Annotated in this window: 51 protein-coding genes (1 of these 51 running past the window's edge); 31 read left to right on the top strand and 20 right to left on the bottom strand. The window is 63.2% G+C overall.

Annotated elements, in window-relative coordinates; translation table 11 throughout:
• The coding region (locus NKH98_RS13350; protein WP_502894247.1) for a 2'-5' RNA ligase family protein at positions 1 to 759 on the top strand (759 nt) is incomplete at its 5' end.
• 317 nt (positions 760 to 1,076) lie between these two features.
• Complete coding sequence (locus NKH98_RS13345; protein WP_352899029.1) at positions 1,077 to 1,430, top strand: SnoaL-like domain-containing protein; 354 nt, start codon at positions 1,077 to 1,079, stop codon at positions 1,428 to 1,430.
• Positions 1,431 to 1,521: 91 nt separating this feature from the next.
• Here NKH98_RS13345 and NKH98_RS13340 read toward each other — a convergent pair whose 3' ends face one another.
• Positions 1,522 to 2,001 carry an SRPBCC family protein gene (locus NKH98_RS13340; protein ID WP_352899046.1) on the bottom strand — a complete coding sequence of 160 codons (480 nt, stop codon included), beginning with the start codon at positions 1,999 to 2,001 and terminating at the stop codon, positions 1,522 to 1,524.
• Positions 2,002 to 2,003: 2 nt separating this feature from the next.
• Positions 2,004 to 2,354, bottom strand: a complete 351-nt coding sequence (locus NKH98_RS13335; RefSeq protein WP_254820403.1) for an ArsR/SmtB family transcription factor — start codon at positions 2,352 to 2,354, stop codon at positions 2,004 to 2,006.
• Between the two features lie 172 nt (positions 2,355 to 2,526).
• On the opposite strand from NKH98_RS13335, the gene NKH98_RS13330 reads away from it, so the two are divergent.
• A complete protein-coding gene (locus NKH98_RS13330) occupies positions 2,527 to 2,880 on the top strand; it encodes an ArsC family reductase (protein ID WP_352899026.1) in 354 nt (117 codons plus the stop codon).
• A gap of 62 nt (positions 2,881 to 2,942) precedes the next feature.
• Here NKH98_RS13330 and NKH98_RS13325 read toward each other — a convergent pair whose 3' ends face one another.
• From NKH98_RS13325 to NKH98_RS13315, 3 genes are all read right to left on the bottom strand, one after another.
• Entirely contained in the window at positions 2,943 to 3,308 is a 366-nt protein-coding gene (locus tag NKH98_RS13325; protein ID WP_352899023.1) for a DUF488 domain-containing protein, read from the bottom strand.
• 39 nt (positions 3,309 to 3,347) lie between these two features.
• The gene (locus tag NKH98_RS13320; protein ID WP_352899020.1) at positions 3,348 to 4,604 is read right to left on the bottom strand and encodes an aminopeptidase; all 1,257 of its coding nucleotides are present in this window, start codon (positions 4,602 to 4,604) and stop codon (positions 3,348 to 3,350) included.
• A gap of 81 nt (positions 4,605 to 4,685) precedes the next feature.
• Complete coding sequence (locus NKH98_RS13315; protein WP_502894246.1) at positions 4,686 to 5,600, bottom strand: LysR substrate-binding domain-containing protein; 915 nt, start codon at positions 5,598 to 5,600, stop codon at positions 4,686 to 4,688.
• Positions 5,601 to 5,697: 97 nt separating this feature from the next.
• Here NKH98_RS13315 and NKH98_RS13310 point away from each other — a divergent pair, with 97 nt between their 5' ends.
• The 3 genes from NKH98_RS13310 to sbmA all read left to right on the top strand — a co-directional run bounded on the left by NKH98_RS13310 (position 5,698) and on the right by sbmA (position 8,573).
• The gene (locus NKH98_RS13310; protein WP_352895885.1) at positions 5,698 to 5,916 is read left to right on the top strand and encodes a hypothetical protein; all 219 of its coding nucleotides are present in this window, start codon (positions 5,698 to 5,700) and stop codon (positions 5,914 to 5,916) included.
• 105 nt (positions 5,917 to 6,021) lie between these two features.
• Complete coding sequence (locus NKH98_RS13305; RefSeq protein WP_352899017.1) at positions 6,022 to 7,176, top strand: YbfB/YjiJ family MFS transporter; 1,155 nt, start codon at positions 6,022 to 6,024, stop codon at positions 7,174 to 7,176.
• Positions 7,177 to 7,295: 119 nt separating this feature from the next.
• On the top strand, positions 7,296 to 8,573 hold the full coding sequence (gene sbmA / locus NKH98_RS13300; RefSeq protein WP_352895879.1) for a peptide antibiotic transporter SbmA: 1,278 nt from the start codon (positions 7,296 to 7,298) through the stop codon (positions 8,571 to 8,573).
• Positions 8,574 to 8,595: 22 nt separating this feature from the next.
• Here sbmA and NKH98_RS13295 read toward each other — a convergent pair whose 3' ends face one another.
• Positions 8,596 to 9,588, bottom strand: coding sequence for a polysaccharide deacetylase family protein (locus NKH98_RS13295; RefSeq protein ID WP_352880451.1), 993 nt, complete (start codon positions 9,586 to 9,588; stop codon positions 8,596 to 8,598).
• Between the two features lie 205 nt (positions 9,589 to 9,793).
• Here NKH98_RS13295 and NKH98_RS13290 point away from each other — a divergent pair, with 205 nt between their 5' ends.
• Both NKH98_RS13290 and der read left to right on the top strand, forming a co-directional pair.
• Positions 9,794 to 10,459, top strand: a complete 666-nt coding sequence (locus tag NKH98_RS13290; RefSeq protein WP_352476620.1) for a tetratricopeptide repeat protein — start codon at positions 9,794 to 9,796, stop codon at positions 10,457 to 10,459.
• A 6-nt stretch (positions 10,460 to 10,465) separates the two neighbouring features.
• A complete protein-coding gene (der, locus tag NKH98_RS13285; RefSeq protein WP_352899014.1) occupies positions 10,466 to 11,899 on the top strand; it encodes a ribosome biogenesis GTPase Der in 1,434 nt (477 codons plus the stop codon).
• A 231-nt stretch (positions 11,900 to 12,130) separates the two neighbouring features.
• On the opposite strand, the gene NKH98_RS13280 is transcribed toward der, so the two are convergent.
• Positions 12,131 to 12,886, bottom strand: coding sequence for an SDR family NAD(P)-dependent oxidoreductase (locus tag NKH98_RS13280; protein WP_352476622.1), 756 nt, complete (start codon positions 12,884 to 12,886; stop codon positions 12,131 to 12,133).
• Between the two features lie 188 nt (positions 12,887 to 13,074).
• Between NKH98_RS13280 and NKH98_RS13275 the strand changes: the two genes are divergently transcribed.
• The 6 genes from NKH98_RS13275 (at position 13,075) to NKH98_RS13250 (ending at position 17,166) form a co-directional block, all read left to right on the top strand.
• Entirely contained in the window at positions 13,075 to 13,647 is a 573-nt protein-coding gene (locus NKH98_RS13275; protein WP_352505257.1) for a L,D-transpeptidase, read from the top strand.
• Between the two features lie 198 nt (positions 13,648 to 13,845).
• Complete coding sequence (locus NKH98_RS13270) at positions 13,846 to 13,980, top strand: ABC transporter (RefSeq protein ID WP_254820414.1); 135 nt, start codon at positions 13,846 to 13,848, stop codon at positions 13,978 to 13,980.
• 148 nt (positions 13,981 to 14,128) lie between these two features.
• Positions 14,129 to 14,701: a hypothetical protein gene (locus NKH98_RS13265; RefSeq protein WP_254820425.1), complete on the top strand. Its 573-nt coding sequence runs from the start codon at positions 14,129 to 14,131 to the stop codon at positions 14,699 to 14,701.
• Between the two features lie 200 nt (positions 14,702 to 14,901).
• Positions 14,902 to 15,489 carry a protein-S-isoprenylcysteine O-methyltransferase gene (locus tag NKH98_RS13260; protein ID WP_254820426.1) on the top strand — a complete coding sequence of 196 codons (588 nt, stop codon included), beginning with the start codon at positions 14,902 to 14,904 and terminating at the stop codon, positions 15,487 to 15,489.
• 10 nt (positions 15,490 to 15,499) lie between these two features.
• Positions 15,500 to 16,279: a hypothetical protein gene (locus tag NKH98_RS13255; protein ID WP_352645516.1), complete on the top strand. Its 780-nt coding sequence runs from the start codon at positions 15,500 to 15,502 to the stop codon at positions 16,277 to 16,279.
• The gene (locus tag NKH98_RS13250; protein WP_502894250.1) at positions 16,279 to 17,166 is read left to right on the top strand and encodes an SDR family NAD(P)-dependent oxidoreductase; all 888 of its coding nucleotides are present in this window, start codon (positions 16,279 to 16,281) and stop codon (positions 17,164 to 17,166) included. Before NKH98_RS13255 ends, NKH98_RS13250 begins: the two co-directional genes overlap by 1 nt.
• A gap of 363 nt (positions 17,167 to 17,529) precedes the next feature.
• Here NKH98_RS13250 and NKH98_RS13245 read toward each other — a convergent pair whose 3' ends face one another.
• Positions 17,530 to 18,447: a LysR substrate-binding domain-containing protein gene (locus NKH98_RS13245; RefSeq protein WP_352899011.1), complete on the bottom strand. Its 918-nt coding sequence runs from the start codon at positions 18,445 to 18,447 to the stop codon at positions 17,530 to 17,532.
• Between the two features lie 121 nt (positions 18,448 to 18,568).
• Between NKH98_RS13245 and NKH98_RS13240 the strand changes: the two genes are divergently transcribed.
• The 7 genes from NKH98_RS13240 (at position 18,569) to NKH98_RS13210 (ending at position 24,119) form a co-directional block, all read left to right on the top strand.
• Positions 18,569 to 19,888, top strand: a complete 1,320-nt coding sequence (locus NKH98_RS13240) for an MFS transporter (RefSeq protein WP_352899009.1) — start codon at positions 18,569 to 18,571, stop codon at positions 19,886 to 19,888.
• Positions 19,889 to 19,995: 107 nt separating this feature from the next.
• On the top strand, positions 19,996 to 21,180 hold the full coding sequence (locus NKH98_RS13235; protein WP_352899006.1) for a cell wall hydrolase: 1,185 nt from the start codon (positions 19,996 to 19,998) through the stop codon (positions 21,178 to 21,180).
• A 255-nt stretch (positions 21,181 to 21,435) separates the two neighbouring features.
• Positions 21,436 to 21,834, top strand: a complete 399-nt coding sequence (locus NKH98_RS13230) for an AtpZ/AtpI family protein (protein WP_254820419.1) — start codon at positions 21,436 to 21,438, stop codon at positions 21,832 to 21,834.
• Between the two features lie 70 nt (positions 21,835 to 21,904).
• The gene (locus NKH98_RS13225; RefSeq protein ID WP_352476629.1) at positions 21,905 to 22,663 is read left to right on the top strand and encodes a F0F1 ATP synthase subunit A; all 759 of its coding nucleotides are present in this window, start codon (positions 21,905 to 21,907) and stop codon (positions 22,661 to 22,663) included.
• Between the two features lie 66 nt (positions 22,664 to 22,729).
• Positions 22,730 to 22,954, top strand: a complete 225-nt coding sequence (locus tag NKH98_RS13220; RefSeq protein WP_254820421.1) for a F0F1 ATP synthase subunit C — start codon at positions 22,730 to 22,732, stop codon at positions 22,952 to 22,954.
• An 81-nt stretch (positions 22,955 to 23,035) separates the two neighbouring features.
• The gene (locus NKH98_RS13215) at positions 23,036 to 23,617 is read left to right on the top strand and encodes a F0F1 ATP synthase subunit B (RefSeq protein ID WP_352899003.1); all 582 of its coding nucleotides are present in this window, start codon (positions 23,036 to 23,038) and stop codon (positions 23,615 to 23,617) included.
• Positions 23,618 to 23,627: 10 nt separating this feature from the next.
• A complete protein-coding gene (locus tag NKH98_RS13210) occupies positions 23,628 to 24,119 on the top strand; it encodes a F0F1 ATP synthase subunit B (protein WP_023674071.1) in 492 nt (163 codons plus the stop codon).
• A 259-nt stretch (positions 24,120 to 24,378) separates the two neighbouring features.
• Here the strand turns inward: NKH98_RS13210 and rnhB are convergent, their stop codons facing one another.
• Positions 24,379 to 25,074, bottom strand: coding sequence for a ribonuclease HII (gene rnhB / locus NKH98_RS13205; RefSeq protein WP_352899000.1), 696 nt, complete (start codon positions 25,072 to 25,074; stop codon positions 24,379 to 24,381).
• A gap of 168 nt (positions 25,075 to 25,242) precedes the next feature.
• Positions 25,243 to 26,397 (bottom strand): PA0069 family radical SAM protein, encoded by a 1,155-nt coding sequence (locus tag NKH98_RS13200; RefSeq protein WP_352899044.1) that lies wholly within the window; start codon positions 26,395 to 26,397, stop codon positions 25,243 to 25,245.
• 151 nt (positions 26,398 to 26,548) lie between these two features.
• On the opposite strand from NKH98_RS13200, the gene NKH98_RS13195 reads away from it, so the two are divergent.
• Positions 26,549 to 27,052, top strand: coding sequence for a glycosyltransferase (locus NKH98_RS13195; protein ID WP_023716858.1), 504 nt, complete (start codon positions 26,549 to 26,551; stop codon positions 27,050 to 27,052).
• Between the two features lie 189 nt (positions 27,053 to 27,241).
• The gene (locus NKH98_RS13190; RefSeq protein ID WP_352898997.1) at positions 27,242 to 28,216 is read left to right on the top strand and encodes a phytanoyl-CoA dioxygenase family protein; all 975 of its coding nucleotides are present in this window, start codon (positions 27,242 to 27,244) and stop codon (positions 28,214 to 28,216) included.
• Positions 28,217 to 28,249: 33 nt separating this feature from the next.
• On the opposite strand, the gene moaB is transcribed toward NKH98_RS13190, so the two are convergent.
• From moaB to NKH98_RS13160, 6 genes are all read right to left on the bottom strand, one after another.
• Positions 28,250 to 28,792, bottom strand: coding sequence for a molybdenum cofactor biosynthesis protein B (gene moaB, locus NKH98_RS13185; RefSeq protein ID WP_352898994.1), 543 nt, complete (start codon positions 28,790 to 28,792; stop codon positions 28,250 to 28,252).
• Positions 28,779 to 29,681, bottom strand: coding sequence for a 4-(cytidine 5'-diphospho)-2-C-methyl-D-erythritol kinase (locus tag NKH98_RS13180; protein WP_352898991.1), 903 nt, complete (start codon positions 29,679 to 29,681; stop codon positions 28,779 to 28,781). Before NKH98_RS13180 ends, moaB begins: the two co-directional genes overlap by 14 nt.
• A gap of 26 nt (positions 29,682 to 29,707) precedes the next feature.
• Entirely contained in the window at positions 29,708 to 29,893 is a 186-nt protein-coding gene (locus NKH98_RS13175) for a hypothetical protein (protein ID WP_292665400.1), read from the bottom strand.
• Positions 29,894 to 29,971: 78 nt separating this feature from the next.
• Positions 29,972 to 30,829: a S49 family peptidase gene (locus tag NKH98_RS13170; protein WP_254818407.1), complete on the bottom strand. Its 858-nt coding sequence runs from the start codon at positions 30,827 to 30,829 to the stop codon at positions 29,972 to 29,974.
• A gap of 87 nt (positions 30,830 to 30,916) precedes the next feature.
• Positions 30,917 to 31,717, bottom strand: coding sequence for a tRNA1(Val) (adenine(37)-N6)-methyltransferase (locus NKH98_RS13165; RefSeq protein WP_352898987.1), 801 nt, complete (start codon positions 31,715 to 31,717; stop codon positions 30,917 to 30,919).
• A complete protein-coding gene (locus NKH98_RS13160) occupies positions 31,717 to 31,941 on the bottom strand; it encodes a putative signal transducing protein (RefSeq protein ID WP_023674082.1) in 225 nt (74 codons plus the stop codon). Before NKH98_RS13160 ends, NKH98_RS13165 begins: the two co-directional genes overlap by 1 nt.
• A 160-nt stretch (positions 31,942 to 32,101) precedes the next feature.
• Here NKH98_RS13160 and NKH98_RS13155 point away from each other — a divergent pair, with 160 nt between their 5' ends.
• Complete coding sequence (locus NKH98_RS13155) at positions 32,102 to 33,118, top strand: polyprenyl synthetase family protein (protein ID WP_254818409.1); 1,017 nt, start codon at positions 32,102 to 32,104, stop codon at positions 33,116 to 33,118.
• A 25-nt stretch (positions 33,119 to 33,143) separates the two neighbouring features.
• Here NKH98_RS13155 and NKH98_RS13150 read toward each other — a convergent pair whose 3' ends face one another.
• Complete coding sequence (locus tag NKH98_RS13150) at positions 33,144 to 34,580, bottom strand: MFS transporter (protein WP_352898984.1); 1,437 nt, start codon at positions 34,578 to 34,580, stop codon at positions 33,144 to 33,146.
• Positions 34,581 to 34,684: 104 nt separating this feature from the next.
• Between NKH98_RS13150 and NKH98_RS13145 the strand changes: the two genes are divergently transcribed.
• The 3 genes from NKH98_RS13145 to NKH98_RS13135 all read left to right on the top strand — a co-directional run bounded on the left by NKH98_RS13145 (position 34,685) and on the right by NKH98_RS13135 (position 38,401).
• Positions 34,685 to 35,290 carry a TetR/AcrR family transcriptional regulator gene (locus NKH98_RS13145; protein WP_352505240.1) on the top strand — a complete coding sequence of 202 codons (606 nt, stop codon included), beginning with the start codon at positions 34,685 to 34,687 and terminating at the stop codon, positions 35,288 to 35,290.
• A gap of 209 nt (positions 35,291 to 35,499) precedes the next feature.
• The gene (locus NKH98_RS13140) at positions 35,500 to 37,275 is read left to right on the top strand and encodes a tetratricopeptide repeat protein (protein WP_352899041.1); all 1,776 of its coding nucleotides are present in this window, start codon (positions 35,500 to 35,502) and stop codon (positions 37,273 to 37,275) included.
• A 64-nt stretch (positions 37,276 to 37,339) separates the two neighbouring features.
• Entirely contained in the window at positions 37,340 to 38,401 is a 1,062-nt protein-coding gene (locus tag NKH98_RS13135; protein ID WP_352898981.1) for a glycine--tRNA ligase subunit alpha, read from the top strand.
• A gap of 97 nt (positions 38,402 to 38,498) precedes the next feature.
• On the opposite strand, the gene NKH98_RS13130 is transcribed toward NKH98_RS13135, so the two are convergent.
• The gene (locus NKH98_RS13130; RefSeq protein ID WP_023674088.1) at positions 38,499 to 38,672 is read right to left on the bottom strand and encodes a hypothetical protein; all 174 of its coding nucleotides are present in this window, start codon (positions 38,670 to 38,672) and stop codon (positions 38,499 to 38,501) included.
• A gap of 236 nt (positions 38,673 to 38,908) precedes the next feature.
• On the opposite strand from NKH98_RS13130, the gene glyS reads away from it, so the two are divergent.
• Positions 38,909 to 41,512, top strand: a complete 2,604-nt coding sequence (gene glyS, locus NKH98_RS13125) for a glycine--tRNA ligase subunit beta (protein ID WP_352898978.1) — start codon at positions 38,909 to 38,911, stop codon at positions 41,510 to 41,512.
• A 35-nt stretch (positions 41,513 to 41,547) separates the two neighbouring features.
• Here glyS and NKH98_RS13120 read toward each other — a convergent pair whose 3' ends face one another.
• Entirely contained in the window at positions 41,548 to 41,937 is a 390-nt protein-coding gene (locus NKH98_RS13120) for a hypothetical protein (protein WP_352898976.1), read from the bottom strand.
• A 201-nt stretch (positions 41,938 to 42,138) separates the two neighbouring features.
• On the opposite strand from NKH98_RS13120, the gene NKH98_RS13115 reads away from it, so the two are divergent.
• The 3 genes from NKH98_RS13115 (at position 42,139) to NKH98_RS13105 (ending at position 45,320) form a co-directional block, all read left to right on the top strand.
• A complete protein-coding gene (locus NKH98_RS13115) occupies positions 42,139 to 43,128 on the top strand; it encodes an L-threonylcarbamoyladenylate synthase (protein ID WP_352701627.1) in 990 nt (329 codons plus the stop codon).
• 9 nt (positions 43,129 to 43,137) lie between these two features.
• On the top strand, positions 43,138 to 44,568 hold the full coding sequence (locus NKH98_RS13110; protein ID WP_352898972.1) for an FAD-binding oxidoreductase: 1,431 nt from the start codon (positions 43,138 to 43,140) through the stop codon (positions 44,566 to 44,568).
• Between the two features lie 185 nt (positions 44,569 to 44,753).
• Positions 44,754 to 45,320, top strand: a complete 567-nt coding sequence (locus NKH98_RS13105; RefSeq protein ID WP_023674094.1) for a DUF6101 family protein — start codon at positions 44,754 to 44,756, stop codon at positions 45,318 to 45,320.
• On the opposite strand, the gene ubiA is transcribed toward NKH98_RS13105, so the two are convergent.
• On the bottom strand, positions 45,321 to 46,149 hold the 3' portion of the coding sequence (gene ubiA / locus NKH98_RS13100) for a 4-hydroxybenzoate octaprenyltransferase (RefSeq protein ID WP_352898970.1). It continues 155 nt past the right edge of the window; only the last 829 of its 984 coding nucleotides appear in the window; its start codon lies beyond the right edge, outside the window; it ends in the stop codon at positions 45,321 to 45,323.

The raw sequence follows: 46,149 nt of genomic DNA, 5'->3' as shown, positions 1-46,149 counted from the left end.
CATTGGCGATATCTGCAATCTCTTCTCTCCAACAGAATGCAGAAACTACTTCACTGCCGCAGGCTATGGACTCACATGAAAGTCCGCCGCTCTAGTCTGATTTTCAACTTCCAGAAAACCGGAGTGTTCCCACATTATCGGCAACGGGGCGCAGACTTCGAATTCCTGCTCGGCAGGGCTTCCTCGACCGCTGAAATCGCGGGTGTTGGCGCGGAAAGCATTCAGCGCCCGTTGCGTTTCCATTTGACGAGTTCTCTGTTTGTTCTAAATTTCCCGGTCGGATACAATTTGCCGGACGAGAGATCAATTATGAGTGGGCACCCTGCATTCGGAACCGCGAACAACGGCCAGACCTTTTTCCGATGGGAGGGGTCCAAGCGACGTTTCGACGACCGCATATTCTTCGCCATCTTGGCTGAGAGCGCGGTCGCTGGTCCCTTGGCGCGAAAGGCTATCGCCTTGAATCGAGAGTTAGGGCTGCAAGGCTGGTTTGTTCCGGAGAACCACATCCATATCTCGCTCGTCGGCCTCGGTGACCATGATGGGGATCCGGAAAAGCTGGTTGAAATCGCTCGGCATATCGGCTCGATGATCGTTGCAAAACCGTTCGATGTTTCTTTCGATCGCCTGACGCCTTTTGGTGTGGTTCGCTGGTTCTGCGCAACGGTGACAGCAATCCAGCGCTCCAAGAATTCTGGCGCAATCTCACCCTCTGATTTCCGACAGCCCGCTAAAGCTCTTTCTCACGAAGTCCATTGAACCGCATGTTACGCTGCTTCGTGACGAAGTCCGTGTCCCCAGGATTCGCGAACGGTCGATTGCTCCAATTGGCTGGACAGTCCGGGATTTTGTGCTGATCCACAGTGTAATCGGCAAGGGGATTTACCGCGAGCGCGCACGTTGGCAATTGAACGGCCAAGACGATGCCTTGGCCGGGATGTAGAGGCCCAAGCCGTCGTCATAGCCCGCACGATATTCATCATCCTGACATGGCATGTCAGCTGTCTCGGGATTGACGATGGCAGGCCAGCACGCGACCCGCTACTTCCAACGCGTCTTAACAGGAGGAACCCCCCATGACGATCACGGAAATTGCCAAGGATTTCACCGAGCTCCTCAAGCAGGGCGATCACCAAGGTGCTGCTGAGAAGTACAATGCCGACGACGTCGCCAGCTACGAAGCCATGGAGGGGCCGATGGCCGTCTCCCGTGGCAAGGAAGCTCTGAAGCAAAAGAACCAGTGGTGGCAAGAGAACAACGAAGTGCGTGGCGGTTCGGTCGAGGGCCCATATGTCAACGGCGACCAGTTCGCAGTGCGCTTCAAGTTTGACATAACGCCCAAAGCTACCGGCGAACGTGCCACCATAGATGAGGTTGGTCTGTACACGGTCAAGAACGGCAAGATCACCGAAGAGCGGTTCTACTATTGAGGCCGGAAATACCACCGGCTTCCGGGAGCCGCTGCAAGGTTGAACAATAAGCATGGCGGCCGGGAGGATGACCTGGCCGTCTTCGAGAAGCTCAGATCGTTTTGACGTAACCCGCCAACTGATCCGCCACCGTGCCCCAGCCGTCGTAGAAGCCCATCTCCTCGTGGCTGTTGCGCGTGGCTTCGTCGCGGTGGATGGCGGTCGCGGTGTAGCGCGTCGCCTCGCCCCGCGATTGCAGCGATATGACGGCTGTAATGAATGGGTCGCCTGACGGCCGGTAGCCTGGCAGCAGCGCATCGGTCCACACCAGCCGCTCGTCCTGGACGATCTCGAGGTAGCAGCAATGCCTGTCGTTGACCTCCTTGCCGTCGGGCGACTGCATGCGGGTGCGGAACAGGCCGCCGGGCCGCAGGTCGATCTCGCAATCGGTGATTATCCACGGCTTCGGCGTGAACCATTGGCGGACATGCTCGGGCTTCGTCAACGCCATCCACAGCAGTTCGCGGGGCGCCTCGATCGACCGTTCGAGCACGAGGTCGAGCTTCGGATCGGGTTGGAACAACGGGGCCATGTTCATCTGTCTTTCTCCTTGAGTTTCAGCACGTAGTCGTCGAACTGGTCGAGACGGCGCTCCCACAGCGCCCGCTGCTCGGCCAGCCAGTTTTCCGCGAGCTTCAGCGGCTCCGGCGCGAGCCGGTAGGTCCTGACGCGGCCTGCCTTCTCCGAATGCACCAGCCCGCAGCCTTCCAAAACCCTGAGATGCTCGATGAAGGATGGCAGGGCCATCTCGAACGGCTGGGCAAGCTCGCTGACCGAGGCGGGGCTTCGGTTCAGTCGCTCGACCACGCGTCGCCGGGTCGGATCGGCGAGCGCCCGGAAAATGCCGTCGACGGGCGGGGGGCTTTCGGTCTGCAGGCTCGTCATAGTCGTTTCCTTGCCTCGGCCATTCCGCGTGACCAGAGTTGGCTTAGAAACACTTATGGAAATTCCTTACTATTGGCAAGGGCGAAAATCATGGATGGCCGGCAAGCCGCTGGAAAACTGAGAGGTGCGGTTTTAGGGTGCCGTCAGATTCGACCGGCCCGAGGATTCGTTTTTGACGATCACCATGTATGGCATCACCAATTGCGACACGATCAAGAAGGCCCGTTCCTGGCTGGCGAGCCATGATGTTGCCTATCGCTTTCATGACTACAGGGGCGACGGGCTGGATGCGGATCGGCTGAACGGCTGGTCAGGCAAAGTCGGTTGGGAAATTCTGCTCAACAAGGCGAGCACGACGTTTCGCGAACTGTCGGAGGAGGACAGGATGGGCCTGGATGAAAGGAAGGCCAAGGCGCTGATGCTGGCAAAGCCGACGATGATCAAGCGTCCGGTGCTGGAACTTGGCGATAGGATTCTCGTCGGGTTCAAGCCCGATGTTTATCAGCATGCGGTTGGCGGGAAGTAGAACCGACCGACCGCGATCCGTCGCGCCCCCCTCTGTCCTGCCCGGCATGCATATCGATCGTATCAGATGCTTGTGGTTTTCCCACGCAAATAGCTCGCCAGCGCGACCGCATTATTATGGGCCTCGTCGTGCGCGCCGTAGAGCAGCGTCACCTTGCCCTCACGCAGCAAGGCGCGCAGTTCCGCCACCGCCTCGCCGTTCCGGTCGAGCTCATCGCTGTATCGCCGCTGGAACTCCGCCCAGCGCGCCGGCTCATGGCCAAACCATTTGCGCAACGCGTCGCTTGGCGCGATGTCCCTCAGCCATAGCGTCAGCGCCGCGTCCTGCTTGGCGATGCCGCGAGGCCATATGCGGTCCACCAGCACCCGCTGCCCGTCATCGGGCGCCGGCGGCTCATAGATGCGCTTGACCGCGAGTTCCATTGCCAACCCCGCATGCGTCACAGGCGCGGCTGCGTGCTGGTGCTCTTAAACCCACTCGCCCTTGCGCATCACCGGCACGCGGCTGCTGTCCTTGTGGACGCCGTCTATATCGATCTTGTCCGAGCCGATCATCCAGTCGATGTGGATGAAACTCTTGTTGCCGCCGCGCGCCGCGATCTCGTCCTGGCTGAGCGAGGCGCCGTCGACAAAGCACTTCGAGTAGCACTGGCCAAGCGCGATGTGGCAGGCGGCGTTCTCGTCGAACAGCGTGTTGAAAAACAGCAGCCCGCTCTTGGCGATCGGCGAGGAATGCGGCACCAGCGCCACCTCGCCGAGACGGCGCGAGCCTTCGTCGGTATCGAGCACCTTCTGCAGCACATCCTCACCCTTCGAGGCCTTGGCCTCGACGATGCGGCCCACCTCGAAACGCACCGCAATGCCGTCGATCAGCGTGCCCTGGTAGGACAGCGGCTTGGTGCTGGTGACATGGCCTTCGACGCGCCTTGCATGCGGCGTGGTGAAAACCTCTTCGGTCGGGATGTTCGGGTTGCAGGTGATGCCGTTCTTGGCGGTCGAGGCGCCGCCCATCCACTCGTGGCCGTCGGCCAGCCCGACGGTCAGGTCGGTGCCGGGGCCGGTGAAATGCAGTGCGTGGAAATTGTGGCCGTTCAGCCATTCGGTGCGGCTCTTCAACGCCGCATTGTGCGCCGTCCAGTTGCCGATCGGGTCTTCGACGTCCACCCGCGAGGCGGCAAAGATGGCATCGGCGAGCTTGGCCACGGCGACGTCTTCGGCATCGTCCGGGAAAACCTGCTTCGCCCACGCCTGATCAGGATAAGCCACAATGTTCCAGTTGATGTCGAAGCCGGTGATCTTCTCAAGCGCCGGCTGATAGGCCATCGAATTCGCCTTGTTGGCACGCGCCACCTTTGCCGGGTCCTGAGAAGAAAGCAGCGACGGATCCTCGCCGCGTACAGCAAGCCTCGCCGCATTGTTGGCGAAGGCTTTTGCCATGCCTTCATAGAGCCAGCCGGCGGCGCGGTCGAAACCGGCGTCGGCGCCGTAGCGGAAGCGCGCGAGAGTGATCTCGTCGTCGTTGAAGATCGGCGTCACCAGGCCGGCACCTGCCTTGTAGGCGTGCTCGACGATCCGCCGCGTCAGAGGCAGCGCCGCGATAGACGAGGTCAGCACCAGATCCTGACCCGGCTGCAATTGCAGCCCGACCTTGACGGCGACCTCCGCCAGCCTGTCGAGCTTCACCGGGTCGATGGTTGCGGAAACGCCGCGCGAATGTGTGGTCATGATCCTGCCTGCCGTGATTGGGGACTGTGTCTTACATAGACCGGCGCTACCGACCTTTCCACTCCGATCACGCCGGCAGGTCTAGCTGACGCTCTCGAGCGACCTGAACTGCGCCATCGTCGCCTCGATCTCTTCGCGCACCCAGATCTTGAAATCCCTGACCTTGCGGCTTTCGCCCTTGCTGGCCGAAGTCACCAGCCAATAGCCGAGCCCGCTCTGGGCGCGTATGCCGAACGGCGCAACGAGACGGCCGTCGGCCAGCGCGTCGGCGGCCAGCAATTGCCAGCCGAGCATGACGCCGTGACCGGCAATCGCCGATTCCAGGCACAGCATCGGATCTGTGAAGCGCGCGCCTTTCATGAAGGTGACCGGCTCCACCCCGGCCGCTTCGAACCAGCTCTCCCAACTGATCATCGATCTTTCGTCTGTGATCGCACAAGTCAAAGCAAGGTCCTCGATCGATTTCAGCTTGCTGGCGATCACCGGTGCACAGACCGGAAACACCTCTTGCGCCAGCAGCAATTCGGCCCGCCCGCCCGGCCATTTGCCGTCGCCGAGCCGGATGGCGACCTCGATGTCCGAACGATCGAGATCGGCAAGCCGCACCGAGGCATCGATGCGCAGGAGCACGTTCGGATGCCGGGCAAAATGCCGCGACAGCCGCGGCAGCAGCCATTTCGAGGCGAACGCCGGCGCCACCGAAACCACCAGCGTGCACTCCGAGCTTTCATCGGCAAGCGCCACCGCCTGTGCGAGTTCGCGAAACCCGGCGCTGAGGCGCGCGGTAAAGACGGTGCCGAATTCGGTCGCCACCAGGCCAGCTGGCGTTCGTTCGAACAGCGCCCGGCCGAGCTGCTTTTCTGTCCGGTTGATCTGCTGGCTCACCGCGCTGACCGAAACGTTGAGCTCGCCGGCCGCCGCCGCGAGCGAGCCCAGGCGGGCAACGGTTTCCACGGCGCGCAAGCCGTTGAGATGGACGCGGTTCAAAGTAGCCATACAGTTTTTCTAAACTCGAACGGCTGAAATCTCAATTGCCAGACACTGCAGGATGCCGAATTCTAAGTGGGTTACGCAGAGTGAGGAGGCAAATCCGATGAAGATTTTGTCATGGCTCGGAGCCTTTTCCCCGATCGGAACGCAGCCACACCGGCATGTCAGCGAGGCCACCAGCTGGGTGACCGATCCGCTGTCGCATCCGCTGCTCGACACCATGTCGGAGCGCGAACTCGCCGACATGCCGTTCAGGCTGACCGCGCGTCGTACCCGCTACGAGACGGCCTTGACGAGGACCTGCTGCGGCAGAGTCTCCTGAGCGAAGCACCTCAGGCGAGCCAGCCGCCGACGCGGCTGCGCAACCCCTTCTGGCTCAACAAAAGGCGGATTGTCTCGCGAGCAGGCGCACTTATTGTGCACCGCGATGAACATCGCTTCGCCCTTGCGCCTGGCAATCGCCGGCATGATCGCCCTGGCCGTCGCCATGGGCATCGGCCGCTTCGTTTATACGCCGATCCTGCCTGGCATGATGGACGAGCTCGGCCTGTCGCCGGCTGATGCCGGCTGGATCGCATCGGCCAATTATCTCGGCTACCTCGTCGGCGCGCTTGCCGCCACCGGCGGCTGGGCGCAAGGCCGCGAGCGCCAGCTGATGCTGGCCGGCCTTGCCGCCACTGCGATACTCGCCGGGCTGATGGGCCTGACCGGCACGATGGCCGGCTTCCTCCTCATCCGCTTCCTTGCCGGCCTCGCCAGTGCGTTCGTGCTGGTCTTCATGACCAGCATCGTTTTCGGTCATCTCGTCGCGACGGGGCGAAACGACCTGCAGGCGCTGTATTTCGGCGGTGTCGGCCTCGGCATCGCGACGTCCTCGGCGCTGTTGGCGCTCCTCGTTACCGAACATGCCGGCTGGGCGGCGGGCTGGCTGTGGTCCGCGGCGATTTCGGCCTGCGGCTTTGCCGCCGTCGCCTTGCTGGCCGGCGGCACCTCGGCCGCGAACAGCATCACCGGGAGCGAGCCGGCATTGCCGAAGCACCGGTCGCTGGTGAAGATCATCGTCGCCTACGGCCTGTTCGGCTTCGGCTACATCGTCACGGCAACCTTCCTGGTCGCCATTGTCCGGCAAGGCGGCGGCGGCCGGGTCTTCGAGGCCGTGGTTTGGATGGTCACCGGCCTTGCCGGTTTCCCCTCGGTCTGGCTGTGGCAGAAGCTTACGGCCAGGATCGGGCTTTACGCCACCTATGCCCTGGGGTGTCTGGTCGAGGTGGTCGGGGTCAGCGCCAGTGTCGTCATGGACGGACGCACCGGGCCGCTGCTCGGCGGCCTTCTCGTCGGCGGCACCTTCATCGCCATCACCGCGCTTGGCCTGCAGGCCGGCAGGCAGCTTGCCCCGCAAGCACCACGCCGGATGCTGGCGGTGATGACGGCCGCCTTCGGCCTTGGCCAGATCGTCGGCCCGATCGTCGCAGGGCTGCTTGCGCAGGCTTCAGGTAACTTTTTCCTTGCCTCGATCGTGGCCGCCGCCGTCCTGCTGACCTCGGGTGCGATCGCCTGGTCGGCTGCGCCAAAATCGCCATGATTATGGTCTTGCTCGACGACGGGCATTGGGTAGCGGGCATTTTCTTTCCCACTAATGTGTGACTTTATGCCCGCTGACCAACGCCGCTGATTTGCGCATCGAGCGAGGATTTCGTCACAGTGTTTGTATCCTTCTTCCCGCAGCCGAAGCTCTTTTTTATCTCGGCCGCCCTGTGGAGTGCGGTCATGGTGGCCGTATGGTTTCTTGGTGGCGACCAGCTGGGGGCCTTGATCGGATTGCCGCCCCTCGCAGCGGACGCGGCGCCCATCATCGGCGTTTCCGTCTTCTGGTCGCCTCCATTCATTTGGTTCTACATCTACTTTACACTTGGCGTGCTGCTCTTTTACGCCTTCTGGCATTGGTACTCCCCGCACCCGTGGGATCGCTGGTCAATCCTGGGTTCTTCGCTGATCTTGTTCACGACCTATTTTCAGGTGCAGGTGAGTGTCGCAATTAATGCCTGGTACGGGCCATTCTGGGACCTTATTCAGGGCATTGTCAGCAAAAGTGTGAAGGCCACTGAGAATGATGTTTATGCGCAGTTAATAACTTTCCTCGGCATCGCTCTGGTGGCTGTTACTGTATACGTTCTGACAAACTTCTTTGTGAGCCATTGGGTGTTTCGGTGGCGTACAGCGATGAACGACTACTACATGTCTTACTGGCCTAGGCTGCGCTATATCGAGGGAGCTTCCCAGCGCGTACAGGAAGACACGATGCGGTTCTCCAAGATCATGGAAGATCTTGGAACCAGCTTCATCGACTCGATCATGACCTTGATAGCCTTCATGCCGATTTTGCTAGCCTACTCAAAGCACATCACCGTGTTGCCGTTCGTCGGTCAGGTGCCGCAGCCGCTGGTTATAGCTGCGATCTTCTGGGCGATTTTTGGCACCGTGTGTATTGCCAGCGCTGGCATAAAGCTCCCTGGCTTACAATTCCGCAACCAGCGCGTCGAAGCCGCCTACCGCAAAGAACTTGTTTACGGTGAGGATGATTCGTCCCGGGCGCAGCCGCCAACCGTTTCCGAGTTGTTCGGAAACGTGCGCCGCAATTACTTCCGACTCTATTTCCACTACGTGTATTTCAATGTGGTCCGTTATCTGTATTTGCAATTAAATAACATATTTGCTCTTTTCCTGATGACTCCGTCGATGGTCGCCGGAGCTTTGACGTTGGGTCTTATAAACCAGGTAAATTCGGCGTTCAGCCAGGTGACAACCTCGTTCCAGTACCTTGTCAATTCCTGGTCAACAATCGTCGAGCTCTTGTCAGTTCACAAGCGCCTGCGCGCTTTCGAAGCCACAATCAAGGGCGAACCGCTACCGGACATCGACCAGCATTATCTGGAACGAGAGCAAGCCGGCTTGCGCCCTGAGGACCAGCCGGCAAGCTGATGACGGCGGGCGGCGATGGGCTTCAGCCGCCCACCGCTGCCTGTCTTTCGCCTCGCCGCGAAACATAGTCGCGAAAGCTGATGCACTCGACGTCGGCCTTGACGCAGACCTCGCCGGCAAAGCGTTCCAGCGCGTTCCAGTAGGCGCCGTCATTCATCAACGTGAAGTGAAAGCCGAGCTCCAGCGGAATGCGCTTGCCCTCGTATTGCGCATCGAAGGCGGCGCGAAAGGCGTGGTAGGTCCGGTCGGCGAACGCTTCCGCCATGCTCGGCCGCTCGAAGCCGCCGGAATGCCTGACATAGAGATTGTAATCCATGGCGATCACCCGCCTTGAGCTCGGCCCTTCCGGGATCTGCGGCAGCGAAAAGCGCGTGATGCCGTTGACGGTCGGCGGCTCGACCGGCCCACGCGAAACGCCGCTTGCGTCAAGCAGGAAGCCGGCCGCGGGCAGCGCCTCGTAAAGCGCCCTGTTTGCCGACAGGTAGGGCGCGCGAAACCCGACCACCGCCCTGCCTGCGAAATCGCGCCAACCCTTTGGTTCGGGTGCAATGCCGTTGATCGAATAGGCGTTTTGGAGAATATGCTTGAACGAGCCGAACTCGCTCAGCCAGTCGGCCTTGCTCCAGTCCTTGCCATCGAAATGACCGCAGCCATGGCTGCCGATGTCGTGGCCTTCCCTGGCGGCGAGGTTGATCTGCTCGAGCCGCTCGGCAATTTCCTGTTTGGAGGCGGCAAAGCCGATATTCGATTTGCCGGCCGTTTTGCCTGGCGCGGTGTATTCCTTGCGCGTCTCGGGTGACAGCAGGAACACGCAGGAGACAAAATACGTGAAATGCGCACCGGTGCGCGCGGCCAGCGCCCGGCTGCGCTGCCACTGCGAAATATCGCGGGCGCTGTCGAACGAAATGATGACCGTCTGCTTCGGTTTTGCCGGCGCCGCCGGCGGGTCGGCAAAAGCCGCGCCGGTAGCAAGCGCGGCAATCGAAAACGCAACAACGCGGGACAAACGGGGCAAAGGCATCTGACCGGATCAAGGAATGTAGAAGCACCGCCTACCGGCGAAATATGGCACGGATACGATCGACCTGCGCGGCCGCCGGTGGCGGCGACTGCCTCGTGAATAGGCGATTTTCCTGCGGAACCCCTTCCATGCCGGCAAAATTTCGCTAAAACGCGGGCTCATCAACCGCCCCGGCCGGGGGCATGAATGGTTTTGATCCATGTCGGACGACAGTTTTATCCGCGAAGTCAACGAAGAGATTCGTCGCGACCAGGCGCATGCGCTGTGGGACCGTTTCGGTCCCGCCTTGCTCGTGCTGGCTGTACTGGTGGTGTTGGGCACCGCTGCCGTCGTCGGCTACCGCTATTGGGACGAGACCCGCGCCAACCGCTCGGGCGATGCTTTTTCGCAAGCGCTCAAGCTCGCCAATGAGGGCAAGAACGACGAGGCGCTTGCCGCTCTGGAGGCGCTGGAAAAGGACGGCTACGGCGCCTACCCGCTGCTCGCCCGTATGCGCGCGGCAACCGTCAAGGCAGACAAGGGCGACGTCGATGCTGCCGTCAAGGACTTCGACGAGGTCGCCGCCGACACCAAGATCCCTTCCGGCATTCGCGACATGGCGCGGCTCAGGGCTGCGCTGCTGCTGGTCGACCACGGCTCTTTCGCCGATGTCTCCAGCCGCGTCGAGGCGCTCACCGCCGACACCAATACGCTGCGCCATACGGCGCGCGAGGCGCTTGGCCTTGCCGCCTGGAAGGAAGGCAAGGCGGCGGATGCTTTGAAGCTGTTCGACCAGATCGCCGCGGACGACGGCGCCCCGCGCAACACGCGCGAGCGGGCGACGTTGATGTCCGAGCTGATCCGCGGCTCGGGCGGTGTATCGTAACAACGGATGACCTTCAAAGTCGCCATCATCGGCCGGCCTAACGTCGGCAAATCGACCCTTTTCAATCGGCTGGTGGGAAGGAAGCTGGCGCTTGTCGACGACACGCCCGGCGTCACCCGCGATCGACGCGTCCATGCCGCAAAGCTCTACGATCTGCATTTCGACGTCATCGACACCGCCGGTTTCGAGGATGCGGCCGCCTCGACGCTGCCCGGCCGCATGCGCGCCCAGACCGAGATCGCCATCCGCGAGGCCGACCTGATCTTTTTCACGATCGACGCCAAGTCCGGGCTGATGCCCGACGACAAGACTTTCGCCGAGATCGTGCGCAAGTCCGGCAAGCCGGTTGTCGTCGTCGCCAACAAGGCCGAGGCGCGCGGCGCCCAGGGCGGCATGCTGGAGGCATGGGAACTCGGCCTTGGCGAGCCGATCCCGGTCTCGGCCGAACATGGCCAGGGCCTGCCCGATTTGCGCGATGCGGTGATCGCCGCACTGGGCGAGGCGCGCGCCTTCGGCGAGGACGAAGAGGCCGGCGACGAGGAGATCGCCGCCAGCGAGGTGCTGATCGGCGAAGACATCACCGACCCGGACGCCGAGCCGAGCTATGACGATACCAAGCCGATGCGCATCGCCGTCGTCGGCCGTCCCAACGCCGGCAAATCGACGCTGATCAACGCGCTGATCGGCGAGGAGCGGCTGCTGACCGGCCCTGAGGCCGGCATCACTCGCGATTCCATCTCGGTCGACTGGGACTGGCATGGCCGCCGGCTAAAACTGTTCGACACCGCTGGCATGCGCCGCAAGGCCAGGATCCACGAAAAGCTCGAGGTGATGTCGGTGCAGGATGGCTTGCGCGCCATCCGCTTTGCCGAGATCGTCATCATCGTGCTCGACGCCACCATTCCCTTCGAGAAGCAGGATCTGCAGATCGCCGACCTGATCATCCGCGAGGGCCGTGCCCCGGTGATCGCCTTCAACAAATGGGACCTTGTCGATCATCCCCAGGAGCTGCTGGCCGAGCTGCGCGAAAAAACCGAGCGGCTTCTTCCCCAGGCGCGCGGCATGCAGGCGGTGCCGGTGTCAGCCGAGACCGGCCGTGGCCTCGACAAGCTGATGGATGCTGTCATCAGGACGCATCGAGTGTGGAACAGCCGCGTCTCGACCGGCAAGCTCAACCGCTGGCTGGAGGGCATCCTGGCGCATCATCCGCCACCCGCCGTCGCCGGACGCCGGCTGAAGATCAAATATGTCACGCAGGCCAAGACGCGGCCGCCGGGCTTCGTCGTCTCCTGCTCACGGCCGGACGCGATGCCGCAATCCTATGTCCGCTATCTCTCGAACAGCCTGCGCGAGGCTTTCGACATGCCCGGCGTGCCGATCCGCATCGCCTTGCGCACCTCGGACAACCCGTTCGCCAGCAGGGCAAAGAAGCGCCGCTGAGCGCCGCTTCTCCTTTACGCCCACCTTGCGCAAGACAGGCGTCGATTGCGTCTCCGGCAACGCTTCCAGCGCCGCCTTCAGCAGGATGTCGCCATGCCGCGCCGCTATCGGGTCGGGCTCGGCCTCCTTGCGATGCAGGAACAGCGCCATCTTGGGCAAGGCCGGCAGCCCGGCGATCTCGGGCGTCATCGCCCTGAGGGTGGCCGGCGCGAGTGGGGGCCGCCTCTGCACCTAATGGGCGGTGTAAGCTCCGTCCACCAGATGGTAGCTGCCAGTAATAAAGCTGGCCTGGTCGGACAAGAGGAAGCATACAAGAGCCGCTACCTCTTCCGGTTTCCCGCGCCTGCCCATCGGCTGAAGACCTGCCATGCGCCGGCTGGCTAATGCCTCCATTTGCTCCGATAAAAGAGGCGTTTCGATCCAGCCGGGGCCGACGACATTGATCCGGATGCCCATCCTCGCATATTCAATCGCCGCAACCTTGGTTAATCCAACGACCCCGTGTTTCGCTGCCGTGTAAGCGGACGCAGTTGGCAAGCCGACGGAACCGAGAACGGAGGACATGTTCACGATGGCGCCTCCGCCTCGATCCAGCATCGCGGCGATTTCGTACTTCATGCTGTAGAAAACGCCATTTAGATTGACGTTTATCAGCTTGTGCCAGTTGTCGAGCGGATAGTCTGCCGTTGCTTTTCGAATGCCGTCGATACCTGCATTGTTTACCGCCATATCCAGTCCGCCGCATTTCTGGACAGTGAACTCGATCAGCTTTTCCACGGCTGCCGCATCCGTGACATCTACCGCAAAGTCGTAGGCCCTGCCGCCTTGCGAGCTTATTTCGGCGGCTCTGCAGTGCGCGGCCTCGGCATCAAGGTCGGCGACAACAATCTCGGCTCCTTCTTGCGCGAGTTGCCGTGAAACAGCCGCCCCTATTCCGGAGCCTGCGCCGGTCACAATCGCGACTTTACCATGGAAGTCAGGCTTCATCGTCTCTGTCCTATGCCAATTTTGACATAACCGAACAGAGGCAGACGGTTATCGCAAGAAGTTTCGCTTCAATTCGCTTGTCAATCCTGTGAATTCATTTTGCCACCACACAGCGAGACTTGGCGCGCAGGCCTTGGAATGGTAGAGACGAGGGCGGCGGTAGAAGACCAGTTTCCTAGCAGGTACAAATGGAAGAACACCACATTGCGCGCCGGGGGCTCGTGCTGGGTAGTCTGGCTCTGATGGTCTCCGGATGTACGTCGATTTCATCCGCGTTCGGACCAAGGCGTGGCCTGAATCCTCGTTACCGACGACAGCACGTGCGGTACGACGGAAACGAGCCGGCCGGAACGATCGTCGTCGATACTTCGCAACGCTTTCTCTATGCCGTCGAGACGGACGGGTGGGCGACGCGCTACGGCGTTGGCGTCGGCGAGCAGGGACTTTCGTTCAAGGGTACAGCGACCGTCGGCCGCAAGGCGGACTGGCCGTCGTGGACACCCACCGCCAGCATGATGCAGCGCAAGCCGCGCCTGGTGAAGTATGCAGGGGGGGTCCCTGGCGGACCAAACAACCCGCTTGGTGCGCGTGCCCTTTATCTCTATCAAGACGGGCGCGACACCCACTTCCGGATACATGGTACAAACGAGCCATGGACGATAGGCACAGCGGTATCGAACGGGTGCATCCGTATGATAAATGACGACGTCATTGACCTCTACGACCGTACTCCGTTGGGCACGACGGTGGTGGTTGTTTGATGGTGGCAGGCCTGATCTCCGTTGGATGGTGAACCCTGCCAGCACGTCACCGAAAAGGTGCCGCCGGCAACTGGATGCCAACTGTGTCATTTCTGCACTAGGCGTTGGTGTAGATCGCAGCTAACTTGGTGGGGCTGCATATCGTTTTAGTTGTGGCGATTCTATAGGCTATTCCGCCCCCGGGGAAAGGATTGCTTGATGAACAGGATATTGGTTGCAATGGTTGCTGTGCTCGCCGTTGCCAGCCTGAGCGGCTGCGCGAACGACTGGATCGGCAAAGGAAAGGGTAAGGCTCCGGCACCCGCTCCGGTAGAGGAACCAGTGATTAAGTAAGGACCGGCTTGTATGGGGAAGGGGTGCCAAGCCCTTCCCCATACATACCCAGCCGGGGCTTTGGCCGGCTTCATGGCGTACGGCGCGGTTGGCGGGCATAGGCCGTTATTAGGTCTGTGCATTGTGAAGTTCGGGAATGGACGCGGCGATGACGCTTGTAAGTAGCCGTCTCTTGCTTGTGGCGTTGGTGGCCCTCCCGGCAGCGGCATGTCAGACGAAAGACCTGCCGCCCCAGCCGAATTTCGTATCTTATGCCGATGGCGGAGCTGCGCCTAAAAAAAACGACGAGCGGTACTTCATCGAGTTCCGCTCCCGCTACGCCCTAAGCTACGGCCACACCTACGCAGTTTTTGGGCGCCTGGACCGGGCCGGGAGAATGATCGATCCCCAAGTCGCGGGCCTTCACCCGGCTTCGAACAGTGCGGTTCCCTATGTTCTGGGCCATATCGTGCCGGTGCCAGCCGAAACCGGGTGGAGCGACGGTGATCTGGAAGAACCATACAGATCCGCAAGCTGGCGAATCATATTGACCCGGGCCGAATACGACAAAGTCGTTGCCTACATCCGCAAGCTGCAGGCGAGCTCGCATGTCTGGCAGGCGACGGTCTTGAACTGCAACGGCTTCGTGGCGGACATCGCTCATTCCATGGGATATAAGACTCCCGCCATTCAGCTCCGGCCGCAACAATTCATAACCGAGCTTCGGGAGATGAATACATAACCAAGATTCGAGGGATGAATGGGACCGAATGCGATCGGTACTGCCCCTCCGGCTTTCGCGTGTGCGGACTAACTCGGAGAGGATCGCTGCGCCTGAAGGTAGGCCGGTGACGAAATCGAGGCGATGGGTGAAGTGGCCATACTCAGGGGCAGCTGCTACAGTCGCGATCGCAGAAAGGGCGCTGGTGACCTGAAGTGACCATTGCTTTAGCCTCACTTGGCGAGATCATATGGGTGATCGGCATCGTCGCTTGGTACGTGATCCGGTATCCCTTCGAGCGCCGGGCAAGGCGCGTGCGAATAGTAGCTGGCGGCCGCTCAAGTTCCGACACCGTCGGGCTTGCATCGGCTCTCCTTGGCCTGGCGATCCTGCCTGGCTTCTATGTCGCCACCGGCATCCCCGCAGCGGCTGATCATCCGGCCAGCGTGTGGTCGGTGGCGCTCGGAACCATCATCTTCTGCTCGGCGCTGTGGATTTTTCGCTTATCCCACAAGGAACTTGGCCGTAACTGGTCGATTACGCTCGAGATTCGCGAACGGCATGAACTGGTCAGCGCCGGGCCATACGCCTTGGTCCGTCACCCTATGTACACCTCTTTCCTGCTTATGGGGCTCGGCCAGCTCTTTCTGCTGCCGAACTGGGTTGCGGGCATATCGGGTTTGGTTGGTTTCGCAGTCCTTTTCCTGCTGAGAGTGGATAAGGAAGAGCGTATGATGCTGGAGAATTTAGGCTCGCAATACCGTGTCTATATGGAAAGGACCAAGCGAATATTCCCTTATCTTTATTAGAGGTCGTTTTATGCGAGGCCGAGCCCTCAAGCTTTCCGCGCCCCGGCGCCTTGTCGGCGACCTGATGAGGTTTTCGATCGGCGTGCCACGGGTCGCGGTGCAGCGTCAGATGAATCTCGGCCCACTCGTAAGGGCTAGAATGGCGCAGCAGACCAGGCCCTCGTGGACCGCGATCTTCCTGAAAGGGTATGCGCTTCTTGCCCTAGAGATCCCGGAGTTGCGGCGCGCCTATGTCAAGTTGCCCTGGCCGCAGCTTTACGAGTATCCGGCAAGCGTAGCCTCGATTGCCCACGAGCGCGAGTATGATGGCGAGCCGGCCGTTCTGCTGAGCTGCATCAAATGCCCGGAGCGCTACTCCATCACGGAACTTGAGCGATCCATCCACGCGGCTCGATCACGGCCGATCCAGGAGGTCCCGGAGTTTCGGCGTGCCTTGCGCATGGCAGGTGCGCCCGCGCCAGTCAGGTGGCTGCTTATGTGGCTAGGGTTGAACATCGCCCGGCAAAGGGCAAATTACTTCGGTACCTTCCAACTGTCCGTCTATTCTGGTCTCGGTGCGGAATCACTCAACCCGCTGACACCACTGACCACCCTTCTAAACTACGGTCCGATCGGCAAAGACGGATCGGTGAATGTCCGCATCCACTACGATCACCGGGTCATGGATGGAGCGAACGTCGCACGAGCACTGGAGAGATTCGAAAAGATTCTGAACGGCACTGTCGCCAATGAAGTGGTGCTGCTCGGTCAAGGTGTTTCCGCTCCTGCAAGACAGAGGAACGCGACGTGATTTCGCACTGTGAATTCCGGCCAGCTATCGTCGTGATTGGCGGCTCGGGTGGAATTGGCCGGGCGATTGCGAGCGTCGCTGCAAGGGAGCGCGGTGCGGTTGTGCTGGTTGCCCGCTCGCCTGACGGTTTGGCCGCCGCGGCGTCTGAGGTTAGGGAGGCGGGCGGCGAGGCATTCACGCTCGAGTTGGATCTCGTGGCAGGCGATGCGCCAACGCGCCTGGAGGGCTTTCTGTCCGCACACGGCCTGGTCTGTGATGTCCTGGTCAACAGCGCCGGGTATGGCCTGCGGGGCGCGACGACGGCGCTGCCTATTGATGGTCAACTCGGCATCATCGATCTCAATATACATTCCCTCACAGAACTGACCCTTCATTTTCTGCCGGGAATGGTGGCACGCCGACGGGGCGGGGTGCTCAATCTCAGTTCCGTGGCCGGGTTCGTTCCCGGGCCTTATATGGCTCTGTACTTCGCTAGCAAAGCTTTCGTGCGCTTCTTCTCAGAGGCGCTTCACCAGGAATTGCGCCGAACCGGTGTGACGGTCACATGCGTTGCACCAGGCCCGGTGTCCACAGAGTTTCTCGCAAGATCAGGCGCCAATCAGACGGTGCTCTTCAACATCTTGCCCAAGGTGGATCCGAAGTATGTGGCCGAACAGGCGTGGCGAGCGTTCAAATCCGGTCGTCGCCTCGTCGTACCGGGAATCTCGGGTAAGTTGGCTGCCCTTGTGGCAGCGCTCCTGCCTTCCGCGGCGCTGCTGCCCCTGGTCGGCCGGCTGCAACGCGGCGGCAATGATCAATGTCCTTGCGGTTCAGGTATGAAGTTCAAGAAATGCTGCGGTACCCGCCAGATTCAGCTACGCCGGGGCCCTCGGGGAATTATCCCCTGACCGGACCAGCACGTCACCGAAAAACCTCATTGAAACAAGAGACCGCTCGCCGATGACGGGCGTAAAGTAAGCATGTTGGTAGCATAGAGGCGAGGCTTTCGACATGCCCGGCGCGCCGATCCGCATCGCTTGCGCACCTCGGACACCTGTTCGCCGGCCGGGGAAGATTGGCCGTTCCCTCCGCTTTTAGCCAATCTCCGACGCCGAAAGACGGGTGGGACGGCGAAGCTGCTAATCTCCCCCTCGAGCGGCCCTCGAGGGGGAGATATCCGGCAGGACAGAGGGGCGCGCGAGGGATCGCCAGCATTACTGCTTCTTCGACCGACTAAGTTATGGAGCGCCCTGCGGCCCTTTCGGCCTGGGCTAAGCCGCTTTCCTCAGACCATCCGCGTCGCCACTTCCCGGCAACGCTTCGAGCGCCGCCTGCAGCAGGATGTCGCCAAGCCGCGCCGCTATCGGGTCGGGCTCGGCCTCCTTGCGATGCAGGAACAGCGCCATCTTGGGCAAGGCGGGAAGCCCGGCGATCTCCGGCGTCATCGCCCTGACGCTGGCCGGCAGGCCGATATCGGTGCGGATCGTCAGTCCGAGCCCCGCGGCGACGGCTGCCCAGGTGCCGCCAAGGCTCGGGCTGGAGAAGGCCATCCGCCATGCCAGGCCGGCGCGGTCCAGCGTCTCGGTCGCCACGCTGCGCAGCAGGCACGGCGCTTCGAGCGCCACCAGCGGCAACGGCTCGCCATCGCGCAGGCAGGTCTCGATCTGTTTTGCCGGGCCGATCCAGCGCATCTGGACGTCGGCGACATGCCGGCTGTAGGGCAATGTCGCGCCACTGTGCCAGGCAAGCGCGATATCGAGGCTGCCCGAAATGATCCTTTCGGCAAGCTCATGGCTGCGCGCGATCCTGGCCTCGATCTTGACCTTGGGATGGGCGCGGGCGAAGCGCCCGAGCACCTCCGGCAGCACCGCCTCGCCGAAATCCTCCTGTAGCCCAAGCCGCACCCAACCCTCCAGCTCGACATCGTGGATGGCGGACGCGGCCTCGTCATTGAGCTCGATCAGCCGGCGCGCGTAGCCGAGCATGGTCTCGCCCGCGTCCGTCAGTGCCAGGCCACGCCCAGATTTGCGGAAGATCGGCGTCGCCGCCTGCTCCTCCAGCTTCTTTAATTGCGCACTGATTGCCGAGGTCGAGCGGCCGAGCCGGTCGGCGGCCTTGGCGAAGCTGCCCAACTCCATGCCGGTAACGAAGCTGCGCAGAACGTCGAGATCGAATGTCACGCGTCGCATAGCAATAATCCTGATATTTGGGACGTTAACTGAAAAACTTCCTGATATTCAGTACGAAGTTATGGCGGTAGAGACAGCGCGTCAAGAACCGAACGCAACCAGACCATGCAGGAGCTGAACCATGTCCGCTGTCGCCACACGAGCAGATTGCAAACCGCGTCGCCCGGCCGCCGTTACCACCCTTTCAGAGGCGGTGGTGCTTCGACCCAATCATCGCTGGAAGGTGCTGGGCATCGGCGTCGCCGCCAATGCCTGCTTCTCCGCGACCTTCTCCGGCATTCCGGGCACGGCGGTGTTCCTGCGCTCGGGCTATCATCTCTCCAATGGCGAGCTCGGTCTGGCGCTTGGCCTTCTCGGCTTGGGCGTGGCGCTGAGCGAATTGCCGTGGGGGCTGCTGACCGATCGCTGGGGCGATCGCCGCGTGCTGCTGACCGGGCTTGGCGCAACCGCGGTGTGGCTGCTCGTCATGGCCGCGCTGGTCGTGCCGTCACCAGCCCAAATTCCCGGCGTCGCGCTTCTCGCCGCTGCCCTGCTGGTCACCGGATTGCTCGGCGGCAGCGTCAACGGCTCCAGCGGCCGCGCCATCATGGCCTGGTTTGGCGAAGGCGAGCGTGGCTTTGCCATGAGCATCAGGCAGACGGCGGTGCCGCTTGGCGGCGGGCTTGGCGCGCTGGTGCTGCCGTCGCTCGCTTCGGCCCATGGCTTCACGGCGGTCTTCGGACTTTTGGCGGCTGCATCCGCCGTCACGACCTCACTCGCCTGGCGCTGGCTGCATCGGCCGCCGGCGCACGACGATGCCCATTCGAGCAGCGCGGCAAAGCTGGCCGGCCCGGCGCCGCTGCGCAACCCGGCCGTCTGGCGCATCGCGACAGCCATCGGCCTGCTGTGCTTCCCACAGGTGGCCGTGCTCACCTTTGCTTCCGTCTTCCTGCATGATTTTGCCGGCATGGGAACAGCCGTGATCAGCGCCAGCCTGGCTGCCGTGCAGGTCGGCGCCATGGTCATGCGCGTCTGGAGCGGCCGCTACACCGACCGTCACGGCAACCGCCGGTCGTTCCTGCGTCTGTGCAGCATGCTGAGCGTGGCCGCCTTCACCGTGCTTGCGGCGCTCGTCTTGTTTTCGGCCCAACTCTTGTCAGGCCAAGCGCCGATGCTGTCGCCGGCGATCGTTGCGATGCTCGTCGTGGCCGGCATCTGCGTCTCCTCCTGGCATGGCGTCGCCTACACCGAGCTTGCGACGCTGGCCGGCGCCAGCCAGGCCGGAACGGCGCTCGGCCTTGCCAACAGCCTGGTCTTCATTGCCTTCTTCCTGGTGCCGATCGCCATTCCCGGGCTTCTCGTGCTCTGCTCGTGGGCAGGCGTCTGGCTGGGTGCGGCTATTTGCGCGCTGATCGCCTGGCCGATCTTTCTTCCGCCAACGGACAGCCGCAAAAGCGCCTGACTTCGACACGAGATGGGAAAACAACGTTCTAAGCTGTTAACGCCCCATCAAGGTTAATGCATCATTGTAGCTCTCCAGTGGGGTCCGTTGCGTTTCTGGAGAGTTCCGTGCATCGACGTGTTTTGACGCGGCTTGTCGCCGCCGCCGGTGAGAAAAAGCGTTCCTTCCTGTCTCCGTTTATTATTGGCCTTGGCATCTGGATCGGCTTTCCGACGGTCGCTGCCTACCAGGACATGACAAGCCTGGTCTCCGGTCTTGAGGCGCCGAGCGTCCGCTGGAACGCCTATGTCGAGAAATCCATCGCCGGCTCCGTTCACGCCGCCGAAATGCCCTTCCTCGATTCCAGCAGCACCGGCTCGCTCTCCGGCTCCGGCGTCCAACTGCCCGGCATCGGCGCCGTTTCGTTTCGCGGCAAGGGCGGCATCGCCGGCACCACGCCGGACGAGAACCGCATCACGCGTGCCGACAAGAAGGGTCGCATCATCCAGGTCTCGCCCGTCTCGCCGCCGAAGAACTTCAACGCCGGCTCGATCTTCGAGCGAACCTCCTCGCTGCTCCGCCCAAGCATGGACAGCGGCCTGAGGATGGCCTTCGCCAAGCCCGAGATCAAAGGCAAGGAAATCCAGATCGCGGCCTCCTTCCACACGCGCGTCGACAAGAAGCCGGATTCCGGCGTGCCGGCGATGCTTGCCGCGCTGGTCAACAACGATCATCCCGACGTGCTGGCGACCGCCTATGCCTCGTCTGCCCCCGATTACGCCAAGGCATCGCCTTTCGAGGCCTTGCTGCAGGACGAGGACCCGAACGATGGCCGCTTCATTCCGCCGCTGAGCAAGGGCGATCATTCTTGGATGCAGACGCCGCTGCCGGCGAGCGTCTTTTCCAAACCGGAGCAGGCCTGTCTCGCCAACGGCATCTATTTCGAGGCGCGCGGCGAGTCCGTGCGCGGCCAGGCCGCCGTCGCCCAGGTCATCCTCAACCGTGTCCGCAACCCGGCCTATCCGAACTCGATCTGCGGCGTTGTCTACCAGAACGACAACTGGTTCAACCGCTGTCAGTTTTCCTTCGCCTGCGACGGCAGGAAGAAGCGGATCGACAACCCCGCTGCCTACAAGACCGCCCAGGATGTCGCCATGGCCGTCACAGCCGGCAAGATCTTCATTCCGGAAGTCGGCTCGTCGACCCATTATTACGCCAACTACGTCCATCCGGGCTGGGCGCGGACGATGCAGAAAATGACCAGGATCGGCCTGCACATCTTCTACCGCACCTATGGCGGCGGCTGGAGCTAAGCGCTCTGGCGGCCCTTGCATCTTTCCCGCGAGAGCGGCCGATGGAAGACGCATCGCCGTGGGGATTCGGCCGCAGCCCGCCGGAGACCGCGTCGGGCACGATGTCGCACCCAGGCAAGTAGCTGATTCATAACGAAAAAATACTTGAGCTTGAAGATCCGCCCGTGGCTTGACGGGCGCGGACCCTCTAACTATGTTGCCGGCGACTTTAAGAAGCGGACGGACGGTGACGGTCTGACCGGGCAGGGGGGTTGCGTGGCCGACAAGAATGGGCCAGACGGAACCGGCAAAACCGGCCGCGGCAAGCAGCATGAAGCCGACATCCGCGACGACGATCTTGAGCGCCGCCGGCGCGACCTTGAAGCATCGCTTGCGACAAGGCGGCCGGATCGCCTCGAGGGGAAAGACGACGCGAAAACGGGCAGTGTGGCCGGGTACGGCCAGGCGCTCAAGCTGTCCAGCGAGTTCATCGCCGGGATAGTGGTCGGTGCGGCTCTCGGCTGGTTTATCGATCGCGTGGCGGGGACATCGCCATGGGGTCTGATAGTCGGGCTGCTGCTGGGTTTTGGCGCCGGCGTGCTCAATGTCCTGCGTTCAGCCGGGCTTGTGTCGGAATTCGGAACGGGCGACAAACCACGCGATCCGAAAGAATGAATTGAGGCGCCGCATGCCGGCGCATTGAACAGAATGCTGAAGCCGTCTGCGGCTTTGATGGGGATTTAAAGTGGCTGCTGACAAGGTCGATCCGATCCACCAGTTCCAGATCCATCCGATCATTCCGATTCACATCGGCGGCTACGACCTGTCTTTCACCAATTCGGCTCTGTTCATGCTTGCGACGGTTGCCGTCGCGGCGGCGTTTCTCTATCTCAGCACATCAAGCCGCAGCCTGGTTCCGGGCCGCCTTCAGTCGGTCTCGGAAATGGCCTACGAATTTGTCGGCAATATGCTGAGGGACGCCGCGGGCACGCAGGGCATGAAGTTCTTCCCGTTCGTGTTCTCGCTGTTCATGTTCGTGCTTGTCGCCAACCTGCTTGGCCTGTTCCCGTATTTCTTCACCGTCACCAGCCACATCATCGTCACTTTCGGCCTCGCCGCGCTGGTGATCGGAACGGTCGTCGTCTACGGCTTCACCAAGCACGGCCTTGGCTTCCTGAAGCTGTTCGTCCCGCATGGCGTGCCGGTCTACCTGCTGCCGCTGGTGGTGCTGATCGAGGTGATTTCCTTCGTCTCGCGTCCGGTCAGCCTGTCGGTTCGTCTGTTCGCCAACATGCTCGCCGGTCACATCACGCTGAAAGTGTTCTCGGGATTTGTCGTCAGCCTGAGCGCGCTCGGCGCGGTCGGCGTGGCGGGCTCGGTTCTGCCGCTGGCGATGGCCGTGGCGCTGACGGCGCTGGAGCTGCTGGTCGCGTTCCTGCAGGCCTACGTCTTTGCCGTGCTGACCTGCATGTATCTCAACGACGCCCTGCATCCCGGGCACTAACTAGGTTCCGGCATTGCCGCCGGATCGAATTTGCAACGGAATTTTAGATCCAAAGGAGTTGAACAAATGGACGCAGAAGCAGCAAAGTACATCGGCGCCGGCATCGCATGCCTCGGCATGGGCGGCGCGGGCGTTGGCCTCGGCAACATCTTCGGCAGCTATCTGGCGGGCGCGCTGCGCAACCCGTCGGCCGCCGACGGCCAGTTCGGCCGCCTGATTTTCGGCTTCGCCGTGACCGAAGCGCTGGGTATTTTCTCGCTTCTCATCGCGCTTCTCGCCCTGTTCGGCTGAATATTTGTTCGGCTGAACATTGGGAAGAATAGAACAGGCCGGCCGCGATCCTGCGGCGGGCCTGAATTTCGGGGATAGTCCATGTTCGTGACATCTGCCTTTGCGCAAGAGTCCGCGCCCGCCGCAACGGAAGCCGACACGCACGCCGCCACCGGCGTGCCTGCCGAGGCGCACGGCCCGTTCCCGCCATTCAATCCGGCAACGTACCCGTCACAGCTGGTGTGGCTGGCAATCACTTTCGGGCTGTTCTACCTCTTCTTGAAACGGGTAGTGATGCCGCGCGTCGGCGGCATCATCGACGTTCGCAACGACCGCATCACGCAGGATCTCGATCATGCTGCCCGGCTGAAAAGCGAGGCCGATGCCGCCGTTGCCGCCTATGAGCAGGAATTGGCGGAGGCCAAGGGCAAGGCCAATGCGATCGGTCAGCAGGCCAACGATGCGGCCAAGGCGGAAGCCGAAGCTGCCCGCAAGACGATCGAGGTAGCGCTTGACCAGAAGCTTGGCGAGGCCGAGGCGCGTATTTCTTCCATCAAGGCCAATGCCATGAAGGAAGTCGGGACGATCGCCGAGGACACCGCTTCGGCCATCGTCGAGGCGCTTGTCGGCGGCAAGGCCAGCAAGGCTGAAATCGCGGCCGCGGTCAGATCCGTGGCCGGGTGAGGAGCGCATCATGGACGCCACATCTCTCGCGACGCTTTGGGCAACGGTTGCCCTCGTAATCTTCCTCGGCATCGCCATCTACATCAAGGTGCCGGGCATGATCGCCAAGGCGCTCGATGCGCGGGCCGACAAGATCAGCTCCGAGCTCGAGGAGGCGCGCCGGTTGCGCGAAGAGGCACAGCAGCTGCTTGGCCAATACCAGCGCAAGCGCAAGGAAGCCGAGCAGGAGGCGGCGGCCATCGTTGCCGCCGCCAAGCGTGAAGCCGACATGCTTGCCGCCGAGGCGCACAAGAAGACCGAGGACTATGTCGCCCGGCGCACCGCCTTGGCCGAGCAGAAGATCGGCCAGGCCGAGCGCGAAGCGATCGGCGAAGTGCGCGCCAGCGCTGTCGACATCGCGGTCGAAGCCGCGCGCGCGCTGCTGGCCGGCAAGATCGACGCCAAGGCCGGCGCCGACCTGTTCAACGCCTCTCTGCAGGATTTGAAGTCGAAGCTGAATTAAGCGACTTCGTCGAGAAATTCATCGAAAGCCGCCTGGGAAAACCTGGCGGCTTTTTTGTTGGCGAAAGCGGCTGAGCGCGTAATCTCCCCGCTCGAGGGGGAGATGTCGCCGAAGGCGACAGAGGGGGTCGGTACGTCCTGGCGCGACGCCATGTAAGACGAAGAGGAGCTTGGCGCCTCACGCGCGGCGACCCCCTCTGGCCTGCCGGCCATCTCCCCCTCGAGGGGGGAGATTACGCGCTCAGCCGCTTTCGCCAATCTCAATCCAAACCCGAAAAACCCTCTTCCTCCAGCACCTCGGTGCCGCCGAACCGGAACGGCGCGAAGGAGGCGCGGTGGAGCCGCGCCACCGGCCCGTGCAGATCGATCGCCGTGCGATGGCGCACAGTGGCGTAGCCCATATGCAGTTCGAAGCCGTAACGCGCATGATGGCTGCCGCAGCCGCACATCATGCGGTCGCGCAACACCTTGGCGACGATCGAGGCTGCGGCGATCGACTGCGAGCGCTGGTCGCCCTTGATCAGCGCTTTGCCCTCGCAGGGCAGGCCGGGCGGCACGTCGCGGCCGTCCGCCAGTGCCAGCTTCGGCCGGATTGACAGGCCGGCCACTGCACGGCGCATCGCCTCCAGGCTGGCCTTGAGAATGTTGGAGGCATCGATGCCTTCGGCGCTGACCGAGGCCATCGACACGGCGAGTGCGGAGCCGAGAATTTTCATGAACAGCGCCTCACGCTGCAAATGCGTCAGCCGCTTGGAATCATCGAGGCCGTCGGGGATGTTGGCGGGATCGAGCACCACCGCTGCCGCCACCACCGGCCCGGCGAGTGGGCCGCGGCCGGCCTCGTCCATTCCCGCCACCGGCCAAAGGCCTTCGACCATCGCTCTCGTCTCGAACGAGAAGTCGGGTTTCTCGACGATTTCGAAGAGAAGCGGAGAATCGGAACGCGGGCGAGCCATGGTGCGGCGAGGTTCGCATCGGCTCCGATTCTCCGCAAGTCCCCTCCGGGTCGGGCGGGGCACCGGACCAGGAGGGGGCTACCGTCTGCAAGCCCGGGGACAGGACAGGCCGGACGGGATTTTTCGCCTGCTGCGGCCGCTTCAAAGCGGCTGGCGCGAGACGCTTTGTCACAGCAGCATCAGCTGCTCGGTTGCCTTGGCAGCGGGGACGAACTGGTCGGTCCTGAGCGAGCGCCGTTCGGCATTGAGGCCGAGCCGTTTGGCGGCGATCTCGAAACGCCGGCCGATCTGCCAGGCATAGGGGCCGGAGCCTTTCATGCGCTTGCCCCATTCCGAATCGTAGTCCTTACCGTCGCGCATCGAACGGATCAGCGACATGACGTGGCGATAGCGGTCGGGATAGTGGCGCAGCAGCCAGTCCTTGAAGATCGGCGCGACCTCCAGCGGCAGGCGCAGCAGCACATAGCCGGCTTCACGCGCGCCCGCTGCCTGCGCCGAATCGAGGATGCGCTCCATTTCCGGGTCGGTCAGTCCGGGGATGATTGGCGCGACCATCACCGAGGCCGGAATGCCGGCGTCCGAAAGCTGTCTGATCGCCTCCAGCCGCTTGGTCGGCGTCGACGCGCGCGGCTCCATCGTTCTGGCCAGCATCCTGTCCAATGTCGTCACCGACAGCGCCACCTTGGCCAACCCGCGCTCGGCCATGCGCGACAGAATGTCGATATCGCGGGTCACCAGTGCCGATTTGGTGACGATGCCGACCGGATGGCCGCGCGCCTCCAGAACTTCGAGGATCTCGCGCATGATCCGGTATTGCTTCTCTATCGGCTGATAGGGATCGGTGTTGGTGCCTATGGCGATGGTGCGCGGCTGGTAATTATCCCTGGACAATTCCTTGTCGAGCAACCGCGCCGCATCCGGCTTGGCAAACAGCTTCGATTCGAAATCCAGCCCCGGCGACAAGCCCATGAAGCTGTGCGTCGGCCGCGCGAAACAATAGACGCAGCCATGTTCGCAGCCGCGATAGGGATTGATCGAGCGGTCGAAGGAGATATCGGGCGATTCGTTGCGGGTGATGATGGTGCGCGGCTTCTCGACCTGTACCTCGGTCTTGAAGGGCGGCAGCTCCTCCAGCGAACTCCAGCCGTCATCGAACACATGCCGGCTGACCGGCTCGAAACGGCCGGACGGATTGATGCCCGCCGACCTGCCGCGATTGCGGTCCGGACGGACGCGCATGCCGCTCTGCTCGATCATCGCATTCGCCATCTCGGCCCTGCCAGCGCCGAAGGCGGCAATGTCGGCACGCACGATCTGTTCCATTTTGGCCCTTTCCCAGGGACTGTCCGCCCGCTGTCGAATCGCTCTGTTCATGAATGTATTCCTATCGCGTCGACGAGAACAAAGCAAGAACTTTCTCGCGGCGTGCCGCAAAAACTGGCGCAGCCCACCGCTTTCCGCTATTCGGCTAAACATGCTCAGCGTCCTGATCGAAACCCTGAATGACGAGGAGGGCCTCGCCCGCACGCTCGCCTCGCTGATCGGCGGCGCGGTCGAGGGCGTGGTGCGCGACGTTCTCGTCTGCGACACCGGCTCGACCGATCAGACGCACCGCGTCGCCGAACATGCCGGCTGCCACTATGTCAGCGGCGGCATTGCTGCCGGCATCAGGCAGGCCAAGGGCGACTGGCTGCTCTTGCTGGAACCGGGCGCGCGGCTGGGGGAGGGCTGGATCGACGAGGTCGTCGCCCATACCGCCAGGCAAACCATGGCGGCGCGATTTTCGCGGGCACGCGGCAGCCGCGCGCCCTTCCTGTCACGCGTCTTTGCCGGAAATCGCGCTCTCGCCGAAGGCTTGGTGATCAGCAAGCGTCAGGCCGCCGCGCTATCAAAGAGCGCCCGCAGCGCCGAAGCGATCGCCCGCGGCCTGGCGACAAGAAGGCTCCACGCCGAGATCTGGGTGGCGCCGCGGAAGTGACGGCTTACCATCCCGGGCCTAGGGAATGCCGCCCAAGCAAATTTTCTGGCAGGTCGTCGCTATTGTGCATTGCACAAAATCTGGCCGGGGGTTACCATTCCCTGCGAAACGGGCGAATAGGTTTGGGGTGTGCCGGAGCGGCGGCGACGACTATCGTCGATGCTGTTCCCCCGACATTTGAGGACCCCGATGACCCTTTCAAGCCCCGACAAGTCCGGCGCTGCAAGCCTCGAGGCGATCGCACGCAACGGCGGTACGCTGCGCCGCATCGCCGCCCGCATCCCGACCTATCTTTCCGACCTTCGCGAGAATCCGGCATGGCTGCCGATGTTCATGCTGGCCCGCACCATGCCGGCACGGCGGCTGCACTGGCGCGGTGCAAAGCCCGTTCCGCCGGCGCGCAATGTCGGTGAAACAATGTTCGCCGGCGTCGACCGCGATGCCGTCGTCGGCGCGCTGCGGACGGAGGGGCTCTATTCGGGCCTGATGCTGTCGGCCGCCATCCATGAGGAGATTGCCCGCTTCGCCGAGCGCACGCCATGCTTCGGCAATTTCGACCGCCGGCTGGAATTCCTGCCCGAAAAACACGCGGATGCCGAAAAGCATTTCGGCCGCCCGCTGCTCAGCGGTCACTATTTCGAACGGATCCTCGACTGCAACGCTGCGGTCGCCGTGCAGCGCGATCCGCTGCTTTTCGATATTGCAGCGCACTATCTCGGCAGCCAGGCCAAGCTGATCACCACCCGCATCTGGTGGAGCTTTCCGACCGGTGGCGTCTCGGACGCCGACAAGAACATGGCCTCGCTCGGCAAATACCATTTCGACCTCGATGACTGGCGCATGCTGAAGTTTTTCTTCTACCTGGTGCCGGTCGACAACGACACCGGGCCGCATGTCTATGTCCGCGGCTCCCACAACCGCCGCATCCTGAAGCACCAGCTGACGCTGCTGGTCGGCCATTCGGCGGAAGAGGTGCTGGGCGTCTACGGCGAGCAGAGCCCGGTCACGCTGACCGGGCCGGCCGGCCTCGGCTTTGTCGAGGACCCGTTCGGCTTCCATATGGGCACCGTGCCGACGCGCACGCCGCGGCTGATGATGGAGGTCGGCTTCGGCGTGTCGCCGCCCTCGCGCCGCCGTTTTCACGGCGAGCCGGTCATTCGCTAAACCGAGGTCGCTTGGCTGATACCTTGGCTCGCCTCAGCCGCGCCGCAAATGCTCGTCCAGCCGCGGCATGATCTCGACGAAGTTGCAGGGCATGTGCCGGTAGTCGAGCTGCGGCTTCAAGATACCGTCCCAGGCGTCCTTGCAGGCGCCGGGCGAGCCCGGCAGCACGAAGACGAAGGTGGCGTTGACGACGCCGCCGGTTGCCCGGCTCTGGATCGTCGAGGTGCCGATCTTGTCGTAGGAGATGCGGTGGAACACTTCGGAAAAGCCGTCCATGCGCTTTTCGAAGATCGGCTCCAGCGCTTCCGGCGTCACGTCGCGGCCAGTGAAGCCGGTGCCGCCGGTGGTGATGACGACATCAATCGCTTCGTCCCTTGACCAATCCAGGACCTTGTCGCGGATCTTGTCGCGGTCGTCGGTGACGATGTCGCGGGCGGCGAGGATGTGGCCGGCCTCGGCAATGCGGTCGGCCAGCGTTTGCCCGGTTTTGTCGTCGACGAGGCTGCGCGTATCGGAAACGGTCAGTACCGCGATGCGCACGGGAACGAAGGGGCGGCTCACGTCAATGCTGGCCATAGGCATCAGCCTCCGATGTCACGCTTCGCGTCGCCGCGACAAACCAGTCGGGATGGCGGCCGCGGATATCGACGGCCGCGCGCTTGGCCACGTTGCCGGTCTCGAACAGCCCGAAGCAGGTGGCGCCGGAACCCGACATCCTGGCAAAACCGGCTCCGGCCTTGTTAAGCACGGAAAGCGCCTTGCCGATGACGGGCTGGATTGCACGCGCCGCAAGTTCGAGATCGTTGCGGGTGATCTCCAGCCAGTTACGGATGCTGTGGAAGTCGAGGCTGTGCGGCAGCGGCGGCAGCCCCGCATTGTCGCGGCGGCCAAGCGCCTCGAACACGTCGGCCGTCGAGACGGCAGTGCCGGGATTGACGAGCACCAGACCCAGCGCCGGGAAATCCGGCACGAGTGTCAGCTCGTCGCCGACGCCGCGGGCTATCAGCGGCTTGGCAGCGAGGCACATCGGCACGTCGGCGCCGAGCGACAGGCCGATCCGCGCCAGTTCGGCATCGTCGACATCAAGTCCCCAGATCTGGACCAGGGCGCGCAGCACAGCCGCCGCGTCGCTCGATCCGCCGCCGATACCGGACGCGACCGGCAGGTTCTTTTCGAGCCGGATGGCGACAGCCGGCGCGTGTTGGGAACCGGCCTCGCGACGCAGTGCGTCGCGCGCTCTCACCACCAGATTATTGTCGTCGACCGGCACCGCGGAGGCGTATTTGCCGGACACGGAAAACCCATCGCTGTCGGCAAGTTCTGTCTCGATGCGGTCGCCGAAGCGCGTGAACACAGCCAGGCTTTCGATCATGTGATAACCGTCGGCGCGCCGGCCGGTGACGTGCAGCGCGAGATTTATCTTGGCGTGCGCATGCAATGCCCGGACGCTGGCCTCGGCGTTCATGGGCTCGGCCGCGAGGGGGACGACGGTCAATCCTTGGCCAGACGGTATTCGCCGGTCTTCGGATCCTTGACCAGCGTTCCCATCGTGCCGTTGGCCGTCTGCTTTTCGGCCCGACGTACCTTGGCGGTCACCCGCTCGGCTTCCCTGACGAAGGAGCGGTAGCCGAAATAGGCGGCAATGCCGACGACGGCGAAGAAAATAATCTGCGGCATGTCAAACTCCTCCCTCGCAAGGCCGGCAAGGCCGGTCGGGTCGGTTGATGATTTATGCTAGACGCTTTCACCGGCTTTTCAAAGCCCGAAGCGCGCCCACAGCGCGCGCTCTTCCGCCGCATCGATGACGCCGCTTGCCGCGGCGGCAGCGATGTCGGGCGCCGAAAAGCTCGAGCCGAACAGGCCGAAGCGGCCGAACAGGCCGCGCGGCGCGGTGATCAGCTTGAGCTGGGTTTTCGGCCCGAAACGGCTTTTCAGCACGCTGCGCATGTCGCCGAGCGCATCGACCAGCCCGAGTTCAAGCCCCTTCTTGGCCGTCCAGAACAGGCCTGTGAACAGGTCGGGATCGTCCTTGAGCTTGCTGCCGCGCCTGTCCTTGACGAGGTCGATGAAGGTCTCGTGGACCTCCAGTTGCAGCGCCTTCAGCCGCTCGACGTCTTCCTTCCTTTCCGGTTTGAACGGGTCGAGCACCGCCTTGTTCTGGCCGGCGGTGTGGACGCGGCGCTCGACGCCGATCTTCTTCAACAGCTCGGGAAAGCCGAACGAGGCCGACACCACGCCGATCGAGCCGACGATGGAGGACGGGTCGGCAAAGATCTCGTCGCCCGCGACCGCAATCATGTAGCCGCCTGATGCCGCCACGTCCTCGACGAAAACCAGGACCTTCTTGTTCTTCTCGCTCGCCAGGTCGCGGATGCGCCTGAAGATCAGCCGCGACTGCACCGGCGAGCCGCCTGGCGAATTGATCGAGATGGCGACCGCCGGCGCATCGAAGGAAAACAGCTTTTCGAGAAGACCGGCGGTGGAAGCGAGCGACAGGCTCGGCCGGAACTGGCCGCCGCCGGGCATGATCGTGCCGTGCAACCGGATGACCGGAATGGTGACGACGGTGGAGCGCCAGGATTTCGGCAGCAGGCGGTTGAAAAGGCGTTTCACGAGGGGGCGGTCTCCGGTCGATTTGCTTGAGGCATGTAGGAATTCGCCGGCCAACGGCAATGCCGTCACCCCGGCAATCAGAATGGATCAGTCTCCGAACAGCGACGCCAGCCCGTTATTGATCAGCTCCGCCCGTTCCGAAGGGCCGTTGCCGGAATAGGCATGCAGCATCAGCGGCGGCTGGATCGACAGTTTGCCGCGTGCGCCGAGTGCTGCCCGGACGACGATGCGGATCGCCGCCGCCTCGGGGCGAGGATGGACGGCCAGCATCTCGGCGTCGCCGAAGCGGCCGGCAACGGCATCGAGGATGGCGCCGAGCTGTTCCGGCCGGGCGATGACGGCCAGCCCGCCGCCCGGCCTCACCACCGCGGCCGCGCTGCGGATCCAGCTGTCGAACAATCCATCCTCCGAGACATGCGCGGCTTTTCTCAGCGGATCGGGCGTCGCGCGATCCTCGGCGGCATTGAACGGCGGGTTCATGATGACGAAATCGAGGCTGTTGTCCTCGAGGCCGGCGGCCGTTCGCGCCCGGCCCGACAGCGCGACATCGGCGACGAGCACCGAGGCGCGGTCGCTGAGATGCGCATTGCCGGGATGGGCAAGCGTGGTGGTGGCGAAGGCCGCCATTTCCGGGGAACGCTCGACAAGCACGGCCGCGGCAGCGGGGCAGCGCGACAGCACCGCCAGGCCGGCGGCACCGGCACCCGCGCCAAAGTCGGCCAGCCGCCCGGCGAAGGAGGACGGCACGGCAGCCGCCAGCATCATCGCATCCATGCCGGCGCGGTGGCCGGCCTTTCTCGGCTGCACCAGCCAGAAGCGACCGCGATGGAAGGCATCGACCGTGTGAGCTGGCATGTCCGGGACAAGGGCAGCGGGCGACGCGGACATTATTTTTGGCGGATCTCGTTGGCGATGCCGGCATCCGTCAGGATGCGCCGTGCCGCATCGGCTTTGTCGGCGTCCACCATGACACGGCGGGGCAGGATGCCGATCGAGCCGTCGAGCACGCTCATGTTCTGGTCGGCGACGAAACAGCCGATACCGGCATCGCGCATCAGCGATTCGACAAACGAAATGATGACGGCGTCGTTGGTGCGGATGAGCTCTATCATCGGATGAAACTCGCAGTTTGCGGCGTTGATGTAAACGTAGGCGTGATCATGTACCAGAGCCGGCGCGCCAATTCGCCTCTTGCCGCACCGGTGGGTGACACCCTAGAGTCTGTCCAGGGACCATGTTGCCGTCGTGCATATCGAGGTTGGGAGTTTTGCCGTGGGTGTCGTTCTCAACATTGAAAACGGGAAGCGCGAAGCCGCCTCGATAAAGGACCTCATCGACCTGACCGCGGCCGACATGGGGCGCGTCAACAAATTGATCCTGTCGAAGGCCGGCTCCGATGTCGAGATGATCCCGGAGATCGCCAACCATCTGATCTCGTCCGGCGGCAAACGGCTGCGGCCGATGCTGACGCTCGCCGCCGCCCAGATGTTCGGCTATTCCGGCGACGGCCATGTCAAGCTCGCCACATCGGTCGAATTCATGCACACCGCGACACTTCTCCACGACGACGTTGTCGACGAAAGCGGCATGCGGCGCGGCAAGAAGACGGCGCGCATGATCTGGGGCAACCAGGCCAGTGTTCTGGTCGGCGATTTCCTGCTCGGCCAGGCCTTTCGCATGATGGTCGATGTCGCCTCGCTGGAAGCGCTCGACATCCTGTCGAGTGCGGCCTCGGTGATCGCCGAAGGCGAGGTGATGCAGCTTGCCGCCGCCAAGAACCTCGAAACCACCGAGGACGAGCATTTCGCCGTGATCAAGGCCAAGACCGCGGCGCTGTTCTCAGCCGCCGCCGAGGTCGGCCCTGTCATCGCCCAGGCGACGCGCAACGATCGCGCAGCACTCCGCTCCTACGGCATGAATCTCGGCCTTGCTTTCCAGCTGATCGACGACGCGCTGGATTATGGCGGCACCAGCAAGGATCTCGGCAAGAATGTCGGCGACGATTTCCGCGAAGGCAAGGTAACGCTGCCGGTGATCCTCGCCTATCGGCGCGGCACCAAGGCCGAGCGCAGCTTCTGGAAACGCGCCATCGAGGACAATGCCGCCGACGATGCCGGGCTGGAAAAGGCAATCGGCCTGATGCTCCGCCACGGGGCGATTGCCGACACCATCGGGCGCGCCCGCCATTTCGGCGAAATCGCCCGTGACGCGCTGGCGCCGCTCGAAGCGACGCCGCAGAAGTCTGCACTGATCGACGTCATCGATTTCTGCATCAGCCGGGTGAATTGACAGCCATCGGCGCCCCGCGTCGTTCTCATCGCGCCTTTGCCGGAAGCACCATTGCTGCGAGCAGGCTGGCGGCGATGCCCGCCGCCGCGAGCCAGAAGGCGACGCGGATGCCGTCGGCGACGGCGATTTTCAAGGCGTCGCCTGATAATTCGCCGATTTGGCTGTTCGCAATCGCTATCAGCACGGCCATGCCGATGGCGTTGCCGACATTAAGTGTCGTCGAAGCCATGCCCGAGGCGACGCCTTGCTGGTCATGGGCAACGCCGGAAGCGGCGGCAATCCACATTGCGGTCCAGACGATGCCTTGTCCGACGCTGGAGACGATCAGGCCGGGTACGAGGGACAGATAGCTGCTCTCCGCGGTCGCGCCTGATACCATCAATGCAGTGCCGACCGCGCCGACGATCATGCCGCCGACCAGGGTGCTGCGCGTCGAAAAGCGCGTCGCCAGACGCTCGCCGGCTTGCGTGCCGGTGGCGATGGCGACCGACGGCACGAGAAAGGCAAGGCCCGTCTGCAAGGCGGTGAAGCCGTGCACGTTCTGCAGCAGCACAGTGAGGAAGTAGGGCAGCGCTCCGAAAGTCGCCATGTAGAGGAAGGTTATCGTCATGCCGGCGACGAGGCTGCGGTTATAAAACAGGCGCAGCGGCATCAGCGGATCGGCGCTCTTCGCCTCGATCACGGTGAAGGCAATCAGGAAGAATGCCGCCAGTGCTGCGCTGACGATGATTGCGGTCGATCCCCAGCCATATTCAGGCCCCTGAACCAGGGTGAAGACAAGCAGCGTCGCCCCGGCGGTGACGGTCAATGCGCCCGGCAGATCGAAGCTGCGGTGCTCGTGCCGCTTGCGATCGCGCGGGATGATGGCGAAAGCCGCGATGATGGCGATCCCGGCCAGCAGCACGTTGACGTAGAAGACCGACGGCCAGCCGAAGGCGCTGGTCAGAAACCCGCCGGCAAGCGAACCGAGCGTCAGGCCGCTGGCGCCCGCGCCGCCCCAGACGGCGAGCGCCCGGTTGCGTTCCGGTCCTTCGGCGAACAGACGGTTGATCAGCGACAGCGTCGCCGGAAACAGGAATGCGGCGCCGATGCCTTGTACCGCACGTGCCGCAATGATGATTTCCGGTGACCATGCCAGGCCGCCGACAAGCGAAGAAAGCGCGTAGAGCCAGAGTGCGAAGATGAAGACGCGGCGCTGGCCGATCAGGTCGGCGGCCCGGCCGCCGAACAGCAGGAACCCGCCGGTAAAGACCGTGTAGGCGCTCACCACCCATTGCAGGGTCTGCCCGGAAAATCCGAGGCCGGCGCCGATCTCCGGCAGGGCCACGAAGACGATGTTGAGGTCGAGCGAGATGATGAGCTGCGCGAAGGCGAGCAGCGCGAGCGTTGCGCCGCGCTTCACACCGGTTGTCCCTTGCGTTGCGATTGCCCCGAGCGGCGCGCCTTGATCCAGTGAACTCATGTCGGTCTCCTTGTCGACAATTATTTAATGATCGACAAAGAATTGAGATTTGCAATCCGAAGTCAAGCGGATTATTTGTTGATCAACAAAAATTGGAGGCCGCAATGGCGGGAAGGCCAAGGGAGTTCGACCGCGACCAGGCGCTGGAGAAAGCCCGGGACGCTTTCTGGAGACGTGGCTACGAGGGCACCTCGATGGCCGATCTCGTTTCGGCGCTTGGCCTCGCATCGGCGCGCATCTATGCCGCCTTCGGCTCGAAGGAGGATCTGTTTCGCGAAGCGGTGGCACTTTACGAGGCCAATGAGGGCGGCTTTGCCACACGCGCGCTGCAGGAAGAGCCAAACGTCCGGCGCGTCATTGAGCGCATGCTTCGCGACGCCGTCGAAATCTATACGCGGCCGGGGCAGCCGCAGGGCTGCATGGTGGTGACGGCCGCCACCAATTGCGCCGTCGAAAACGACGCCGTGCAGCAATGGCTGGCGGAGCATCGGCTGGCGCGTACCGCATCGATCGTCGAGCGATTGAAGCAAGCGGTGCGCGATGGTGAATTGAAGCCGGGTACCGACGCCGAGACGTTGGGTGATTACTACGCCACGCTGATGCACGGCCTTTCGGTCCAGGCACGCGACGGCGTGCCGAAAAAGCGGCTGCACGATCTTGTCACCGTCGCCATGCAGGCGCTCGACGCAAGCCTTTCGCAAACGTCCTGAGTTCCGGGCCGTGACGCCGGTTTCCCATTGCCGGCTTGTCGCAATGCGGTCGTGCGACCTCTTTCGGCATGGTTTATTAATTGCTTGACCCGATTGTGAATTCGGGCCGGGTTGAAGCATGACCCCAAAAAGGCCATGCTTTACCTGTAAAGATCGAGTCTACGGCGATCCCGCTGACGCGGAGATGGCGTTTGGCTGAAAGGGATATGATGCGGCAAGGATATGCGCGCTGGCTGACGGGGCTGGCAATCGCGACGGGCATGGCGATCTCGGCTTTGCCGGCGCATGCCAGACAGACCGCCGAGCCGGTCAGGATCACATCCTTCTCGGGAGCCTATCTCGCGGCGCGGATTGCCGAAGGCGACAACGACCTCGACAGCGCCATTTCCTATTACAAGCAGGCGCTTGCGTTCGATCCGAACGATACGGGACTGCAGCAAAGCCTGATGCTGTCGCTGATCGCGCAGGGGCGCTTCGACGAGTCCCTGGTCTATGCCGACAAACTCAAGGCGGTTCCCGACGTCGAGCGCTTCTCGCGCCTGGCGCTGGCGATCGATTCCTTCCACAAGAAGGATTTCTCCAAGGCCGAATACTGGCTCAAGCTTTCGCTCGAATCCGATCTCGACCGGCTGATCTCCGGCGTCATGACCGGCTGGGCCAAGCAAGGTGAGGGCGACGCCGGCGAGGCCATGGCTTCCATCGACAAGCTGCAGGGCCCCGACTGGTTCAGCCCGTTCAAGTCGTTCCACCGTGCCTTGATTGCCGACGCCTCGGGCCTGCCCGACAGGGCGGATGCGCTCTACACCGCCACCCTGCAAGACACGGCCGCTGGCGGTGCGGCGCCCGAAACATGGATGCGCAACGCGCAGGCCTACGCCTCTTTCCTCGCCCGCAAAGGCGACAAGCCCAAGGCGCTGTCGGTGCTCGACAAGGCCGAGGCGTTTGCGCCCGGCAAGGTCGAGATTGCAGCGCTTCGCGACAAGATCAACAAGGGCGAAAAGATCGAACCATTCGTTGCCGGTCCCTCGGACGGCGCCTCGGAGATCCTGCTCGATCTCGCCACCGCGCTCAACCGCGGCGGCGGCGAGCCGTTCGTGCGGCTTTATCTGCGATATGCCCTGGCGCTGCGGCCCGGCAATGACGCGGCGCTTGTTCAGCTTGCCGCGGTCGCCGAGCAGTTGAAGGACGGCGAGGGCGCCATCGCGCTCTATCGCCGCATTCCCGCCGGCTCGCCGCTGAAGGAGCTTTCGGACCTGCAGCTTGGCCTCAACCTTGCCGATCTCGACCGCAATGACGAGGCGATCGCTCACCTCAAAGCCATCGTCGATGCGCATCCAGACGACATGCGCGCCTATCTGGCGCTCGGCGGCGTCTATTCCGCGAAGGAGGACTTCCGCTCCGCCGCCAATCTTTACGACAAGGCAGTCGAGGTGCTGAAGACGCCGACCGCCGCCAACTGGAACATCTTCTACCAGCGCGGCATCGCCTATGAGCGGCTGAAGGAATGGCCGAAGGCCGAGCCGAATTTCCGCAAGGCGCTGGAGCTCTACCCCGACCAGCCGCAGGTCCTGAACTATCTCGGCTATTCCTGGGTCGACAAGAACATGAACCTCAAGGAAGGCCTCGCGATGATCCAGAAGGCCGTCGACCTGAGGCCGAGCGACGGCTACATCGTCGACTCGCTGGGCTGGGCCTATTACCGCCTTGGCCAGTTCGACGACGCGGTGCGCGAAATGGAACGCGCCGTTTCGTTGAAGCCGGAGGATCCGGTGCTCAACGATCACCTCGGCGACGCCTACTGGCGCGTCGGCCGCAAACTGGAAGCCACCTTCCAGTGGAACCAGGCCCGCGACCTGAAGCCGGACCCGGATGTGCTGTCCGCCTTGCAGCAAAAGCTGATGAAGGGCCTGCCGCCGATCGAATCCAACACGGCGCAGGAAACCCCCAAGGTGAAGCCCGAGCCGGCGCCCGCCCCGAAGGGGTGACCCCTTTGCCTTGACGGTCGCGGAGCGGCACTCTACGAGGTGCCGCATCCCGCCGGAGGCCGCCGTGACCATTGATATCCCTGCCCACATGCATCCCAGCCGCTCGTTCCAGGGGCTGATCCTGACTTTGCATAATTACTGGGCGGACTATGGCTGCGTCGTCCTCCAGCCTTACGACATGGAAGTCGGCGCCGGCACATTCCATCCGGCCACGACATTGCGCGCGCTCGGCCCAAAACGCTGGAACGCGGCCTATGTCCAGCCGTCGCGCCGCCCCAAGGACGGCCGCTATGGCGAGAACCCGAACCGGCTGCAGCACTATTACCAATACCAGGTGATCCTGAAGCCCAATCCGCCCAATCTGCAGGAGCTTTACCTCGGCTCGCTGGCCGCGATCGGCATCGATCCGCTGCTGCACGACATCCGGTTCGTCGAGGACGACTGGGAAAGCCCGACGCTGGGCGCCTGGGGGCTGGGCTGGGAGTGCTGGTGCGACGGCATGGAGGTGTCGCAGTTCACCTATTTCCAGCAGGTCTGCGGCATCGAATGCGCACCGGTAGCGGGCGAGCTCACTTACGGGCTGGAGCGGCTGGCCATGTATGTGCAGGGCGTCGACAATGTCTACGACCTCAATTTCAACGGCCGCGAAGGCGCCGACAAGGTGACCTACGGCGACGTCTTCCTGCAGGCCGAGCAGGAATATTCGCGCCACAATTTCGAATTCGCCAACACCGCGATGCTGCTGCGCCATTTCGAAGACGCCGAAGCCGAGTGCAAGGCGCTGCTACAAGCCGGCGCCCCTGTCTCCCCCCTTGAGGGGGAGATGCCCGCGAAGCGGGCAGAGGGGGTCATCTCAGAAGGCACCTCAAGTCAAGCGTCGAGCACTGTGCGGGCGACCCCACCCGGCCCTTCGGGCCACCCTCCCCTCAAGGGGGAGGGTTGTCACCGCATGGTATTCCCCGCCTACGACCAGTGCATCAAGGCCAGCCACGTCTTCAACCTGCTCGACGCACGCGGCGTGATTTCGGTCACCGAGCGCCAGAGTTACATCTTGCGGGTGCGCAATCTGGCCAAAGCCTGCGGCGAGGCGTTTCTGCTGACGCAGGCGGGCGGAATGGCGGCTTAAAGCGCGTTCGACCGGCCTCATGCGACGCGCTTTAAGTTCTTGTTTTGATGCATGTCGTTATCGCAAAACCGCTGCACACTTTTGCGCGACATGCACATTAGCTCCAGGCGATTTCGACAGGAGCGCTGATTGGCAACGTACCTTGGCCGCTTGCACCGGCTATTGTCCGCAGCGCTTGCCTGACGCCGGGCATCGAGAACGTGCCATGCACCTGTGCTGTAAAACAGGCGCTGAGCGCGAGGATCTGCAGGAATGTCGATGCCGTTTTCATTCGTTTAGCCAATAGTTCTCTGCCTGAGCGTTGGTCGCTTCAGCGCTGCGTTCGGTTGATGGAAATCTTTGACCCAAGGACGGGCGGACCGCTTCGTGTCCGACAGGCGGATGAATTTTTTCGGAAATCGCCGTTGGATGCCGCGATCGTGCAGGCCCGACTTTGCTGGGAAGGGTGACAGCGGCCGGCCGAGTTGCTATGCCCCGCCCGGACCATTTGCCGCGTGAGCACACTCAATGCCCGACCTGCTTTTAGAACTCCGTTCGGAAGAGATTCCTGCTCGTATGCAGAGAAAAGCTGCCGGCGACCTGAAGAAGCTGCTGACCGACGGTCTGGTCGAAGCCGGGCTGACTTATGAGGCGGCGCGCGAATATTGGACGCCGCGCCGGCTGGCGCTCGACATCCGCGGTCTGACCGCCCGCTCGAAGGACATAAACGAGGAGATCAAGGGCCCCTCGACCAAGGCGCCCGAGCAGGCGGTGCAAGGTTTTCTGCGCAAGGCCGGCCTTGCCTCGATTGCCGACGCGCATGTTCATTCCGATCCGAAGAAGGGCGACTTCTATGTCGCCCATATTGCCAGGCCGGGCCGGCCGGCCGAGCAGATCATCGCCGAGCTGGTGCCGGGCATCATCCGCAACTTTCCCTGGCCGAAATCGATGCGCTGGGGGCCGGCTTCGGCCAAGCCCGGCTCGTTGCGCTGGGTGCGGCCGCTGCAATCGATCCTGTGCACCTTCGGCCCCGAAACCGAGGAGCCGGTGGTGGTCGATTTCGAGATCGACGGCATCCGCTCGGGCAATGTCACCTACGGCCACCGTTTTCATGCGCCGGGCGCCATCACGGTGCGCCGCTTCGACGATTATGTCGCCAAGCTTGAGGCGGCCAAGGTCGTGCTCGATGCCGACCGACGCAAGGAGATCATTCTTGCCGATGCCAGGAATCTCGCCTTCGCCAGCGGGCTCGACCTCGTCGAGGACGAGGGGCTGCTGGAGGAAGTGTCGGGCCTGGTCGAATGGCCGGTCGTGCTGATGGGCGAATTCGAGCAGGATTTTCTGACCATTCCGGCCGAGGTGATCAGGCTCACCATCCGCGCCAACCAGAAGTGTTTCGTGACGCGGCCGCACGGTGCCGGCGAAGACCTCTCCAACCGCTTTATCCTGACCGCCAACATTGAGGCCAAGGACGGCGGCAAGGAGATCGCCCACGGCAACGGCAAGGTGGTGCGCGCGCGCCTGTCCGACGCGCTCTATTTCTGGAAGACCGACCAGGGCGACCTGCCGGATCTCGACCAGTTGCAGGCATCGGCGGAAAAATTCGGGCTCGATCTGAACAAACCGCTCGACCAGCGCATGGCCCGCCTCGACCATCTCGGCGTCACCTTCCACGCCAAGCTCGGCACACAGGGCGAGCGGGTGGAGCGCATCAAGCGGCTGGCGGAAGAACTGGCGCCGGTCGTGGTGCGCGCCATCTCCCCCCTTGAGGGGGGGATGGCCGGCAGGCCAGAGGGGGTCGCTTCGGCTGGCGCGACGCGATCTGGCCTTTCGAAGAAAGAGGAAGTCGGCGCTCCACGCGAGCCGACCCCCTCTGTCGCCTTCGGCGACATCTCCCCCTCAAGGGGGGAGATTCCCGCGCTCGCACGCCGCGCTGCAGTCCTGGCCAAGGCCGATCTCACCACCGAGGTGGTCGGAGAATTTCCGGAACTGCAAGGCGCCATGGGCCGCAAATACGCACTGCTGCAGGGCGAGCATCCTTCCGTCGCCGCGGCGATCGAGGAACACTACAAGCCGCAAGGACCGTCCGATCACGTGCCGACCGATCCGGTGTCGGTTGCCGTCGCGCTGGCCGACAAGCTTGATACGCTGGTCGGGTTCTGGGCCATTGATGAAAAGCCGACGGGATCGAAGGACCCCTATGCGTTGAGAAGAGCGGCGCTGGGGGTGGTAAGAATTTTGGTCGAGAATGGGGTAAGACTGCCGCTCCAGCGCCAGTTTTTAAACGCGCTATTCGGGCTTACCTTCAATGGCGGTAATCGGTTTTCGGTGGTCTGGCGAGCTGACGATGGGGGTGATTTCACGACCGGTGTGGGATCAGCCGATGATTTGATCAGTGAACAAGCAGGTTCGCTGTCCTCGGAGGTACGTGGCATCGAACTGCCAGACCACTCCGCGGCTGAGATAATTGCCGACCTCCTCGCCTTCTTCCACGATCGCCTAAAGGTCTATCTCCGCGACCAGGGCGCGCGGCATGATCTGATCGACGCGGTGTTGGCGGCAGGTTCGCGCCCAATCTCCCCCCTAGAGGGGGAGATGTCGGCGAAGCCGACAGAGGGGGGCGCTGTCCCGCCAGCCTCTCATTCTGTCGCGCCCCCCTCTGCCCTGCCGGGCATCTCCCCCTCTAGGGGGGAGATCGGCCAATCGTCCAACGACGACCTCCTGCGGATCGTCCGCCGTGTCGAGGCGCTCGGCTCCTTCCTCGACACCGAGGACGGCAAAAACCTGCTTGCCGGCACCAAGCGCGCGGCCAACATTGTGGCTGCCGAAGAGAAGAAGGGGACAGCCATCGCAAGCAGCGTTGAGCCGGCTCTGTTCCGGGAGAACGCCGAAAAAACCTTGTTCGCCGCGGTGAATCAGGCCGAGAGGCAAGCCGGCGAAGCAATTCAAAACGAAGACTTTTCCGCCGCCATGCTGGCGCTTAGCGTGTTGCGCGAGCCAGTTGATTCATTCTTTGAGAAAGTCCTGGTAAACGATGAGGACCAGGCGGTGCGCGCCAATCGCCTGGCATTGCTCGCCCGCATCCGCGCGGCGACGGACCGGGTCGCCGATTTCTCGAAAATAGCCGGCTGACATCCGCGAAAAAATCATCGCTTGTGCTTCAGGCGCTATTTGGGCTGATCGGGAGCTGCTAGCGGCGCAGGCTGCGGCGCGGCCGGCTCAGGGGTTTTGCTGGCGACCTTTGGATCGGCCTTGCTGTTCGCGGCGGGCGCGGCAGCGGTGGCCGGCGCGGCTTTGGGCGCGGGCGTTGCAAAGGCATCGCCGACGATACCGCCGCGAATGATCATCGGGCTTCCGTCGAAGCCATGACTCGGCTGGCTCGGGATTGCCGCGACCTTTTCATCGGTGACGTTTTCATTGACGTCAGGCAACTTCTCGCCGAGCGCGACGATCGACGGTGTTTTCGCCCGTTCGAGGGCGCTGGCACTTACCACCGACGGCGTTTCAGTCGTCTGCCCGACAAAAACGAGCGATGAAGCCTGCGCCGTGCCGGCCATAACCGCCAGGCCAAGCGCGCCAACGATACGCATCGAAAGCATGATAGTTCCCCTTGTCCAAGAAGACGGCACCCTAGCCGAGGGCAATTGATGCCGGCTTGCGAGGAAACATAGCATTTTAGCGATTTGCGATTCGCCGACGCCTGGGCTTGCCCGCCCGGCGTCGCCGTATTAGGCACCCGCATCTGTGAGGTGACGACAGTGGCTGAAATTCGTGCCGTCGGCGAGGCGATGGAAAGGGCGTTGGCGCTGCTCGAGAGCGGCGATGTCGTCGCCATCCCGACCGAGACCGTCTATGGGCTGGCCGGCGACGCGACCAACGGCGTTGCCGTGGCTCGTATCTTCGAAGCCAAGGGCCGACCTCGCTTCAACCCGCTGATCGCCCATGTTGCCGATCCGGCGATGGCCGAGCGCATCGCGCTGTTCGATCCGCTGTCGGAAAGATTGGCGCAGGCATTCTGGCCGGGGCCGCTGACGCTCGTGCTGCCGCAACGGCCCGGCAACGGCATTCATCCGCTGGTCACCGCAGGGCTGGACACCATCGCGCTGCGCATGCCGAAAGGCTTTGGCGGCGAGCTGATCGCCAGGCTCGGTCGCGCGCTGGCGGCGCCCAGCGCCAATTCCTCGGGCAGGATCAGCGCCACGACGGCGGAAGCCGTGGCCGCCGACCTCGGCCCCAGGATCAAGCTGGTGGTCGATGGCGGCGCGACGCCGGTCGGGCTGGAATCGACCATCCTCAAGGTCGAAGCTGGAAAGCCGCGGCTGCTGCGGCCGGGCGGCATTGCCGCCGGAGAGATCGAAGCGGTCGCCGGGGTGAAGTTGCTGCGCGGCGCTTCGGCCATCGAGGCGCCCGGCATGCTCGCCTCGCACTATGCACCAGGTGCGGCGGTGCGGCTCAATGCTGCGGAGGTCGCACCGGGCGAAGCCCTGCTGGCCTTCGGCCGCAGCCGTGCCGAAGGCTGGCGCGATGCAGCCGCACTGCGCAATTTGTCGGAGACCGGCGACCTGCGCGAGGCAGCGAGCAATCTCTTCGCCCATCTGCAGGATCTCGATCGCAGCGGCGCCAGAACCATCGCCGTCGAGCCGATACCGTTCGACGGGCTGGGCGAGGCGATCAACGACAGGCTTTCGCGCGCCGCCGCCCCGCGTGACAAGATCGCCCCTCGTGACAAGATGGATTGGGCACCATAGTTTCCACCCATGAACGACATTTCCCCCGACCTCGACCCCGCTGTCGTCGCGCGCTTTGCGGCAATCGTCGGCGACAAATATGCGCTGCGCGACCAGCAGGACATCGCGCCTTACCTCACCGAGCGGCGCGGACTTTGGCATGGCAGGACGGCTTTGGTGCTGAGGCCGGGGACCGTCGAGGAGGTCAGCCGCATCATGCGGCTGGCGACCGAAACCGGCACGCCCATCGTGCCGCAAAGCGGCAACACCGGGCTGGTCGGTGCCCAGGTGCCGGACGCATCCGGCCGCGAGATCGTGCTGTCGCTGTCGCGGCTGAACCGCATCCGCGAGATCGATACGCTGTCAAACACGGTGACGGTCGAAACCGGCGTCATCCTGCAGACGCTGCAGGAAGCGGCCGATGCCGCCGACCGGCTGTTTCCGCTGTCACTTGCCGCGCAAGGTTCCTGCCAGATCGGCGGCAATCTCTCCTCCAACGCCGGCGGCACCGGCGTGCTTGCCTACGGCAATGCGCGCGAGCTGTGCCTCGGCGTCGAAGTGGTGCTGCCGACCGGCGAAGTGTTCGACGATCTGCGCAAGCTGAAAAAGGACAATACCGGTTACGATTTGAAGAACCTGTTCGTCGGCGCGGAAGGCACGCTCGGCATCATCACCGCCGCCGTGCTCAAGCTTTTCCCCAAGCCGAAGGGGCGCGAGGTGGCGTTTGCCGGCCTGTCATCGCCGGAGGCGGCACTGTCGCTGTTCAGCCTGGCGATGGATCGTGCCGGGGCAGCGCTCACCGGCTTCGAGCTGATCGGCCAGAGGCCCTACGACTTTACGCTTGCCCACGCGCAAGGCGTGGTGCGGCCGCTGGCCGGCGATTGGCCGTGGTATGTGCTGATGCAGTTCTCGTCGGGCCGTTCGGCCGACGATGCCAGGGCCCTGATCGAGGAGGTGCTGGAGGCAGGCCTCGAGCAAGGCATCGTCGGCGATGCGGTGATCGCGGCAAGCATTGCCCAGGGCGACGCGTTCTGGAATTTCCGCGAGGTGCTGCCCGAGGCGCAGAAACCGGAAGGTGCCTCGATCAAGCACGACATCTCGGTGCCGGTGGCGTCAATCCCGCCATTCATCGAAAAGGCCGCCGGTGCCGTGCAGTCGGTCAGTCCCGGCGCACGCGTCGTCTGCTTCGGCCACATGGGCGACGGCAACCTGCACTACAACATCTCCCGGCCGGTCGACGGCGATGACGAAGCGTTTCTCGGCCTTTACCACGTCATGAATAAGGCCGTGCACGACGTCGTGCGCTCGTTTCATGGCTCCATCTCGGCCGAGCACGGCATCGGCCAGTTGAAGCGGGACGAATTGATCGCGACGGCACCGCCGATGACGATCGAGCTGATGCGCCGGGTGAAGGCCGCGTTCGACCCGGCCGGCATCATGAATCCCGGTAAGGTTATCTGATCCTTTCGCCGGCCTGCGCCGGTTCGCAATCCGATAACCATCCGCCCCGGATCAGCAAAATTTAACCGACTTTCTTAAGCGCGAGGATAAGAAGCTCGCGCTAATGTTTCTCCACAACGAGGCTGGGAAAACCGGCCCGGAGAACCGGAAACACCGGCTCTCAGGAGAAACAGGAAAGGCACGACATGAACACTGGACTGAAGCCAGTCTGGGCCGGGCGCAATATGCGCCTTGATCCATTCCGCCTGCCGCAGGTGGTGAGCTACGCGACGCGTGACGACTATGGCGACGTTACCTTCACCATCGACCAGCGCGGCGCGGTTATCCGCCGCACGCTGGAGATGAGCGGCGTGCCGGCGATCATCGCTCTGCCCGCCAACGCGTTTCGCGGCGTCGCCGCCCGCGCCATGGAGGATCCGGATGGCAATGTCACAGTGACGCTCGAGCTTCTGCACAACGACCCGATGCTGTCGGTGCCGCTGCTGGTCGCCGACGATCTCGACGATGTCGCCGCCGACTGGCGCGCCTGGGCCGACGCCTACCGCCTGCCGATGCTGCTGATCGAGGCCGACGGCATTGCCCGCACGCTGGAAGAATCGCTTGGCGCCGCCATCAAGGCGCTGCCGGCGCAGGACCGCCGCAAGGGTCGCGTCTCGACCATGCGCCGCCCGCGCTTCCTCGCCCGCCGCCGCGCCGGCGATCTCGGCCTCAGGCTGGTCATCGGCGGCGAGGAGCTGATTTCGCGAGAGTAGCTAAACCAGCGGCTTCAGCGCCACCCAGGCTGCGCCGCCGATCAGCCCGAGGAAGATCAGCCAGCCGACCTGGTTGTTCGATCTGAACAGCCTCAGGCACTGGTCCGGATCGTCGATGTCGAGCACGGCGATCTGCCGCGCCATATGCGCGCCGGCGGCGATCAGCCCGGCGAGCGCCGGCACCGGTGCCTGCGCCGAGGCAAAGGCAATGGCGAAGCAGACCAGCGCTCCGCCATAAAGCCCGGCCAGCCAGGCTTTGGTGTTATCGCCGAACAGGCGCGCCGTCGAGCGCACGCCGACGATGGCGTCGTCTTCCTTGTCCTGATGCGCATAGATCGTGTCGTAGCCGATCACCCACAGAATCGAGCCGATGTAGAGCATGATTGCCGGCCCATCGAGATCGCCGAACTCGACCACCCATCCCATCAGCGCTCCCCAGGAAAAGGCAAGGCCGAGAACCAGTTGCGGCCAATTGGTATATCGCTTCATGAACGGATAGATGGCGACGATGACCAGCGAGCCGATGCCCAGCGAGATGGCAAAGCTGTTGAACTGCAAAAGCACAGCGAGGCCGACCAGTGCCTGCAGGACAACAAACATCCAGGCCTGTCGGCGCGTGACCTTGCCGGCCGGCAGCGGCCGCGAGCGCGTGCGTTCCACCTGGTTGTCGATGTCCTCGTCGACCAAATCATTGTAGGTGCAGCCGGCGCCACGCATGGCGAACGCACCGAGAAAAAACAGCAGCAGGTACCACGGCGACGGCAGCAGCGAGAGCAGCGGATCCGTCAGACGCGGATAGGCGCTCGCGGCAAGTGCAGCCGACCACCAG

It is taken from the genome of Mesorhizobium sp. M0833 (assembly GCF_040319905.1).
Classification (GTDB): domain Bacteria; phylum Pseudomonadota; class Alphaproteobacteria; order Rhizobiales; family Rhizobiaceae; genus Mesorhizobium.
Note: the sequence above shows the minus strand (reverse complement) of the source record. Positions and strands in the feature narration are given on the sequence as shown.

Coding starts and splice junctions, on each gene's coding strand:
- NKH98_RS13195 (WP_023716858.1), top strand. CDS start 26,549: ATGCTCAGCGTCCTGATCGAAACCCTGAATGACGAGGAGGGCCTCGCC.
- NKH98_RS13160 (WP_023674082.1), bottom strand. CDS start 31,941: ATGATAGAGCTCATCCGCACCAACGACGCCGTCATCATTTCGTTTGTC.
- NKH98_RS13245 (WP_352899011.1), bottom strand. CDS start 18,447: ATGCGACGCGTGACATTCGATCTCGACGTTCTGCGCAGCTTCGTTACC.
- NKH98_RS13240 (WP_352899009.1), top strand. CDS start 18,569: ATGTCCGCTGTCGCCACACGAGCAGATTGCAAACCGCGTCGCCCGGCC.
- NKH98_RS13310 (WP_352895885.1), top strand. CDS start 5,698: ATGAAGATTTTGTCATGGCTCGGAGCCTTTTCCCCGATCGGAACGCAG.
- NKH98_RS13275 (WP_352505257.1), top strand. CDS start 13,075: ATGGAAGAACACCACATTGCGCGCCGGGGGCTCGTGCTGGGTAGTCTG.
- NKH98_RS13215 (WP_352899003.1), top strand. CDS start 23,036: ATGTTCGTGACATCTGCCTTTGCGCAAGAGTCCGCGCCCGCCGCAACG.
- NKH98_RS13320 (WP_352899020.1), bottom strand. CDS start 4,604: ATGACCACACATTCGCGCGGCGTTTCCGCAACCATCGACCCGGTGAAG.
- NKH98_RS13340 (WP_352899046.1), bottom strand. CDS start 2,001: ATGGCCCCGTTGTTCCAACCCGATCCGAAGCTCGACCTCGTGCTCGAA.
- NKH98_RS13130 (WP_023674088.1), bottom strand. CDS start 38,672: ATGAAAACGGCATCGACATTCCTGCAGATCCTCGCGCTCAGCGCCTGT.
- NKH98_RS13290 (WP_352476620.1), top strand. CDS start 9,794: ATGTCGGACGACAGTTTTATCCGCGAAGTCAACGAAGAGATTCGTCGC.
- moaB (WP_352898994.1), bottom strand. CDS start 28,792: ATGGCCAGCATTGACGTGAGCCGCCCCTTCGTTCCCGTGCGCATCGCG.
- NKH98_RS13145 (WP_352505240.1), top strand. CDS start 34,685: ATGGCGGGAAGGCCAAGGGAGTTCGACCGCGACCAGGCGCTGGAGAAA.
- NKH98_RS13200 (WP_352899044.1), bottom strand. CDS start 26,397: ATGGAACAGATCGTGCGTGCCGACATTGCCGCCTTCGGCGCTGGCAGG.
- NKH98_RS13315 (WP_502894246.1), bottom strand. CDS start 5,600: ATGGCTACTTTGAACCGCGTCCATCTCAACGGCTTGCGCGCCGTGGAA.
- NKH98_RS13150 (WP_352898984.1), bottom strand. CDS start 34,580: ATGAGTTCACTGGATCAAGGCGCGCCGCTCGGGGCAATCGCAACGCAA.
- NKH98_RS13110 (WP_352898972.1), top strand. CDS start 43,138: ATGAACGACATTTCCCCCGACCTCGACCCCGCTGTCGTCGCGCGCTTT.
- NKH98_RS13335 (WP_254820403.1), bottom strand. CDS start 2,354: ATGACGAGCCTGCAGACCGAAAGCCCCCCGCCCGTCGACGGCATTTTC.
- NKH98_RS13105 (WP_023674094.1), top strand. CDS start 44,754: ATGAACACTGGACTGAAGCCAGTCTGGGCCGGGCGCAATATGCGCCTT.
- glyS (WP_352898978.1), top strand. CDS start 38,909: ATGCCCGACCTGCTTTTAGAACTCCGTTCGGAAGAGATTCCTGCTCGT.
- NKH98_RS13255 (WP_352645516.1), top strand. CDS start 15,500: ATGCGAGGCCGAGCCCTCAAGCTTTCCGCGCCCCGGCGCCTTGTCGGC.
- rnhB (WP_352899000.1), bottom strand. CDS start 25,074: ATGGCTCGCCCGCGTTCCGATTCTCCGCTTCTCTTCGAAATCGTCGAG.
- NKH98_RS13165 (WP_352898987.1), bottom strand. CDS start 31,717: ATGTCCGCGTCGCCCGCTGCCCTTGTCCCGGACATGCCAGCTCACACG.
- NKH98_RS13190 (WP_352898997.1), top strand. CDS start 27,242: ATGACCCTTTCAAGCCCCGACAAGTCCGGCGCTGCAAGCCTCGAGGCG.
- NKH98_RS13210 (WP_023674071.1), top strand. CDS start 23,628: ATGGACGCCACATCTCTCGCGACGCTTTGGGCAACGGTTGCCCTCGTA.
- NKH98_RS13270 (WP_254820414.1), top strand. CDS start 13,846: ATGAACAGGATATTGGTTGCAATGGTTGCTGTGCTCGCCGTTGCCAGC.
- NKH98_RS13265 (WP_254820425.1), top strand. CDS start 14,129: ATGACGCTTGTAAGTAGCCGTCTCTTGCTTGTGGCGTTGGTGGCCCTC.
- NKH98_RS13220 (WP_254820421.1), top strand. CDS start 22,730: ATGGACGCAGAAGCAGCAAAGTACATCGGCGCCGGCATCGCATGCCTC.
- NKH98_RS13175 (WP_292665400.1), bottom strand. CDS start 29,893: ATGCCGCAGATTATTTTCTTCGCCGTCGTCGGCATTGCCGCCTATTTC.
- der (WP_352899014.1), top strand. CDS start 10,466: ATGACCTTCAAAGTCGCCATCATCGGCCGGCCTAACGTCGGCAAATCG.
- NKH98_RS13345 (WP_352899029.1), top strand. CDS start 1,077: ATGACGATCACGGAAATTGCCAAGGATTTCACCGAGCTCCTCAAGCAG.
- NKH98_RS13305 (WP_352899017.1), top strand. CDS start 6,022: ATGAACATCGCTTCGCCCTTGCGCCTGGCAATCGCCGGCATGATCGCC.
- NKH98_RS13120 (WP_352898976.1), bottom strand. CDS start 41,937: ATGGCCGGCACGGCGCAGGCTTCATCGCTCGTTTTTGTCGGGCAGACG.
- NKH98_RS13140 (WP_352899041.1), top strand. CDS start 35,500: ATGCGGCAAGGATATGCGCGCTGGCTGACGGGGCTGGCAATCGCGACG.
- NKH98_RS13280 (WP_352476622.1), bottom strand. CDS start 12,886: ATGAAGCCTGACTTCCATGGTAAAGTCGCGATTGTGACCGGCGCAGGC.
- NKH98_RS13180 (WP_352898991.1), bottom strand. CDS start 29,681: ATGAACGCCGAGGCCAGCGTCCGGGCATTGCATGCGCACGCCAAGATA.